At 61.1% G+C, this 56,423-nt stretch carries 55 protein-coding genes and 1 tRNA gene (1 of these 56 only partly in view); 21 read left to right on the top strand and 35 right to left on the bottom strand.

From position 1 onward, the window contains the following. The first annotated feature begins 21 nt into the window (after positions 1-21). Positions 22-450, top strand: coding sequence for a DUF3293 domain-containing protein (locus tag ABH944_RS26490; RefSeq protein ID WP_404610251.1), 429 nt, complete (start codon positions 22-24; stop codon positions 448-450). 59 nt (positions 451-509) lie between these two features. Here the strand turns inward: ABH944_RS26490 and ABH944_RS26485 are convergent, their stop codons facing one another. From ABH944_RS26485 to ABH944_RS26465, 5 genes are all read right to left on the bottom strand, one after another. Beyond that, positions 510-836 carry a DUF4148 domain-containing protein gene (locus ABH944_RS26485; protein ID WP_404610252.1) on the bottom strand — a complete coding sequence of 109 codons (327 nt, stop codon included), beginning with the start codon at positions 834-836 and terminating at the stop codon, positions 510-512. Positions 837-1,366: 530 nt separating this feature from the next. After that, on the bottom strand, positions 1,367-1,933 hold the full coding sequence (gene bamE, locus ABH944_RS26480) for an outer membrane protein assembly factor BamE domain-containing protein (RefSeq protein ID WP_404610253.1): 567 nt from the start codon (positions 1,931-1,933) through the stop codon (positions 1,367-1,369). A 43-nt stretch (positions 1,934-1,976) separates the two neighbouring features. Continuing rightward, positions 1,977-2,891, bottom strand: coding sequence for a peptidoglycan DD-metalloendopeptidase family protein (locus tag ABH944_RS26475; protein ID WP_404610254.1), 915 nt, complete (start codon positions 2,889-2,891; stop codon positions 1,977-1,979). A 56-nt stretch (positions 2,892-2,947) separates the two neighbouring features. Continuing rightward, positions 2,948-3,157, bottom strand: a complete 210-nt coding sequence (locus ABH944_RS26470) for a hypothetical protein (protein ID WP_404610255.1) — start codon at positions 3,155-3,157, stop codon at positions 2,948-2,950. A gap of 213 nt (positions 3,158-3,370) precedes the next feature. Then, positions 3,371-4,030, bottom strand: coding sequence for a VTT domain-containing protein (locus ABH944_RS26465; RefSeq protein WP_404610256.1), 660 nt, complete (start codon positions 4,028-4,030; stop codon positions 3,371-3,373). Positions 4,031-4,284: 254 nt separating this feature from the next. Between ABH944_RS26465 and mutL the strand changes: the two genes are divergently transcribed. Both mutL and miaA read left to right on the top strand, forming a co-directional pair. Continuing rightward, positions 4,285-6,300 (top strand): DNA mismatch repair endonuclease MutL, encoded by a 2,016-nt coding sequence (gene mutL / locus ABH944_RS26460; RefSeq protein WP_404610257.1) that lies wholly within the window; start codon positions 4,285-4,287, stop codon positions 6,298-6,300. Then, positions 6,297-7,235 carry a tRNA (adenosine(37)-N6)-dimethylallyltransferase MiaA gene (gene miaA, locus ABH944_RS26455; RefSeq protein WP_404610258.1) on the top strand — a complete coding sequence of 313 codons (939 nt, stop codon included), beginning with the start codon at positions 6,297-6,299 and terminating at the stop codon, positions 7,233-7,235. The genes mutL and miaA overlap by 4 nt, the downstream gene beginning before the upstream one ends. Positions 7,236-7,271: 36 nt before the next feature. Here the strand turns inward: miaA and pyrF are convergent, their stop codons facing one another. The 16 genes from pyrF to mpl form a co-directional block, all read right to left on the bottom strand. Then, positions 7,272-8,087 (bottom strand): orotidine-5'-phosphate decarboxylase, encoded by an 816-nt coding sequence (gene pyrF, locus ABH944_RS26450; RefSeq protein ID WP_404610259.1) that lies wholly within the window; start codon positions 8,085-8,087, stop codon positions 7,272-7,274. Positions 8,088-8,186: 99 nt separating this feature from the next. Then, the gene (locus ABH944_RS26445; RefSeq protein WP_404610260.1) at positions 8,187-9,296 is read right to left on the bottom strand and encodes an aldose 1-epimerase; all 1,110 of its coding nucleotides are present in this window, start codon (positions 9,294-9,296) and stop codon (positions 8,187-8,189) included. Positions 9,297-9,467: 171 nt separating this feature from the next. Continuing rightward, positions 9,468-10,355, bottom strand: coding sequence for an SMP-30/gluconolactonase/LRE family protein (locus ABH944_RS26440; RefSeq protein ID WP_404610261.1), 888 nt, complete (start codon positions 10,353-10,355; stop codon positions 9,468-9,470). Next, positions 10,352-11,143, bottom strand: a complete 792-nt coding sequence (locus tag ABH944_RS26435; RefSeq protein WP_404610262.1) for an SDR family NAD(P)-dependent oxidoreductase — start codon at positions 11,141-11,143, stop codon at positions 10,352-10,354. The genes ABH944_RS26440 and ABH944_RS26435 overlap by 4 nt, the downstream gene beginning before the upstream one ends. Positions 11,144-11,174: 31 nt before the next feature. Beyond that, positions 11,175-12,167 carry an L-arabinose ABC transporter permease AraH gene (araH, locus tag ABH944_RS26430; RefSeq protein ID WP_097265328.1) on the bottom strand — a complete coding sequence of 331 codons (993 nt, stop codon included), beginning with the start codon at positions 12,165-12,167 and terminating at the stop codon, positions 11,175-11,177. Between the two features lie 27 nt (positions 12,168-12,194). Continuing rightward, the gene (gene araG / locus ABH944_RS26425) at positions 12,195-13,712 is read right to left on the bottom strand and encodes an L-arabinose ABC transporter ATP-binding protein AraG (protein WP_404610263.1); all 1,518 of its coding nucleotides are present in this window, start codon (positions 13,710-13,712) and stop codon (positions 12,195-12,197) included. 91 nt (positions 13,713-13,803) lie between these two features. Beyond that, complete coding sequence (locus ABH944_RS26420; RefSeq protein WP_062081592.1) at positions 13,804-14,814, bottom strand: arabinose ABC transporter substrate-binding protein; 1,011 nt, start codon at positions 14,812-14,814, stop codon at positions 13,804-13,806. Positions 14,815-14,935: 121 nt separating this feature from the next. Beyond that, positions 14,936-15,706 (bottom strand): SDR family oxidoreductase, encoded by a 771-nt coding sequence (locus ABH944_RS26415; protein WP_404610264.1) that lies wholly within the window; start codon positions 15,704-15,706, stop codon positions 14,936-14,938. Beyond that, positions 15,703-16,380 (bottom strand): 2-dehydro-3-deoxy-6-phosphogalactonate aldolase, encoded by a 678-nt coding sequence (locus tag ABH944_RS26410; RefSeq protein ID WP_404610265.1) that lies wholly within the window; start codon positions 16,378-16,380, stop codon positions 15,703-15,705. The genes ABH944_RS26415 and ABH944_RS26410 overlap by 4 nt, the downstream gene beginning before the upstream one ends. Positions 16,381-16,394: 14 nt before the next feature. Continuing rightward, positions 16,395-17,420, bottom strand: coding sequence for a 2-dehydro-3-deoxygalactonokinase (locus ABH944_RS26405; protein ID WP_404610266.1), 1,026 nt, complete (start codon positions 17,418-17,420; stop codon positions 16,395-16,397). Continuing rightward, a complete protein-coding gene (locus ABH944_RS26400) occupies positions 17,417-18,319 on the bottom strand; it encodes an IclR family transcriptional regulator (protein WP_404610338.1) in 903 nt (300 codons plus the stop codon). The genes ABH944_RS26405 and ABH944_RS26400 overlap by 4 nt, the downstream gene beginning before the upstream one ends. A gap of 517 nt (positions 18,320-18,836) precedes the next feature. Beyond that, complete coding sequence (gene mtgA, locus ABH944_RS26395) at positions 18,837-19,559, bottom strand: monofunctional biosynthetic peptidoglycan transglycosylase (RefSeq protein ID WP_404610267.1); 723 nt, start codon at positions 19,557-19,559, stop codon at positions 18,837-18,839. 49 nt (positions 19,560-19,608) lie between these two features. After that, a complete protein-coding gene (gene aroE / locus ABH944_RS26390; RefSeq protein WP_404610268.1) occupies positions 19,609-20,469 on the bottom strand; it encodes a shikimate dehydrogenase in 861 nt (286 codons plus the stop codon). Continuing rightward, on the bottom strand, positions 20,466-22,565 hold the full coding sequence (locus ABH944_RS26385; RefSeq protein ID WP_404610269.1) for a ribonuclease catalytic domain-containing protein: 2,100 nt from the start codon (positions 22,563-22,565) through the stop codon (positions 20,466-20,468). The genes aroE and ABH944_RS26385 overlap by 4 nt, the downstream gene beginning before the upstream one ends. 99 nt (positions 22,566-22,664) lie before the next feature. Then, complete coding sequence (locus ABH944_RS26380; protein WP_404610270.1) at positions 22,665-23,252, bottom strand: YqiA/YcfP family alpha/beta fold hydrolase; 588 nt, start codon at positions 23,250-23,252, stop codon at positions 22,665-22,667. Further along, positions 23,249-24,649, bottom strand: coding sequence for a UDP-N-acetylmuramate:L-alanyl-gamma-D-glutamyl-meso-diaminopimelate ligase (gene mpl, locus ABH944_RS26375; RefSeq protein ID WP_404610271.1), 1,401 nt, complete (start codon positions 24,647-24,649; stop codon positions 23,249-23,251). Before mpl ends, ABH944_RS26380 begins: the two co-directional genes overlap by 4 nt. Positions 24,650-24,820: 171 nt before the next feature. Here mpl and ABH944_RS26370 point away from each other — a divergent pair, with 171 nt between their 5' ends. The 10 genes from ABH944_RS26370 (at position 24,821) to ABH944_RS26325 (ending at position 33,656) form a co-directional block, all read left to right on the top strand. Continuing rightward, complete coding sequence (locus tag ABH944_RS26370; RefSeq protein WP_404610272.1) at positions 24,821-25,471, top strand: UDP-N-acetylmuramate--alanine ligase; 651 nt, start codon at positions 24,821-24,823, stop codon at positions 25,469-25,471. Next, on the top strand, positions 25,468-26,019 hold the full coding sequence (locus ABH944_RS26365; protein WP_404610273.1) for a TlpA family protein disulfide reductase: 552 nt from the start codon (positions 25,468-25,470) through the stop codon (positions 26,017-26,019). Before ABH944_RS26370 ends, ABH944_RS26365 begins: the two co-directional genes overlap by 4 nt. 203 nt (positions 26,020-26,222) lie before the next feature. Then, positions 26,223-26,687, top strand: a complete 465-nt coding sequence (gene aroQ, locus ABH944_RS26360) for a type II 3-dehydroquinate dehydratase (RefSeq protein ID WP_404610274.1) — start codon at positions 26,223-26,225, stop codon at positions 26,685-26,687. A 155-nt stretch (positions 26,688-26,842) separates the two neighbouring features. Beyond that, a complete protein-coding gene (gene accB / locus ABH944_RS26355; protein ID WP_404610275.1) occupies positions 26,843-27,325 on the top strand; it encodes an acetyl-CoA carboxylase biotin carboxyl carrier protein in 483 nt (160 codons plus the stop codon). Positions 27,326-27,500: 175 nt separating this feature from the next. Beyond that, the gene (accC, locus tag ABH944_RS26350) at positions 27,501-28,883 is read left to right on the top strand and encodes an acetyl-CoA carboxylase biotin carboxylase subunit (protein ID WP_047845253.1); all 1,383 of its coding nucleotides are present in this window, start codon (positions 27,501-27,503) and stop codon (positions 28,881-28,883) included. Positions 28,884-28,912: 29 nt separating this feature from the next. Beyond that, positions 28,913-29,815, top strand: coding sequence for a 50S ribosomal protein L11 methyltransferase (prmA, locus tag ABH944_RS26345; RefSeq protein ID WP_404610276.1), 903 nt, complete (start codon positions 28,913-28,915; stop codon positions 29,813-29,815). A 45-nt stretch (positions 29,816-29,860) separates the two neighbouring features. Then, the gene (locus ABH944_RS26340) at positions 29,861-31,150 is read left to right on the top strand and encodes a DUF3426 domain-containing protein (protein ID WP_404610277.1); all 1,290 of its coding nucleotides are present in this window, start codon (positions 29,861-29,863) and stop codon (positions 31,148-31,150) included. Positions 31,151-31,310: 160 nt separating this feature from the next. Continuing rightward, on the top strand, positions 31,311-31,811 hold the full coding sequence (gene tpx / locus ABH944_RS26335) for a thiol peroxidase (protein ID WP_404610278.1): 501 nt from the start codon (positions 31,311-31,313) through the stop codon (positions 31,809-31,811). 296 nt (positions 31,812-32,107) lie between these two features. After that, positions 32,108-33,043 (top strand): carbohydrate kinase family protein, encoded by a 936-nt coding sequence (locus tag ABH944_RS26330; protein ID WP_404610279.1) that lies wholly within the window; start codon positions 32,108-32,110, stop codon positions 33,041-33,043. Between the two features lie 136 nt (positions 33,044-33,179). Then, positions 33,180-33,656 (top strand): outer membrane lipoprotein, encoded by a 477-nt coding sequence (locus ABH944_RS26325; protein ID WP_062081554.1) that lies wholly within the window; start codon positions 33,180-33,182, stop codon positions 33,654-33,656. Between the two features lie 239 nt (positions 33,657-33,895). Here ABH944_RS26325 and ABH944_RS26320 read toward each other — a convergent pair whose 3' ends face one another. The 4 genes from ABH944_RS26320 to ABH944_RS26305 all read right to left on the bottom strand — a co-directional run bounded on the left by ABH944_RS26320 (position 33,896) and on the right by ABH944_RS26305 (position 37,376). Next, positions 33,896-34,597: a histone H1-like repetitive region-containing protein gene (locus ABH944_RS26320; RefSeq protein WP_062081552.1), complete on the bottom strand. Its 702-nt coding sequence runs from the start codon at positions 34,595-34,597 to the stop codon at positions 33,896-33,898. Between the two features lie 30 nt (positions 34,598-34,627). Further along, a complete protein-coding gene (locus ABH944_RS26315) occupies positions 34,628-34,942 on the bottom strand; it encodes a hypothetical protein (RefSeq protein ID WP_404610280.1) in 315 nt (104 codons plus the stop codon). A gap of 189 nt (positions 34,943-35,131) precedes the next feature. Then, a complete protein-coding gene (locus ABH944_RS26310; RefSeq protein WP_404610281.1) occupies positions 35,132-36,415 on the bottom strand; it encodes a ribonucleotide-diphosphate reductase subunit beta in 1,284 nt (427 codons plus the stop codon). Between the two features lie 742 nt (positions 36,416-37,157). Beyond that, positions 37,158-37,376: a DUF3820 family protein gene (locus tag ABH944_RS26305; protein ID WP_062081548.1), complete on the bottom strand. Its 219-nt coding sequence runs from the start codon at positions 37,374-37,376 to the stop codon at positions 37,158-37,160. Between the two features lie 124 nt (positions 37,377-37,500). On the opposite strand from ABH944_RS26305, the gene ABH944_RS26300 reads away from it, so the two are divergent. Further along, a complete protein-coding gene (locus ABH944_RS26300) occupies positions 37,501-38,898 on the top strand; it encodes an MFS transporter (protein WP_404610282.1) in 1,398 nt (465 codons plus the stop codon). 286 nt (positions 38,899-39,184) lie between these two features. Here the strand turns inward: ABH944_RS26300 and ABH944_RS26295 are convergent, their stop codons facing one another. The 4 genes from ABH944_RS26295 to ABH944_RS26280 form a co-directional block, all read right to left on the bottom strand. After that, positions 39,185-42,205: a ribonucleoside-diphosphate reductase subunit alpha gene (locus ABH944_RS26295; protein WP_404610283.1), complete on the bottom strand. Its 3,021-nt coding sequence runs from the start codon at positions 42,203-42,205 to the stop codon at positions 39,185-39,187. A 695-nt stretch (positions 42,206-42,900) separates the two neighbouring features. Beyond that, the gene (gene ampD / locus ABH944_RS26290) at positions 42,901-43,485 is read right to left on the bottom strand and encodes a 1,6-anhydro-N-acetylmuramyl-L-alanine amidase AmpD (protein WP_404610284.1); all 585 of its coding nucleotides are present in this window, start codon (positions 43,483-43,485) and stop codon (positions 42,901-42,903) included. Next, positions 43,482-43,796 carry a PP0621 family protein gene (locus tag ABH944_RS26285; RefSeq protein ID WP_404610285.1) on the bottom strand — a complete coding sequence of 105 codons (315 nt, stop codon included), beginning with the start codon at positions 43,794-43,796 and terminating at the stop codon, positions 43,482-43,484. Before ABH944_RS26285 ends, ampD begins: the two co-directional genes overlap by 4 nt. 63 nt (positions 43,797-43,859) lie before the next feature. Next, on the bottom strand, positions 43,860-44,816 hold the full coding sequence (locus tag ABH944_RS26280) for a cytochrome C assembly family protein (RefSeq protein WP_404610286.1): 957 nt from the start codon (positions 44,814-44,816) through the stop codon (positions 43,860-43,862). 133 nt (positions 44,817-44,949) lie between these two features. Here ABH944_RS26280 and ffh point away from each other — a divergent pair, with 133 nt between their 5' ends. Together ffh and ABH944_RS26270 are read left to right on the top strand one after the other, a co-directional pair. Beyond that, positions 44,950-46,317 (top strand): signal recognition particle protein, encoded by a 1,368-nt coding sequence (ffh, locus tag ABH944_RS26275; RefSeq protein ID WP_404610287.1) that lies wholly within the window; start codon positions 44,950-44,952, stop codon positions 46,315-46,317. 130 nt (positions 46,318-46,447) lie between these two features. Further along, positions 46,448-46,999 carry a hypoxanthine-guanine phosphoribosyltransferase gene (locus tag ABH944_RS26270; protein WP_404610288.1) on the top strand — a complete coding sequence of 184 codons (552 nt, stop codon included), beginning with the start codon at positions 46,448-46,450 and terminating at the stop codon, positions 46,997-46,999. Positions 47,000-47,206: 207 nt separating this feature from the next. Here ABH944_RS26270 and ABH944_RS26265 read toward each other — a convergent pair whose 3' ends face one another. Both ABH944_RS26265 and ABH944_RS26260 read right to left on the bottom strand, forming a co-directional pair. After that, positions 47,207-47,818 (bottom strand): MarC family protein, encoded by a 612-nt coding sequence (locus tag ABH944_RS26265; RefSeq protein WP_404610289.1) that lies wholly within the window; start codon positions 47,816-47,818, stop codon positions 47,207-47,209. A gap of 1 nt (position 47,819) precedes the next feature. After that, the gene (locus tag ABH944_RS26260; RefSeq protein ID WP_404610290.1) at positions 47,820-49,568 is read right to left on the bottom strand and encodes a proline--tRNA ligase; all 1,749 of its coding nucleotides are present in this window, start codon (positions 49,566-49,568) and stop codon (positions 47,820-47,822) included. A 230-nt stretch (positions 49,569-49,798) separates the two neighbouring features. Between ABH944_RS26260 and ABH944_RS26255 the strand changes: the two genes are divergently transcribed. Further along, positions 49,799-50,449: an RNA pyrophosphohydrolase gene (locus ABH944_RS26255; protein ID WP_097265380.1), complete on the top strand. Its 651-nt coding sequence runs from the start codon at positions 49,799-49,801 to the stop codon at positions 50,447-50,449. A gap of 180 nt (positions 50,450-50,629) precedes the next feature. After that, entirely contained in the window at positions 50,630-51,184 is a 555-nt protein-coding gene (locus ABH944_RS26250) for a CNP1-like family protein (protein WP_404610291.1), read from the top strand. Between the two features lie 252 nt (positions 51,185-51,436). Here the strand turns inward: ABH944_RS26250 and proB are convergent, their stop codons facing one another. The 4 genes from proB to rplU all read right to left on the bottom strand — a co-directional run bounded on the left by proB (position 51,437) and on the right by rplU (position 54,576). Next, positions 51,437-52,555: a glutamate 5-kinase gene (gene proB / locus ABH944_RS26245; protein ID WP_404610292.1), complete on the bottom strand. Its 1,119-nt coding sequence runs from the start codon at positions 52,553-52,555 to the stop codon at positions 51,437-51,439. Positions 52,556-52,603: 48 nt separating this feature from the next. Continuing rightward, positions 52,604-53,734, bottom strand: a complete 1,131-nt coding sequence (gene obgE / locus ABH944_RS26240) for a GTPase ObgE (protein WP_404610293.1) — start codon at positions 53,732-53,734, stop codon at positions 52,604-52,606. Between the two features lie 223 nt (positions 53,735-53,957). Beyond that, positions 53,958-54,218: a 50S ribosomal protein L27 gene (gene rpmA, locus ABH944_RS26235; RefSeq protein WP_031360734.1), complete on the bottom strand. Its 261-nt coding sequence runs from the start codon at positions 54,216-54,218 to the stop codon at positions 53,958-53,960. A 43-nt stretch (positions 54,219-54,261) separates the two neighbouring features. Then, the gene (gene rplU, locus ABH944_RS26230; protein ID WP_031360733.1) at positions 54,262-54,576 is read right to left on the bottom strand and encodes a 50S ribosomal protein L21; all 315 of its coding nucleotides are present in this window, start codon (positions 54,574-54,576) and stop codon (positions 54,262-54,264) included. A 290-nt stretch (positions 54,577-54,866) separates the two neighbouring features. Between rplU and ABH944_RS26225 the strand changes: the two genes are divergently transcribed. The 3 genes from ABH944_RS26225 to ABH944_RS26215 all read left to right on the top strand — a co-directional run. Beyond that, on the top strand, positions 54,867-55,859 hold the full coding sequence (locus ABH944_RS26225) for a polyprenyl synthetase family protein (protein ID WP_120309445.1): 993 nt from the start codon (positions 54,867-54,869) through the stop codon (positions 55,857-55,859). A 31-nt stretch (positions 55,860-55,890) separates the two neighbouring features. After that, positions 55,891-55,967 (top strand) — tRNA-Pro (locus tag ABH944_RS26220). Positions 55,968-56,154: 187 nt separating this feature from the next. Beyond that, on the top strand, positions 56,155-56,423 hold the 5' portion of the coding sequence (locus ABH944_RS26215) for a DoxX family protein (RefSeq protein ID WP_404610294.1). It continues 103 nt past the right edge of the window; the window shows 269 of its 372 coding nt (coding positions 1-269); it begins with the start codon at positions 56,155-56,157; its stop codon lies off the right edge, out of view.

The following is a 56,423-nucleotide window of genomic DNA, read 5'->3' as shown; positions in this document are numbered from 1 at the left end:
TCGCGTTCGCAAGGAGATAACGTGCAACTCAATTCCGCCATCGACCCGGACACGCTTCGGGCTTACGAGGAAACGCACTATCGCGTCCTGGGCGATACCCCAGCGACCCTGCGTATCGGCGTCTTTAATCGTGCGCTCGCCGAACTTCATCGGGCATGTGGCGTCGACTGCAGCGCGTTTGTCACCGCTGCGAATCCGTTTAGCAATTTGACCGATGCGGATACCAATGCACGCCGGCAAGCCGCGCTCGCAGATGAACTACTTAACCAGGGCTTGAGGTTTATCGAGGGGATAGGAGAGCATCCGTCGGGCCAATGGCCGGGTGAACCGAGTTTCCTGATCCTGGGTTTGCCGCTGGACGCGGCGAAACAACTCGGCGCACGGCATGCGCAAAACGCGATTGTCTGGTGCAGCGCGAACGCCGTGCCTCAATTGATCCTTCTGCGATAAGTCACGCAAGGGACGACTCGCGACGCATGCCGGGCATGAACGAGCCGTCCGAGCAGCCATCAGGAACCCGCATAGATATTGCAGAAACTAACCGGTCCGACACATGCTTCGTGGCCGCTGCCGTTCGCGACACGCGCCGAACTCACGCTCGACCCCGCGGTCACGCCACCGTATGCCGACGTGCCCTGCCTCGCCCGCGCGACTTGATTCGTATAAATACGCGCGACATCGGGATAAGAAGTATTACTAACCAATTGTGAACCGTCTTGCTGCGCTTCAACAAGTTGCTGGCGGACTTCCGCACGAGTCAGGCCTTGAGCCTGCGCAAAAACGCTCGATGAAGCAAGGACAGCAGCGGACATCAAGAACAGGGCAATCTTTTTCATTTTCGACTCCAGGGTATTTAACGGGTTGGTACTAGGGCGAACCCATTTTTTCCCCGTCTATTCCGGACGAATCGAAAATAATTTGCGCGTGGTTACGGTAAGGTCTTCAAAACATGGATTGAGTCATACACGCCTCGGCGCAGGCACTCCGCGCACCAGCGACGCATCACGGTGTCCGGTGGTGCAGTCCAGGCATGTCCGAACGCGCATTCCCATTGCAAGGCGGTGGCGGCGTCGACGTAAGACGGCGATATCAACCGTCCGCCGCGCTCCCGCGCGAGTGCCTTCAATCGTTCGGTATGCTGCTCGCGGCGTTGCGCTGCGCAGTTCATGCAGCGCACGTTTTACGCCGCACTGACGCCGTCGTCCCAAGCATGGCCACGTCCGCATTGCCAGAGCGCACCTTCCGCTTCCAACGCCCTCGCCCGCTCTGCACGATGCCGCGCCGCCAGTGCCATCAGTGCCTCGCGCTCATGTGCGTGTTTTGATTTTGGATCGTGCATCGAATTAGCTATGTCCCAGTGCCACACTCAATGCTTGCCGCCACCTTCGGCTTCAGAGCGCGAGGTGGTCGTGACAATGCCATCAGGGCCGAAATGCGCGTTGAACATTGCGTCGCGGGTCACGCCGCCCTCTTCCCAGTGCCAGCTCCACACGCGCTCCTTCTTCAGCGGATATTCAGCAATGGTGGTGGGCTTGCCCAGCAGCCTGCGCACTTCGTCCTGCGTCATGCCCGGCCGCACCTTCGCGATGTTTTCCGCCGTCAGGACCTGCGTGACGGCGACGAACTTGCCGTTCGCATCGATATCGACAAAATAGGTGTTCGTGCCCGCCGGGCCCCGCGGATATTCGAGGCGCTTCGAACCGTCGGTGTAGTTGCGCACCGTTTCCGGTTCGCCCATCTGGTCGCGGATCTGCGCCTCGGTCGTCACGCCTGGCGTCAGGTCCTTCAGCAACAACGTGTCCGGTTTGACAGCATTGAAAAACGCTTTCAACTTGTTCATGGCGTCCGCGTTTTGCTGGTCATTGCAGCCGGCGAGTGACACGGCGGCTATGCACGCAGCCACGAGCATGAGTCGCTTCATCAGTCGATGCATGTCCGCAGCCCTCCTGTTGCACGCACGCTGCGCGCGCTGTTCGTCATCCCGCCTTCTTGAGCGACGGAACCGGATCGACTGCCTGCCCGGACTTGCGCAGTTCGAAATGCAGCAACGGCTTGTTGTTCGGCCCCGTCCCCATTTCCGCGATTGGCGCACCCTGGCGCACGGTGTCGCCTTCCTTCACCAGCAGCTTGCTGTTGTGCGCGTAGGCCGTGAGGAAGTCGTTGCTATGCTTGACGATGATCATCTGCCCGTATGCCCGCAAACCGCTGCCCGCATAAACCACGCGTCCGGCGGCCGCGGCTTTCACCGGCTCGCCGAGCTTGCCGCCAATATCGATACCCTTGCTGCCGCCCTCACCGAACTTCGTGATCACGTCGCCTTGTGCCGGCCACAAAAGCCACGCGCCCTTCGAACTGATCGCGGGCGTGCTGGTGTCGGGGGCGGGATTGTTGCTCGCTGTAGCAGGAGGCGCACCGATCATCGGCGGCGCCGACTTCGATCCCGCCGCCGCCGAAGCCTGCTTGCTCCAGTCATCGCTGCTGGCCGAAGGTGTACTTCCCGGAGGCGCAACCCGCAGCAACTGGTCGATGTTGACCTGCTTGCTTTCAGGCAGGTTGTTCCACTTGATGAGATCGGCTGGGCGTTGCTTCTGCGCACGCGCGATGCCATAGAGCGTATCGCCCGGCTTCACGCGATAAAACCCCGGCCCGGCGTCCGCCTGCACCGGCGGCGCAACGGCGACCGGCCCAGCAGGCCCCGCACTCGGCGGCGTAGTGGGAATCACCGCTGGCGAACTCGTGCCGCCCGTCGACTGGTCAACGATAGGTGCAGGCGTGAGCGCCGTCGAGCAGCCGGCGACCGAGACAGCCATGCCGATAGAAACGAGCGCACCCAGCACGCCCACCCGGCCGTTGACGGCCCATCCTGAATTACCTGAACGCGATACCGCCATGCTTGCCGTTTTCCCTGACTTCCTGTTATCGATATTTCCGGGCTGCGCCTGGGCGCTCAGAACCGCATGCCGGCCCCGCACCCGCCGAAAGCCCCGCCGTTCGTTGCACTGCCGCCGCAGCCAAAAATCCCGCAGCCGGCGAGCAGCGCCGTCACACCCAGCACCGCCACCGCCAGCCTGAGACGACGCCTGTTGCGCGCCGCTCCCGCTTCACTTCGTGTGTGTTCCACCATCAACCGTGACACCTCGCCAAGCTTCGCCAGCATAAAACATTTAACGTTTGTTCACGAAATACCGGAATCGTTCATCTCGATATTCGAAACGCCGATCCGACGATTCGGCATTCTAACCTTTTACGTTTTTGCAGCGAAGACACCAGCGAACGCGCCACCATGCCTGTGATACTTGCCCCTTCAAAGCACCGGCCCGGCAACTTCGAAAGGGTTGTCGAACCCATCAATGCGACTCAACTGCCCGACTCAACTGCCCGCTCTGCGCCGCATGACTTTCCACAACGCACCCAGCGCGATCGGCACGATTGCCGCGCACACGCCAACCAGTGCGATCACATTCAGATACTGGCGAATAAACGGGATATTGCCGAAGAAATAACCGAGCAGCACGAGCAGCAACACCCAGATCAACGCGCCGAGTATGTTGAACAATTGAAACCGCGATGCCTTCATCGCCGATGCGCCCGCAACAAATGGCGCGAACGTCCGCACGATAGGCACGAAGCGCGCGAGCACGATGGTTTTGCCGCCGTGCCGCTCGTAGAAGCCCTGCGTCTTGCGCAGCGCTTCGCGATCGAGGAAACGTTCGAGCACGGGAATGTGGGTATCGAATACCTTGGGGCCGATTGCGCGGCCGATCCAGTAATTCACCGTATTCCCGAGGATGGCCGCGACCAGCAGCAACACGATCAGCGCGCCGAGATCCATCGAACCGCTCGCCGCGAACGCGCCGCCAATGAACAACAGCGAGTCTCCCGGCAGGAACGGAAACACCACGAGCCCGGTTTCACAGAAAACGATCAGGAACAACACCGCGTACACCCAGGCGCCGTAGTGCTGGATGAAATACCCGAGCGATTTGTCGATATGGAGAATAAGAGTCAGAAATGACAGCAGCGTATCCAAAAGGGGCCTCGATCAGGATTGAATTGGCGAAAACTTGGCGCACAGCAGCGTGCATGCACGGGCATACCGTTGCAAACGTTGCGATAAAAACAGTCGCGCCATGATACCGAACTCGACGCGGGAAAATTCCCGAAGCGGATATTCATTAGCCGGTTTTGGCGCTTATCGGCTCGCTTGCGCCTCGCTGGAGCGCGCGTACTGGGAGACCGGACGGCAACGAAATCGTTCACCAGCGTGAAGCTTTATAATTCCGTATGCCCGATCTCATCGACTCATCCGACACGATTTCCGATTCGCCGGCCCCCGCTCGCGCGGCGCGCCCGCTGCGCGCCATTCAACCCCTGCCCGACCAGCTGATCAGCCAGATCGCGGCAGGCGAAGTGGTTGAACGGCCAGCGTCCGTGGTGAAGGAACTGCTCGAAAACGCGCTGGACGCGGGCGCGTCGAGCTTGCGGATCACGCTGGACGAAGGCGGCGTGAAGCGCATCATGATCGTCGACGACGGCTGCGGCATTCCGCCCGCCGAACTCCCTCTGGCCTTGTTGCGCCACGCCACCAGCAAGATCCGCTCGCTTGCCGAGCTCGAAGCCGTGGCGTCGCTTGGGTTCCGCGGGGAAGCGCTGGCGTCGATTGCGTCGGTGGCGGAGCTTTTCATCACCAGCCGGACCGCGGCCTGTGCGCATGCCACGCGCATCGACGCCCAGACCGGCGCGATCTCGCCGGCGGCCGGAACCATCGGTACGACCATGGAAGTGCGCGAGCTGTACTTCAACACGCCCGCGCGCCGAAAATTCCTGAAAAGCGAGCAGACCGAACTCGGGCATTGCCTGGAAGTGATCCGGCGGGTGGCACTGGCGCGGCCGGACATTGCGATATCGGTGATTCATAACGGCAAGGCCGTCGAGCACTGGAACGCGTCGGACCCGTCCACGCGCGTGGCAAAAATTCTCGGCGACGTCTTCGCCACCGCGCACCTGCCGCTCGACGAACGCGCCGGACCACTGGCCGTGTACGGCTGCGCCGGCTTGCCGACCGCGAGCCGCGGCCGCGCCGACCAGCAATACTTCTTCGTGAACGGCCGCTTTGTGCGCGACAAGCTGCTGACGCACGCAGTGCGCGCCGCTTACGAGGACGTGCTGCACGGCAACCGGTATCCATCGTACGTGCTGTTCCTGGATTTGCCGCCGGAATCCGTCGATGTGAACGTGCATCCATCGAAGATCGAGGTCCGTTTCCGCGATTCGCGCTCGATCCACCAGTATGTGTTCCACGCCGTGCAGCGGGCGTTGGCGCGTAACGCGGGGGCATCGCCGGAAACGACGGCCGGCGGCCACGCCGCGCAATTGGAGCCAACGGGAGTGGCATCGTTTAGCGCACGGCCTTACGCGGGAGCGGGTTTGGCGGGTATGGGCACAAGTTCGCTGACCGATTCCACGCCAGGTTCGGGGCAGAGAAACGACACTGGCACGAACTGGCTGCGGCAATCGCGGATGACGCAGGGCAATCTGCCGGTCGCGCAGCCGCTGGCGTTGTACGACGCGTTGTTCGGCCGCCGCGACGTGAACGCGGGCACGTCGCAAGGCACAACGCTCGCCGCGAGCGTGAGTTCAGACGCTTACTCACCGAACCAGGCCAGCGCGCCGCTCTACGCCGCGATGCCGGGTGCTCCGGACATAGGGGCCAGTGAGCAGCCATTGGGCTTCGCGCTGGGCCAGATTCACGGCATCTACGTGCTGGCGCAGAACGCGCAGGGCTTGATCATCGTCGACATGCACGCGGCCCACGAGCGCATCCTTTACGAGCAGTTCAAGAACTCGCTCGCTGACCGGGCGATCGCGGTTCAACCGCTGCTGATTCCGGTGACGATGACCGTCGATGCCGTGGAGATGGGTGTGGTCGAGGAAGAGCGCGAAGTGCTGGATGCACTGGGCTTCGATCTGGCGATTCTGTCGCCGGGTTCGATTGCCATCCGTGCGGTGCCTGCGCTGCTAAAAGATGCCGATTTGCAGTCTTTGGCGCGTGCGGTAATTTCGGATTTGCAGGCTTACGGCGGCTCGCGGGTGCTGACCGAGCGCCAGCATGAATTGCTGGGCACGCTGGCATGCCATCACGCTGTACGGGCGAACCGGCGGCTGACGCTGGACGAGATGAACGGCCTGTTGCGCCAGATGGAGGCCACCGAACGCGGCGATCAGTGCAACCACGGCCGCCCGACGTGGTTCCAGCTCACTCTCGCCGATCTCGACCGACTTTTCATGCGCGGTCAATGAGCGCGCGGCGTATTGCGTGTTTGCTGGGACCGACGGCATCCGGAAAGACCGCTGCAGCGCTCGCGTTCGCTCAACGCCGGCGGGTGGAAATCATCAGCGTGGATTCGGCGCTGGTTTATCGCGGCATGGACATAGGCACGGCGAAACCCACGGCAGAAGAACGCGCGGTGGCACCGCATCATCTGATCGACATCATTGATCCAGCCGAAGCATATTCGGCAGCGCAGTTTCGCAATGATGCGTTGAAGCTGGTGGCAGAGATTGAAGCACGCGGACGCATCCCGCTACTGGTCGGCGGCACGATGCTGTACTACATGGCATTGACGCGTGGATTAAACGATTTGCCGGAGGCGAATCCGCAAATGCGCGCTGAACTTGACGCGGAAGCAGTACGAGATGGTTGGCCCGCAATGCACGCGCGACTAATGGCTATCGATCCGGAAACCGCAGCACGGCTCGCGCCCAACGATTCGCAGCGGATCCAACGTGCGTTGGAGGTCCATATGCTGACCGGCAGAACCCTGTCCGCAATACTAAAAGACCCGAAAAAGAGCCAGGAAAGCGACCCTGAATTCGTTCCGATTGCGCTGGAGCCATCGGATAGAAGCGTGCTGCATAAGCGCATCGAAAAGCGCTTTGACGAGATGCTGAAGGCAGGCCTGATAGAAGAAGTCGAGGCATTGCGCGCACGTGGCGATTTAACGCCGGCAATGCCATCGATGCGCTGTGTCGGCTATCGCCAGGTCTGGGAATACCTCGAGCGGGAAATCGACTACGCGACCATGCGCGATAAAGGCGTGTTCGCCACACGTCAGTTGTGCAAACGCCAACTAACGTGGCTGAGAAGCATCGAGGATCGGAATATCGTGGATTGCGCCGTAGAGGGCTCGACCGTTGCGGCGCTCGAGCGGATTCAGCAAGTCATCGAGGGATAGGGCCCTTCTGTCTCGTGCCGCGAGCGAACAACCCCTTCAAATCACCGCATTAATCGCGTCGCGCGTTCGCCGCGCCGCTTCGGCCGCAGCGTCAGCAAAATCATCGCCCTTCCCTGCATAAATAATCGCGCGCGAAGAATTGATCAGCATCCCGCCCTTGCCCGACGAATCCCGCCCGGCACGAACCGTCGCGTCGACATCCCCGCCTTGGGCGCCAATGCCCGGAATCAAAAGCGGCATATCGCCAACAATGGAACGCACGACTTCAATTTCCCGGGGAAACGTCGCCCCCACGACCAGGCCTAATTGCCCGCTCGCATTCCACTTCCCGGCGGCGAGCCGCGCCACGACCTGATAAAGCGGCGTTCCATCGACTTCAAGAAACTGCAGATCCGAGCCGCCGGCATTCGACGTGCGGCACAAAACGATTACGCCCTTTCCGTCATGTTCCAGATACGGTTGAACCGAATCAAACCCCATATACGGATTAACCGTGACGGCGTCGGCTTTGTATCGATCAAACGCTTCGATTGCATATTGCTCGGCGGTGCTGCCAATATCGCCACGCTTGGCGTCAAGGATCACCGGCAATCCGGGATGCTCGGCATGAATATGCGCAATCAGCCGCTCGAGCTGATCCTCTGCCCGATGCGCCGAGAAATATGCAATCTGCGGTTTGAACGAGCAGGCAAAAGGCGCCGTAGCGTCAACAATGTCGCGGCAAAAGTCGAAGATCGAATCAGCACGGCCGTTCAATTCACCCGGAAATCGTGACGGCTCCGGGTCAAGCCCGACACAGAGTAGAGACTGGGTTTGCGACCAGGCGGCGTTGAGCGATTCGATGAAAGACATGGGCATCCGGGGCGAGAGGGCAAATAAGCGATCCCGCATTTTAACGCGCCGCCGCGGCGTTTCTTCAGGTGCCGCAGTCAAGAGCTAACAGCAAACCCCTCACCGTACCACCGCCGCCGTCTTGCGCGCCTTCTGCCCTGCGGGCTGCTTTGGCCGCCCGCGCCGCTTGGCTTCTCCCGACCGCTCTACGGTAAAGCTGAACTCGCGCGTCAGGCCTTCGCCCGGCGCCAGTACCGTCATGCCGTGCGCCGCACCGCCACCGGGCAGGTTCACCGCATTGATCGGGTGATCAACAGGTTCGAAGCAGAAGAAATTCTGGCCTGCAGGTGCGTACAACACGTAGTAATCAGTATCGGCGCAAATGGTCAGCGACAACCGCCGCTTCGGCCACATCACGCTCGAGCGTCCGCTCCAGCCGGTGAATGCGTTGTTCACCATCGCGGCCGGCATGGGGTAAGCCACGCCGAATTGCCACGCGGGCGGCGCAGGAACGTGACGGATCGGCAGGAAATCATCGCCGCAAAGCCACAAGCCGTCGGCGGCCGCGGACAACTCGGTATCGGCTTCGCGCGTGAGGAACGGATGCAATCCCAGGCCGAACGGCAGCGCCTCGCGCCCGGTATTCTCGATAAAAAGCGTTACCACCAGCGTCGACGCTTCGAGCGTGAAGGACTGGCTCGCCAGATACGAATACGGCTCGCCATCGCGGCGATCGAGGGTCAGGCGCACATGCGTCGAGCTCTCCGACGCCACGTCCCACGCGCCAAGCCAGCCGTCGCCATGCAGCGGCAGCGGCTCGCCGGGCCGGTTGCACGGCACATCGACACCGCGGCCGAGAAACTGAAACCGCCCGCCGCCGATGCGGTTCGAATACGGCAGCAGCGGATAACACGCGAGCTCGTTCGGATCGGTGGCCGCGCTTGGCGCGAGGCACGGCCGGAAGATCGGCACGAGCGCGCCGTCGCTGCGCCAGTCAAAGCGCGTGATGCCGCCGCCGAGAGCCGGCGCGATATCGAGGCGTAATTGTGCATTGGCAAGCGTGATGCAACCGTTGACACCCGGACCGCCCATTGCGACGACCGACGTCGAGGGCCCCGGGCGAATCGGCGGCTCCGTCGCGGCGGCAAGCTTCGAGCGGCGGGTGGGCACTGCTGCCCGGGACGATGCCGGTGGGGGCGTGGAGCTTCCTGCTGGGCGGGCAACGGTCATATGGCTGACTCCGAACGAGAGGCGATCGATCCCGTGGTCCTGGCCTGAAGCGCCAGTATGTCCGGGAAGCTGCGGGCGGCGCGTCGTGCGCGCCGACTCGTGTTTTGCTTGGAACGTGATACCGCGGATCTGCTGTGCAGCGTGTAGAGCCCTGCTGCACCCACCCGCATCTCAGTGCGCGCGGTCATGTCCGCGAAACACCGGCTCGGCGATACCCCTCGCCGGCGGCGTCGCAATAGTCGCAACAAACACCGCGCCCGCGTGCGGATCGTCCCGCAACGCGCCCGCATCCAATCCGACCCGCGCGCTCGTGATATACGCCGTGCCGAGTAGCTCACCACCGAACGCAACGCAGCTTGGCTGCGCCGTCGGCACCTCGATGCGCGCTGTTTCACGGCCATCGGCGTCATAACGCACCACGCGGCTGCCGCCCCACTGCGCGTTCCACAAGCCACCATCGCTATCGACGGCAGAACCGTCCGGCTCACCGCTCGCATCTGACAGTTCGACAAACACGCGCTGGTTTGCAAACGAATCGTAATCACAGACGCGAATCTTGCGCTCCGGGGAATCGCAGAAATACATGCGCGACCCGTCCGGACTGAACGCGATACTGTTCGAGATCGCGCACTCGCCGAGCGGCAAACGCTCAAGCGACAGATCCCCGTTCAACCGATAAAACCCGCCAATCTTCTCCGCCTTCGCCACGTCATGTTTCGTGCCGAACACGAAGCGCCCCTGCCGGTCGCATTTGCCATCGTTGATGCGCGTCGGCAGATCGGCTTCCACCGGCATGATCGTTTCGATCGCGCCGGTCTTCAGACTAAAGAACGCCAGCCGCGAAGCGAGTCCAAGCAACAGCACGTCAGCATCGGCGCATAACGCGAAGCATGCAAGCCGTTCCGGCATGGCGAACGAAACGGTGCCGGCATCGCGTGGATCGTAGCGCCACAAACGCTCGCCTTCAATATCCGTCCAGTAAAAACGCCCGGTTTCGGCACACCACGTTGCGCCTTCGCCCAGCGCGCATTGGCTGTCGATCAGCAGATCCGCCTTCATGCCCAGCCTCCGTCAATGACCACTTCCTGAGCGGTCATCATGCTGCTGTCGTCAGACGCCAGGAACAACGCGGCACGCGCGAGATGCACGGGCAGCAACTCCGCATCAATACACTGGCCTTCCTTGATCGCGCGCTTGCCGGCTTCATCGAGCCATAAGCGGCGTTGTTTGTCCGTCATCACCCATCCCGGGACGAGCGTATTCACCCGGATGTTGAACGGGCCCAGGTCGCGTGCGAGCCCATTCGTCATACCTTGAACGGCCGCTTTCGCGGTCACGTACACCGGGAAACCGCCTTGTTTAAGCATCCAGCTAATCGATCCCAGGTTCACGATCGACCCGCCGCCGAGCTCTTTCATGTCGTCGATCACCGCCTGCGCCGCGAAAAACTGATGGCGGATATTCACCGCGATTCCCGCGTCGTAGGACTCCGGCGTTACGTCCTCGATCTTGTGGCGCCTGTCGTTCGCCGCGTTGTTCACCAGCACGCCGATGCGCCCCAACGTGGTGCGTACATCGGCAATGCCCTTGCGCAACGCGTCGATATTGGTGAGATCCACGCGCAGGAACATGGGCCGGAATTGTCCCTCGGCCAGGTCCGCGCCGAGTTGATCCGCGAGCGCTTCGCCGGCATTGGTGTCGATATCGAAGAACGCGACCTTCGCACCCTGATCGAAGAAATGCTCGACAAACGCCGCGCCAATGCCGGTCGCGCCACCGGTAATCAGCACGACTTTTCCGGCGAGGCTCGGATAGCGCGCGAGGGTTTTATCGACTGAACTGGCCATCTGTCCCTAACCTCTCATTTAGTCGCCGCATTTAGTCACGCGAGCCGCGGTTCTTCAACTGGTCGAGCAGTACGGCGGCAAGCAGGATCGCGCCGCGCACGAGGTACTGGTAGAACGCGTCGATGTTCATCAGGTTCATCACGTTCTCGACGGTACCCATGATCAGCACGCCGATCACCACGCCCGAGATGGTCGCTCGGCCACCGAGCAGTGACACGCCGCCGAGCACGCACGCGGAAATCACGTTGAGCTCGAAGCCGTCGGCGGCGTTCGGTTGTCCCGACGTAATCCGCGACGCCAGGATCACCCCGGCGAGCGCCGCCACCGCGCCCTGGATCAGGAAAATCCAGACGCGGGTGCGTTCCACATTGATACCCGCCAGACGTGACGCTTCCGCGTTACCGCCAATGGCGAGCGTATTGCGCCCGTACACGGTTTGATTCAGCAGCACGCCAAACACGATAAAACACGCCAGCGTGACCCAGATCGGCAGCGAGACACCGAACATGGTCAAACCGCCCAGCGCGATAAACGTATCCGACGACACGCCCACCGCCTGCCCATGCGACACGATAAACCCAAGCCCGCGCACGACTTCCATCGTAGCCAGCGTAGTAATCAGCGCGTTGATCCGCAAGTACGCAATCACCGCGCCGTTCACAAAACCGATGGCCGACCCTGCCGCCACCGCCGCGACTATCGCTATGAACGTGTTGCCCGTGGCGTTCAGGACCATCGCGCAGAGCACGCCGGCGAAGGCTACCGTGGATCCCACCGACAAGTCGAAATCCCGCGATGCGAGGCAGAACATCATCGTGCAAGCGACCATGCCGATCTGCGAAATCGACAGCGCCAGGCCGAGCATGTTCTCGATGGAGAAGAAGTGATCGACCGAGAGCGACATCGTGATGAACATCAAGATGAAGATCACGACCAGGCTGTATTCGGTGATCTGCTGCCACCACTTCTGCTTGTCGTTTTTCGCTGGCACCAGCGTGTTGGTAATGTTTTCCCTGACTTCCATGATGTCCTCCATCTCCACTTTTTTGCTTCAGGCTGCCTTCGCAGTCGGTTCCGATTGCACAGGCAGCGCAAGATTCAGCACTGATTGTTCGTTTGCTGTCCCGCGCGGCAATTCGCCCGCGATCCGCCCTTGCCGCATCACCACGATCCTGTCGGAGACCCCCAGCACCTCGGGCAACTCGGACGAAATCATCACGATCGCGCAGCCGCGTTCGGCGAGTTGATAGATCACGTTGTAGATCTCGTGCTTCGCGCCCACGTCAATGCCGCGCGTGGGTTCATCGAGGATCACGACTTTCAGTTCCGGCTCCGCGAGCCAGCGCGACAGAATGGTTTTTTGCTGATTGCCGCCCGAAAGAAAGCGAATCTTCTGCTTGCGGCTCGGCGTCTTGATCTTCAGCAACTGGATGAAACGCTCGGCCGTTGCGGCCTCTTTCTTGCGATCCAGGAACAGCCCGCCGCGCAGGTAATGCCGGCGGCACGAGATATTGATGTTCTCGGACACCGAAGCCATGGCCACGATGCCCTCTTCCTTGCGGTCCTCAGGACACAGCACGATGCCGTGCCTGATCGCTTCGCCCGCGCTGCGGATCTTGATCGGCTCGCCATCCAGCGTGATCGTGCCGGCCTTCTTGCGGTCCGCGCCGTAGACGAGGTGCATCAGTTCGCTGCGCCCCGCGCCCACCAGCCCGAAAAAGCCGACAATCTCGCCGCGGCGCACTTCAAAACTGGTCGGTTCACGCAGCGCGTGTCCTTCAATGTTCGTCACGGCGAAGCGGACATCGCCGAGTTTGCGCGGCTTGTAATCGTAGATATCGGAAATTTCGCGCCCGACCATTTCCTGCACGAGCGTATCGCGCGGAACCTCGGCCAGATTCGGGTGCGACGCGATCTTGCGGCCATCGCGGAAAATCGTGCAGGTATTGCACAGCTCGTAAATCTCGTCCATGCGGTGCGAGATGTAGATCAACGCGCGGTTGTCCGCTTTCAAATCACGCACGAGCTTGAACAGCACTTCCGTCTCGCGATGCGACAGCGACGACGTGGGTTCATCGAGCGCAATCACGCGTGCGTTGCGCAGCAGCGCCTTGCAGATTTCCACCATCTGCCGTTGCGCGATGGAAAGCTTCCTGAGCTTCGCGTTCGGGTCGAGATCGACCCCCATTTGCAGCAGCCGCTCGCGCACATGCTTTTTCCCTTCGCGCTTGTGCACCCAGCCGAACGTGTTGGGCAACGAACCCAGCAGCAGGTTCTCGGCGACCGTGAGATCGGGCACGTACTGCAATTCCTGGTGAATCACCGCGATACCCGCCGCAATCGATGCGGCCGCGCTCGCGAACTTCACTTCGTTGCCATCAATCAGGACACGCCCGGAATCGGGCTGATATTCACCGCCCAGCACTTTCAGCAAAGTCGATTTGCCCGCGCCGTTCTCGCCCATCAGGCCGTGCACTTCGCCGGCGTTGACGTCGAACGACACGCCGTCGAGCGCGCGCACGCCTGGAAAAACCTTACCGATATTGTCAAAACGCAGCGTCGCTGACACATCGCCTCCTTATGTTTCATGCGGACCGCGGCGCTTCATGTCGAAACGCTGCGGCCCGTATTGCTCTGCCGATACCTGATACGAAAAGACCTTACTTGGCCGATGCCAGGCCCATCTTTTCGCGCACTTCACCCACGTTGTCACGCGTCGCCAGCATGCCTGTGGTCAGCGTCACGAGCGGCGGTTCCTTGCCGTCCTTGATCCACGTGTACATGAGTTCCGACGTTTCCTCGCCATGACGCTTCGGGCTGATGATGACGGTCGCGTAGAAGCCGGTCGGGTTCGGTTTCTTGAATTCGCTCAAAGCCGAATCCGAACCGCCGATCCCCACGCCGATCATGTTGTCCGCCTTGAACCCACGGCCTTCCGCTGCGCGCACTGCACCGAGCACGGCTTCGTCGTTCAGGCCGAACGCCACCCAGTGCTTGAACTGCGGATTCTTCGTGAGCGCGATGTTCGCGGCGTTAAACGCGTTTTCCGTGTCGGTCTTCGCTTGCGGCGCCATCACGATGTTCGCCTTCGGAAAGCCCGCTGCGACCAGTGCGTCGGCAGCGCCCGTCGTGCGGTCGTGCGCGGTCGGCAGTTGCTCGTAGGTCACGTCGATAGCGCCGGTTTCAGCCAGGTTCCAGCCGCGCTTCTTGATCTCGGCGGCAATGCCGTCACCCACCTGCTTGCCGATGTTGTAAGCCGAGATGCCCATGTAGGGGACGGATTCGATCGGCTTGCCCGAACCGTCGACCAGACGATCGTCCACCGTCATCATCTTCAGTCCGGCCGCTTTGGCCTTCGCGACAATGCCCGGTCCGAGCTTGACGTCCGGCGTGCAGATCACGAAACCCTGGGCCTTTTGCGCGGCGAGGTTGTCGATCGCGCTCATCACCTTTTCACCCGACGGCGCGCCGATCTTCACCAGCGTGAAACCCTTTGCCTTGGCCGCGATTTCGGCGAACTTCCACTCGTCCTGGAACCACGGTTCTTCCGGCTGCTTCACCAGGAAGCCGATCTTGACGTCATCGGCGGCTTGCGCCACAGGCGCCGTGAACAAGGTCGCGCTTGCTGCGGTGGCCGTGGCAACCAGCGTGAGGAACATTCTGCGTTTCATGGTCTGTCTCCTGACTTGACTGTCTAGTTGGTACGAAGGTATTGGCCGCGTCTTGTTGTCGTGACGTCGCACCACGGCCAGTGCGTCATCCTTTGCTGCTTAGCTATGTATTCGTATGGTTTCAGTCGTGGTACAGCGCCGAGCGCCCGCCATCCACCGTGATACAACTCGCGTTGATAAACGGCGCTTCGTCGGACGCGAGGAACACGGCGGTCATCGCCACTTCCTCCGGCCGGCCAATGCGCTTCATTGGTTGCAGATCGAGCGTTGCCTGTTTCGCTTTGGCCGGATCCGTCTGTTCGTTCCACCAGTCGTGCGTGAGTTGCGTCTCGATGTAACCCGGCGCAATCGCATTCACCCGCACCTGCCGCCCCGCGTATTCGATACCCAGCGCCCGCGTCAATCCGATCACGCCATGCTTCGCCACCGGGTACGGAAAACAACCGGGGATGATCTTGAACGCGTGCGTGGAAGCAATATTCACGATGCTGCCGCGCCCGCGTTCCACCATGCCCGGCAACACCGCGCGGCAACCGTTCCAGACACCGTCGAGATCGACGGCGAAACAGCGGCGCCAGTCGTCGTCGGTCATGGTCAGCGGATCGCAAAACACGTTGATGCCCGCGTTGTTCACCAGCACGTCGATGGGGCCGAACTTCGCTTCGGCTTCGCTTACCGCGTTCTGCACCGATGCGCTTTGCGTCACGTCCGTTTGCACCGCGAGCACGTTATCCGCCGATCCGATCCGCGCCGCCGTTTCCCGCGCTAATGCAATGTCCAGTTCCGCGAGCACCACGGCCGCGCCTTCACGAACGAACGCGCCGGCAATCGCCGCACCGATGCCGCGCCCGGCGCCGGTGATGACCGCGACCTTGCCTTCGAGCCGGTTCATTTCTTCTGGCCTCGCGCGACAGCTAGTCCGTTGATGAACGCCTTCGCGTGCGATGCCGTCGTTGCGGCGCTCTGACCTGGCTTGTACAGCGCCGAGCCCAGGCCGAAGCCATTCGCGCCCGCCGTCAGGAACGGTCCCATGTTGTCCGGCGAGATTCCACCGACCGGCACCAGCGGCACTTGCTTGGCGATCACCGCGCGCCACGCCTTCACCACGTGCGCGCCAAGCTGCTCGGCGGGAAACATCTTCAGCACGTCTGCGCCGTTCTTCAGCGCGATAAACGCTTCGTTCGGCGTGGCGACGCCCGGCGCACAGGCAAGCCCTTGCGCTTTCGCGGCGCGCACGACATCGCCGTCGCTATGCGGCATCACGATCAGATCGCCGCCGGCCTTCTTCACTTCATCGACGTAATGAGGATGCAGGACCGTGCCCGCGCCGACGATCGCGTCCTCTGGCAGCGCCTGACGGATTGCCGCGATGCTGTCGAACGGCTGCGGCGAATTCAACGGCACTTCGACGATCCGGAAGCCCGCTTCGTACAACGCGCGGCCGTGGTCAGCGGCATCCGCAGGCGTTACGCCGCGCAGGATCGCGATCAGCGGACACAGTTCGAACGCGGCGGCGAGACCTGCGTGCGGCGTGTATGGCGCGGGGAGATTGATATCGATTTGCATGGTCCTGCTCCTGATTAGATGCGCTCGGCGCTCGACTGGATCAGGCCGGCCTGCAGCGCGATCCGATGCAACCCGCGCTCGGTCGCGTGCGCGACGGTCCGCGCATCGTGGCAACCGAAACGCGCGAGCGCGTGGCGATACCGTTCGCACAGCGCGTCGTTGCCGATCAGCCTTAACGCCTTGCCTGCAAGGTCCGCTTGCTCACGCGCCAGCACTTCATTGAGACCGCGTAATTCGTGGCCGATCAACAGGCCCGAGAGGTAATCCGCTTGTTGCTCCGGCTTTAGTTTCCCGGTCAGTCCCAGCGTGCGGGTGCTGAAAATGGTGGCGAGCAAACCCGCGTGGCCATCGTCTTTGGCGGTATCGACACCCCGTATGAACGCGTCCATGTCCTGGTGATCGGGCGCGCGCATCGTGCGGCCGAGGATGGTGTGGTCGCGCAGCGCGCCGTAGGTCTCGCCGGTCATGAAGGTATAGAACCGTTCGATCCGTCCCTTCGACACAACCGCCCACTTCGCATGCGTTCCCGGCAAGCCGATCAGGCCGCCGTACGGTTCGTGGTCAAGCGCCGTGTCACTCGCAAGTGCGCCAAAGATCTGCGTTTCCTCACCGCGCATCACGTTGGGCAGCGTGCCGTCTTCAAGCACGCCCGGCACGATGTGAACGGTGACGCCCTTGTGCGTTTTCACGCGCACGATGCCCGCTACGAGCGCAGCCGGATCCGCGGGTGTGGATACGTACGGGGCTTCCATCCAGCCTTGGGCGCTGCCGACCATGCCCGCCGCGATCACCGGAAGCGGCTCGCCGTTCGCGAGCCAAGCGCCGCAGGTTGCTTCGAAGACGGCGTCGAAACCGCCTTCCGCTGCGGGCTTCGGCAGATTCATGATGCCCGCCGACGATGCCCGTGTATCGAGCACCGCGCCGCTTGCGTCGAGCAGATAGGCGCGCAGCGCCGTGGTGCCCCAGTCGATTGCTATGAGAGCCGGCGCCTCTGCAGCGCGGGCTGGTTGCGTCTCGGCCGATGTGTCGGTCCGCATCATCGTTTGATCCTGCGTGTTGCGGGCTGCGGAACGCGCCAGCCGAGTTCTTGCGAGATCGCGCGCGCTTCGCGCTGCACGACCGGAATCAGTTCTTCCATGCGCTCGGACGGCATGTAGGGAATCGTGCTCGCCACCGACAGGGCGGCCACGATCGCCCCCGACGCGTCGCGCACCGGCGCCGCGACGCAACGGATCGATGCTTCGTTTTCCTCTAGATCGAAGGTGAAGCCGCCTTGCGAATAACGCGTCATGCGCTGGACGAAGGTATCGATATCGGGCTGGTGATCAGGCCTGAAACTCACCTTCGCGAGCACGCGATGCGACGCCTCCAGCAGCTTCGACCATGTCTCGGGGGGCAGGTCGAGCATCATGGCCTTGCCGATTCCCGTCGATGCGAGCGGCATCCGGTGACCTACCCGCGAGCGCATTTCGAGGCCGCGCGTGCCGGGAATCTTGTCGATGTAGAGGACATCGTCGCCGTCGCGCACGCCGAGGTGGATGGTGTCGTGGGTGTGCTCGGCGAGCACCTGCAGATGCGGACGCGCAACTGCGGTGAGCGGCATTTGTTCAAGCGCGATCGTGCCGAGTTCGATCAGCTTCGGGCCTAGCAGATATCCGCCGCCGACCTGGCGCAGGTAGCGCGCCTGCACCAGCGAGCTCACCAGACGATGCGTCGTGCTGCGAGTCGTGCCGAGCGCCGCGCCGATGCTGCGCAGATCGCGCGCGCCGCCCGCCGCAGCCTCGAGAATCGCGAGGCCGCGCAGCAGCGTTTGCGTGCCGGCTTGCTGCGGCGTGAGGTCGAGCAGTGCAGCCGCCGATGCCTGCGCTTCGCTCGGCTCGCTCGCTCCGTTTGCTTCATCTGCGTCGGGCGCCGCCGGTTTGCCGGCCGTGCGCTCCATCGACAATTCATGCTCAACGGTGGTGTTCAGGGTCTTGGTCATGGCACTCGATGTTCGCGGCTTGAGAATGACTGAGCGTTCGTTCACGACGCGGGTTACCGCACCAATGGCACGCAGCGCAGCGTCGCGCGGAAAACGGCGCGGAAAATCATCGATAAGGAGTGCGAGACGCATGGATGCGAGTGCAGATGCAAGCGCGATGGTTGCGCTGATGTCGCTGACGTTGGCATGACTTGTCTCCGAGTGCTTTTTTCGTTTCACGCGGTCCGGGGGAAAACCCGAACCGCCTGCAACTGCCGTTTTGGCTTGTGATCGGATTTTAGAGCCACGCGTCGCGAATATTCAATATGTGATTGATGTGTTCACATATTGGGAGATTTTAGGAATTTTTAGTGATAACGCCGAAAACAAAAAACCCCGACGAATCGGGGTTTTTGGGGGCAAGGCACTGAGCCGGTATGGGTTCAACCGGCTTTTATGGAGACGCGCTCAAAAGGCAAAGGCAGACAACAAGCCCTCAATGCGGCAATTCCGCCGCCCCCATGCGGCGCGCAATCACCCCTGCCCGCTGCGACAAATAAGCGGACCCGCGATGTTCATCGAAGTATTTCGGCCGGGGCAGCATCACCGCGAGCCGCGCCGATTGCCACGCGGTCAGCTTCGATGCAGACGTCTTGTAGTAGTAATGCGCCGCCGCTTCAGCGCCATAAACGCCGTTCCCCCACTCCACCGAATTCAGGTAGATCTCGAAGATGCGTTCCTTGTCCATCCAGAGCTCGAGCATCGACGTGATCACCAGCTCCTGCGCCTTCCTCACATAGCTCTTTTCCCGCGATAAGAACAGGTTGCGCGCCAGTTGCTGCGAGATGGTCGACCCACCCGCGACAATCTTGCCGCGCGCCTTGTTCTTCTCCCAGGCTTGCAGGATGGCGTCGGTTTCGTAACCGTTGTTGTTGACGAAGTTCGCGTCCTCCGACGCAATGATCGCGCGCTTCAGGTTGCGCGATATGTCGTCGTACGGAACCCACGTGCGCTGCATGGCGAGGTCGGGACGATCCTGCGCGAGCCGCCACGCGTCCGAACGCATGAACGCCGTCGACGAGGGATTGACCACCGTATAAATCCCTACCATGACGAAGAAGTAGAACTGCGTGGCGACGGCAGCAATGGCCATCACCGATATGCCGTAGACAATCCATCGAGCCGGCCCGAGACGAACGGGCGATTTTGTTCTTGTCATCGTGCTTCTTCTGTTTGGAACGGAATGGCGCGCGCAACCACGCGCTTTTCTAAATCTTCGCCGATAACTCCAGCCGCAACGCGCGCAGCACCGCACCGCTGTCCGGGCGCACCCCGCGCCACAGGAAAAACGATTCGGCCGCTTGCTCGACGAGCATTCCGAGGCCGTCCGCCGAACGCGCGCCGAGGCTTGCAGCGTGCCGCATGAACACCGTCGGCTGGGCGCTGTACATCATGTCGTAGGCGAGCGTGCCGGGGCCGAACGAACCGTTGTCGCAATCGGGCAGTGAGTCGTCCAGACTGCCGGCCGTCGCGTTGACGATGACATCATAAGGACCCGCTTCCACGCTATCCGTAGCGCCACCGGAGAAACGCACATGCGCGGCGTGGGCGGCATCGGAGAAATGATCGACGAGTTGCTGCGCCTTCGACGCCGTCCGGTTCACTATCGTCAGCGCCGCCACGCCGCCATCCAGCATGGGCAGCACGACACCGCGCGCCGCACCGCCCGCGCCCAGCAGCAACACGCGCGCGCCTTTCAAACCAACGCCCAGATTCCCTTCGATATCACGGACAAGACCCACCCCGTCGGTGTTGTCGCCGAGCACGCCGTCAGCGTTGAACGCCAGCGTGTTCACCGCGCCCGCTGCGGCGGCGCGCGGTGTGAGCGTATTGGCGAAGGCGTGCGCATCGAGCTTGAACGGCACGGTCACGTTCATGCCGCGACCCCCGGCTTCGACGAACGCGCGGACATCGTTGGCGAACGCGCCGATGGTTCCCAAAACACGCCCGTATTCGATCGCCTCGCCGGTCTGCTCCGCAAAACGCGCATGAATCCATGGCGATTTGCTGTGAGCGACCGGATTGCCGATCACAGCATAGCGGTCCCGAGACACAATGCCCGATGTCATCGCGTGGGCTCCGTCGTGTTGGGCGCGCTTTCGCCCGCAGGTTCATCCACGGCGGATTCGCTGTCCGGCGCAGCAGCTTCCGGCAAGGCTTCCGCCTGCGCCTCGGCTTCGCTCTCCGCGCTCAGATCTTCCACTTCGATCAGCTCTTCTTCCATCTCATCCTGCTGCGCCTCGGCCTCTTGCGCCGACGCCGGTGCGGGGGCATCGATCACATGCAGCAAACGGCACGACGCCTCGACCGTGAGTTCGTCGATGCTCACTACGTCGAGCATCACCTTCGTCCCGCGCGCGTGCACGCCAAGGCCGGGCACATGCAGCATCAACGGGATTTCATCTAGGCGCACGAGATCGTCCTTCACCACCGACGCCACCACGTGCTTCTTGTCCTCCTGCTTCAACCAGCGCAGGCACCAGAAATATTCCATGCGCCGCTGATGATCGGCGTACGCGGAATACTGGTCATCGAAGCCCTGCACGACCGCGAACAAATCGGCGTCTTTCGGCTTGAACGGCGCGACCAGCGCGGCGGTCACGCCATGCCGCACGCACGCGAGCAATTGCCATTGGTTGACTAGGTCCACATACCGGCGCAGTGGCGACGTGCTCCACGCGTATTGCGCAACGCCCAGCCCTTCGTGCGGCGCGGGCGTGGTCTGCATGCGCGTGCGCTTCGGACCCGGCGCGCCGAATCCGCGCTGCGACCGGTAGATCCCCGGCACGCTGTGATCGTTGAGAAACGCGCCCCACGATGAGTTCGCGAGAATCGCCAGCTCGGCCACGATCAGGTCGAGCGGCGATCCGCGTCGACGCGGCGCAATCGTGATGTGCTCGCCTTCCACATAGAAATTGAAGTCGTTATTGCGCTGCACTTCGCGCCGCAGACCGTACCCCGCGCGCGCTTCCTGACGCTTTTCGAACAGCGCCTGCGCGAGCGGCCACAGCACCGCGATGTCGTCCTTGTGCGGGTATTCGCCGCTACCCGCCGCGAGCGATTCCTCGGTGACGTACTCGTCCAGATGGTTGTGTCGAAGATTGCTTTTCACGAACACGCGCTCGGCACGCGTTTCGGTCGCGACGATTTCCTGCGTTTCCCGATTCACGATGATGTACAGCGACAACGCCGGCCGCAATCCGCCTTCAGCCAGCGTGAACGCGTCCACCACGCTGTCCGGCAGCATGGTGATCTTGTCGCCGGGCATGTACACGGTGGACAACCGCGTGCGCGCGATTGCATCGATCATGTCGCCGCGGGCGATTCCCAGCGCCGGCGCCGCGATGTGAATACCGACACGCACGCGGTCATCGGCGAGATGCTCGACGGAAAACGCGTCATCAATTTCAGTGGTGGTGACGTCATCGATAGAGAACGCCTGCACGTCCGCTTCCGGCAGATCGTCGGGGAGCGGCGGCACGGTGACCGGCGCGAAGCCCGTTCCGTGCGGGAAAAATTCCGACAGGAAACGCGCTTCGTGCAGCGCGCGCGCAGACGGAATGCCGCCCACTTCCAGCATCAGCCGCGCTTGCGAAATCCCGCGAGCGGCGGCGGCCGCTTCAAGCGCCTTATATTCGATGGAGTTCTTGTCCGGCTTCGTCAGCAAACCAATCGCCTTTCCGGCCAGCGCGTCGGGCAGCTTTCCAGCGACCAGTTCCTCGACATAACCCTCCTGCACCAGCGCCAGTTGCCGTTTCTTTTCCAGCCCGGCCAACGCCATCTGCAACTGTTCCTGCGGCGCGCGCTGATATTGCCCACGCCCCTTTCGGCGGAAATACACCGGCGATCCATGCATGCGCAGCACCAGCGCGGCGCGTTCGGTGGCACCGAATTTATCGCCGAAATAATCCGCGCCCAGTTCCGCAAACGGAAATTCCTCGTCCGGCGCGCACTCCCACAGGAAGTCGAGATCGATCTCCTGCGCAATGGCATCGGCCTGCTGCATCAGGTCGGCGGCGTTCGGTTTCTCGAATTCGATCAATACGTCTTTGGCACGCACTTTCGCGCGCCGTCCGCCCGGCAACTCGACCTGAAACGCGTCGTTCTGCTTGGACAGAACAGCGCCGGCCTTGAAACTACCCGATTCCTCGAAAAAAACGTTCACTCAATACTCTCGAAAGACTGTTGGTCGACGTGGCGTCCGGTCGGGTTTGCGTCCCGCACGAAGCGTCAAGTCCACAATAAAAGGATACGCTCAGGGTCGTCAGGCCGTGACAGCAGGCGGCCGGGCCGCGCAGAACGCGAGCACCTGGTCCAGGTAACTGGGAAAGTCGCTGATCGCGTGATCGCTGCCCTGGATCAGCGTGGTCCGCACGTCCGGGTAATGCGCGAGCATGGTGCGGTAGTCGAGCACTTCGTCTCCGGTGGCCGCGATCAGATAGTAGCGCTCAGGCCGGGTGATCGATGGAACGGTAAGCGCACGCAATTCGTCGATATGACGCGGTTCGACCACAATAGTGCCGCCGCCATGCCACAGCGGCTGCTCGCCGAGATAACAACTCAGGTCCTCTTGCGGTACGACCGCCGGATTCAGCAGGACCGCGCGCCAGCCGTGTTTTTCGGCAAGCCACGTTGCATAAAACCCGCCGAGCGAACTGCCGATCACCGTGATCTCGTCGTGATGGACTTGTGCCGCGAGCGTTTCGGCAAGCGCAATGGCTTCTTTAGGCGACACCGGCAACGTCGGGCACTGCCATTCGTCGATCAGTCCCTGCTCTTCCAACCGCGCGCGCATCACGCGAGCCTTGAACGATTGCGGCGATGACCGAAAGCCGTGCAGATAAAGAATCACGCCCGCTCCTTGGTGTCCGGCCGCGCCGACAGCGCATCGAGCAGCTTCTGATGCACGCCGCCGAAACCGCCGTTGCTCATCACGAGCACGTGGTCCCCCGGGCGGGCTGCGGCGGCGACCGACTTGACGAGCGCCGAGAGGTCGCTGAACGCCTGGGCCTTGTTGCCGAGCGGCGCCAACGCCGCGTGCAGATCCCAGCCGAGCTTGTCGCGGCCTTCGTGCGCGCCGTAGCCGAAAACCAGGTCGGCGTCGGCGAGACTGGCCGGCAATTGCGCCTTCATGGTGCCGAGTTTCATTGTGTTTGAACGCGGTTCGAGGACTGCCAGGATGCGGCTATTTGCGCCTATGCGCGTCCGCAAGCCCGCTACCGTTGTTTCGATCGCGGTGGGGTGATGCGCGAAGTCGTCGTAGACGGTCACGCCCGCCACGCTGCCCTTCACTTCCATCCGGCGTTTCACGTTCCGGAATGTGCTCAGCGATTGCGTCGCCTGCGCGGGCGGAACGCCCACCGAACGCGCCGCCGCGATCGCAGCCAGCGCATTCATTCGATTGTGCTCGCCCTGCACTTGCCAGTCGACCACGCCCAGGCGCTCGCCTTCCCAGTACACGGCGAACTGCTCGTCGACGGCAACACCGTCGCTCGCCGGCAGCGCTTCCCAGCCGCCCTGCACGCCGAAGCGCTCGACGCTCGACCAGCAGCCGCGTGTCAGCACGCGTTCGAGCGCGGGCTCACGGCCGTTCGTCACGATCCGCCCGACGCCCGGCACAGTACGCACCAGATGATGAAATTGGGTCTCGATAGCGCCAAGATCCGGGAAGATATCCGCGTGATCGAATTCAAGATTGTTCAGCACGGCCGTGCGCGGGCGATAGTGAACGAACTTGGAGCGTTTATCGAAGAAAGCGGTGTCGTATTCGTCGGCTTCGATCACGAAGAAGCTTGAATCGGTCAGCCGTGCCGAGATGTCGAAATTCAGCGGCACGCCGCCGATCAGGAATCCCGGATTCATGCCGGCATCTTCCAGCAGCCAGGTCAGCATGGAGCTGGTGGTGGTCTTGCCATGCGTGCCGGCAACCGCGAGCACCCATTTTCCGTTCAGCACGTGTTCGCCCAGCCATTGCGGGCCGGACGTGTAGGGCAGGCCGCGATCGAGAATGGCTTCCATCAGGGGATTGCCGCGCGTCACTACATTGCCCACTACATACAAATCTGGTTCGAGCGCAATTTGCTCGACGCCGTAGCCCTCGATCAGCTCAATGCCCTGCGCTTCGAGCTGGGTGCTCATTGGCGGATAGACACCGGCGTCGCAGCCGGTGACGCGGTGACCCGCTTCGCGGGCGAGGACCGCGAGGCCACCCATGAATGTGCCGCAGATACCGAGGATGTGAATGTGCATAAAGCGTGTGTTCGTGGCGTGAGGGCCGTTAGCACGGGGGGAATGAGTGAGGTATTCCGGCGCCCGGAGCGGTACATTGTAACCGACGGATGGGCGTGGATTTTTGCCCCGCGGCCCGGACTTCCGTCCGCACGCCCGCGATCGAAAACCTATCTCCGGTATCATTCCTCCATGATTCGCAAATCACATTTCGATCCGCAGCGCGTGCGCGAGGAAATTGCCATCGCGGCGGCGCGGCTGATCGCCGAAGACGGCCTCGACTATTCCACCGCCAAGCGCAAAGCCGCCCGGCAGGTCGTCGGCGAAACGCGCATTGGCGGCGAATGGCTACCGGATAACGGCCAGATCGAGGAAGAAATCCGCGAATACCAGGCGATCTTCCAGAGCGAAAGCCAGCCCGCTGTCCTGCGCCGCATGCGCGAAGTCGCACTCGAATGGATGCAGCGACTCCAGCCGTTCAATCCTTACCTGACCGGCGCCGTGCTGAACGGCACCGCAGGCGAGCACTCGGATATCCACCTGCAATGCTTCTGCGATAACCCCAAGGAAGTCGCTATCTATCTCCTGAACGCGAATGTTCAATACGACGTCTCCGAGACGCGCCATTTTGCCGGCCGCGGTTACGTCGAAACCCTGAGCTTCCTGATGCGCCCCTCGCGCGACGAAGAACCCATGGGCATTCACATCGCGCTCTACGACACCAATGACCTGCGCGGCGCCGTCCGTGCGGACGGCCGGGGCAAGCTTGCGCGCGCAAGCGCCTCCGCCGTGCGCGCCTTGCTCGATGAGCCGCCCGCCCCCACACCGGCCACCTCTCTATGAATTCCATGCGCATTGTTGCTGCCCTTGTAGTCGCGATCGCGGCAACCGGCGGCGGTTTCTACGCCAGCCGCCTGATGACGGGCGGCCAAACCAGCCAGGCAGCCGAAATCACGTCGAAAGCAAGTGGCAACGCCGTCGATGATCTCTGGAAAACTCAGCTGCAAAATGCTGCGGGAACCCAGCAAGCGCTCGCCTCGTTCAAGGGCAAGCCGATCGTGCTGAACTTCTGGGCGTCGTGGTGCGGCCCCTGCGTGAAGGAAATGCCGACACTGGCTGCGCTTCACCGGGAATATGAGAAGAAGGGCATCACGTTCATTGGTCTCGGCGTCGATTCCGAGAAAAACGTAAACGCGTTCCTGCAAAAAGTACCCGTCGATTACCCCATCTACGTAGCGGGCTTTGGCGGCGCCGACCTCGCGCGCAGTTTCGGCAATAACGCGGGGGCGCTCCCCTTCACGGTCGTCATCGACGCGAAAGGGGTGATTCGTTCGACAAAACTCGGCGAAATCGATCCAAAAGAGCTGAAAGCGACGCTCGACGCCCTATAAGACGCCCGTTTGTTCCGGCGCAAAGCGATATCGTTCGCCGGGAGATACCGTCATTTCAAGAAACTTTGCACGACAATACGTGCAAAATGCGGGTATACGACCTCCCCGAGTGCCTGAACCCGCCCTCCGGCAGGTCGTAAAACTAGACAAAATTCTCTAAAGGGCGCTAAAGTGCGCCCAACTCCGCACAAACCAAAGCCACTATGTCACGACTGCTGGTGCTGCACGGCCCAAATCTTAATCTGCTAGGCACCCGCGAACCGGATGTGTACGGCCGGGTAACGCTTGCAGAGATCGATAAGGCGCTAGCAGACAGGGCACAGGCGGCCGGCGCGGAATTGTCTTCGTTCCAGAGCAATCATGAAGGCGCGATCGTGGACCGCATTCAGCAGGCGCGAAGCGAACAGGTGGACTTCGTGCTGATCAATCCCGCAGCGTATACACACACGAGCGTCGCGATCCGCGACGCCCTCGCGGGCGTAGCGCTGCCGTTCATCGAGATTCATTTGTCGAACGTGCACAAGCGGGAAGCTTTCCGGCATCACTCCTATTTCTCCGATGTGGCCGAAGCCGTGATTTGCGGCCTGGGTTGGAAAGGCTATCTGTACGCGCTCGATTTCGCTCTCGAGCGTCTTGCTATGCATCCTGCTGAAAAGCCACGCGCTTGAGTCGCGATCCGCTCAAGGCAATTGAACTGCTCGCACAACGCGATGCGGAGCACGCGTCCGCAATATCGGACAACGCTCTCATCGGCGGCACCCAACTACCAAGTCAAGCACCGGAAAAAGCTTCCGGTCACCAAGCATTGAAAGGGGAATTTTCGATGGACCTTCGTAAACTTAAAACTCTTATCGACCTCGTCTCGGAATCCGGCATCTCGGAGCTGGAAGTCACCGAAGGCGAAGGTAAGGTTCGCATCGTCAAGAATGCCGCGCCGGTCTACATGCAAGCCCCGCAGTACATGCCGCAAGGCCCGATGCAGCAAGCGCCGCAATACGGCCCGCCGGGCGAAACAGGCAACGCGGCGGCCGCCGGTGCGCCGGCTACGCCGGCTGCCGTCGTGCCGCAAGGCCACATCGTGACGTCGCCGATGGTCGGCTCGTTCTACCGCGCGCCGTCGCCGGGCGCCGATGCGTTCGTGCAGGTCGGTGACACGGTCAAGGAAGGCCAGACGCTATGCATCATCGAAGCCATGAAGCTGCTGAATGAAATCGAGTCGGACAAGTCGGGCGTCGTGAAGGAAATCCTGGTCGAGAACGGCCAGGCCGTCGAATACGGTCAGCCGCTGTTCGTGATCGGCGATTGATTTCCCGCGATGCCACCGGACGAAAGCGTATTCAGTTCCCATGCGCCCAGTCGGTGGCCGCAGCACCCGGGCGCTCGCCTGATTAGCCAGACTAACCGGCGAGACGCGCCGCCGATCTCCCAGGAACGCCACGGACAACCGTCCCGGCGTTCCATCGATGAGTCGAAACCTTGCTATGTTTGAAAAAATCCTCATTGCGAACCGTGGTGAAATCGCGCTTCGAATCCAGCGCGCGTGCCGCGAACTAGGCGTCAAGACGGTTATCGTCTACTCGGAAGCCGATAAAGAAGCCAAGTACGTGAAGTTGGCCGATGAAGCCGTGTGTATCGGACCGGCTCCGTCCAACCTCAGCTACCTCAACATGCCGGCGCTGATCAGCGCGGCCGAAGTCACCGACGCCGAAGCGATCCACCCCGGCTACGGTTTCCTGTCGGAGAACGCAGATTTTGCGGAGCGCGTCGAGCAATCCGGCTTCACGTTCATCGGACCGCGCCCGGAAACCATCCGCCTGATGGGCGACAAAGTCTCCGCCAAGCAAACGATGATCAAGACGGGCGTGCCGTGCGTCCCGGGTTCGGAAGGCGCATTGCCCGACGATCCGAAGGAAATCGTGAAGATTGCCCGCACGATCGGTTACCCGGTGATCATCAAGGCAGCAGGCGGTGGCGGTGGCCGCGGCATGCGCGTGGTGCACACCGAAGCGGCGCTGGTGAACGCGGTGAACATGACCCGCGAAGAAGCCGGCCGCGCGTTTGGCAACCCGCAGGTCTACATGGAAAAATTCCTGGAGAACCCGCGGCATATCGAAATCCAGATTCTGGCGGATTCATTCCGTAACGCGATCTGGCTCGGTGAACGCGATTGCTCCATGCAGCGCCGTCACCAGAAGGTGATTGAAGAAGCGCCGGCGCCGGGTATTGCGCGCCGGTTGATCGACCGGATCGGCGATCGTTGCGCCGACGCCTGCAAGAAGATGGGTTATCTCGGCGCGGGGACGTTCGAATTCCTGTACGAGAACAACGAGTTCTATTTCATCGAAATGAACACGCGCGTTCAGGTCGAGCATCCTGTGACGGAGCTGATTACCGGCGTCGATATCGTCCAGGAACAGATTCGTATTGCGGCCGGCGAAAAACTCGCGTTCCGCCAAAAGGACATTGTGTTTCGCGGTCACGCGATCGAATGCCGGATCAACGCGGAAGATCCGTTCAAGTTCACGCCGTCGCCGGGACGTCTCACGTCATGGCATTCGCCGGGCGGCCCGGGAATTCGTGTGGATTCGCATGCGTACAACGGCTATTTCGTGCCGCCGAACTACGACTCGATGATCGGCAAGCTGATCTCGTACGGCGCGACCCGCGAGCAGGCGATCAACCGCATGCGCATCGCGTTGTCGGAAATGGTCGTGGAAGGCATTTCGACCAACATCCCGCTGCATCGCGAGATGATGATCGATGCGAAGTTCGTCGAAGGCGGCACGAGCATTCACTATCTCGAAAACAAGCTCGCTGCGCGCAAAGCGGCAGCTGCCGTCGCGGCAGAAGACGCGGCGCAATAACGCACTAACGCAACAAGCAAGGCTTCAAGATGAGCTACCGGGAATTGATCGCCGAGCTGGACCGGCAACACGCGGAAGCGTTGTCGGATGCGCTGCTCGAGTTGGGCGCGCTGTCGGTATCGGTGGAAGATGCCGACGCCGATACCCCCGACGAGCAGCCGCTGTTCGGCGAGCCCGGCCTCACGCCGGACCAGACGGCGTGGAACCGCTCGCGCGTGGTCGCCCTTCTGGCGGATGACGCCGATCCCGCCGTGCTGCTCGCGGCGGCGGCAAATGAAATCGGCTTGAAGGGCACGCCGGCGTTCACGCTGCGCGACGTGGAAGATCAGGACTGGGTGCGCCTCACGCAATCCCAGTTCGATCCCATTCCTATCGGTAAGCGAATCTGGGTCGTGCCGTCGTGGCACGCAGCGCCCGATCCCGACGCGCTCGTGCTCGAACTCGATCCAGGCCTCGCATTCGGCACCGGCAGCCATCCGACCACGCGGTTGTGCATGGAATGGCTCGAGCAATCGGTCGGGCAAAACCAATCCGTGCTCGATTACGGTTGCGGTTCCGGCATCCTCGCGATCCTGGCGAAGAAATGTGGTGCGAACCCGGTGGTTGGTATCGATATCGACCCGCAAGCCGTGGAATCCGCGCGTCAAAATAGCGAGCGCAATCGCGCCGAAGTCACCTACGGCCTGCCCGCGGATCTCCCCGAAGGGCAGTTCGACATCGTGGTCGCGAACATTCTGTCGAACCCGCTGAAGCTGATGGCGTCAATGCTTGCAGCACGTGTAGAACCGGGCGGACGCATTGCGTTATCGGGCATTCTGGCCCGTCAGGCGGACGAAGTGGCGGCGGTCTATGCACGCTGGATCGACATCAGCGTATGGCGTGAACACGAAGGCTGGGTGTGTCTTGCGGGTACCCGCCGCGAAAGCCTTTAGAATAGCGCCATCGTCCATCTACCGGCCTCTGGCCTTCGGCTACATATGGCGCTGGCAACCCGCTGTCCCCACTGCGAAACGGTGTTCCGTCTGGACCCGCATCTACTCGCGCCGCATGACGGCCGCGTGCGTTGCGGCCATTGCCAGGAAATCTTCGACGCCGCGCATTATCAATTCGACCGCGACGAGATCGTCATGACCGCGCTGGCCGCAACCGCACCGAACTACGGCGCGGACCCGGCGAGCCCCCGGGCGGAGAAGTCAAGCGCCGAGGTCGCGAGCGGCAAGCGTGACGCGCTGGGCATTCCGCTGCACCCGTTCGTCTCCAATACCGCCCTCGCGCCTCAAACCGAAGCCGCTCAAACTCCGTCAGCCAGCGAGGAACCGCTCGCGGGACTCGCTGCTGCCGAAGCGCTGTCGCGCACGCGCGCAGAGAGTGATTTTCCGGGCGAAGGACGAGCCGGATCTCCGTGGCAAGCGGTCAATCGCGCTGAAGCAGAAGCGCAGGCGAAAGCACCCGCCGATCCCCCCAAACGCGTCGACCCGTTCGTGCGCCGTACGGAAGGCGATTTGCTGAAGGAGTCCCGTACCGATCCCTTCATTGGCCGAACTGAAAACGAAGCGCTCAACGAGTCGCGCACTGAGCCGTTCGTCGGCCGGAGCGCACCGCGGCCGGAACCGGAACCGGAAACGCCCGCGCCCCGCCGCCCCACCGACCCCGCCCCCCGTTCCGAACCCTCCGCACCGTGGGCAGCAGACCCCGCCGAGCCGCATTTCGGCAATGCGGCCGCATCGTCCGAACCCGCTGCTGAGCCGTTCCCCGTCATGCGTGAAACGCGCGCACCGGTCCGGTCGGGAATCGTGTGGAAAATCATCGGCTCGCTGATTGCGCTCGTGCTGCTGGTCACGCTAGTCGCGCAGGCCGCATGGTGGGAACGAGAGACCGTGATGGTCTACTGGCCCGCCTCGCAACCGCTTTTCGCGCAAGCCTGCGAACAGCTTGGCTGCGTAGTGGCGCCGCCGCGGGATATCGACGGCTTGCAAATCGAGAACTCCGGTCTGCGCCAGGTGGACGGCTCGCATAAGCTTGAACTGAAACTCTCGCTGCGCAATCGCTTCGACGTGGCGATCGCGTATCCGGCACTGGAGCTCACTCTCCTCGACGACAAGAATAACGTCGCGATCCGGCGTGTCCTGTGGCCGCAAGACTACGCGCGTCCAGGCACGGTGATCGGTGCAGGCCTGCCCGCGCGCAGTACGCAGCCAGTCATCGTTCGGCTCGATACCGGCGACGCGGTCGCGGCGAATTATCGCGTGCAGATCTTTTATCCCTGACACGCGCGTGCTTCTGTGTTTTTACGCTTAACCGTTTTCTACGCGCTTTTCCGCGCGTTCATGTAATTAGCCGGTCGTCGTTTTCCGCGCGTGTCACTTGTCCGTCCCCGGCCGGGCGACGCGCGCATTCCCTGAACAGCAGACACTTTCTGGAGTAGACATGAGCCAAGTTACCCTCGGCGGCAACCCGATCGACGTGGCAGGCACGTTCCCGGCAGCCGGTGCAAAAGCAGCCGATTTCACCCTCGTCGGCAAGGACCTGGGCAACCTGACGCTGGCGAGCTTCGCCGGCAAGCGCAAGGTTCTGAACATCGTGCCGAGCCTCGACACGCCGACGTGCGCCACCTCCACGCGCAAGTTCAACGTTGCCGCAGCCGGACTCGACAACACGGTGGTCGTGGTTGTGTCGGGCGACCTGCCCTTCGCGGCAACGCGCTTCTGCACGACGGAAGGCATCGAGAACGTGGTAACGGCATCGACCTTCCGCGGCCATGACTTCGCGAAGGCCTATGGCGTCGATATCACGAGCGGGCCGCTGACGGGCCTCACCGCGCGCGCAGTGGTGGTGATCGATGAAAACGACAAAGTGCTGTACTCGGAACTCGTGCCGGAAATCAAGAACGAGCCGAACTACGACGCAGCGCTGGCCGCGTTGAAGTAAGCGCATCGAAGAGCGCGGGCCGGTTGCGGCCTGCTGCCTCTGACCGGCGGCGACCCGCATCCCGATCCACTGCTCGCCGCGCCGGACGCATACCTGAAGCCGGGACGGTTACTCCGTCAACCGTAGCGGCTTCGACCCGCAAGACCGTACGCGACATGCGCATCCGTGACGAGGTGGAACACCCGCCGCGTGACGAATGCGCAGCGTTTCATGCGGGCATGCATGTGCTCAGGAATTCGAACCTGCGCGCAATTTTATCGACTGCTTTCATCGATTCACTTTCAGGGATTTCGCCAGTGTCTACGCTCATCTGCGGCTCGCTCGCCTACGACAACATCATGACGTTCCAGGGCCGCTTCGGCGACCACATCCTGCCGGACCAGGTGCACCAGCTCAACATCAGCTTCCTCGTCCCCACGATGCGGCGCAACTTCGGCGGCTGCGCGGGCAACATTGCCTACGCGCTGAACCTCCTTGGCGGCGACGCGAAGATCATGGCGACCCTCGGCCAGGCCGACGCCCAGCTTTATCTCGATCGTTTCGATGCGCTGGGTTTGTCGACAGAGTATGTGCGCGTGCTGCCCGACCAGCACTCGGCCCAATGCTTCATCACCACCGATCTCGGGAACAACCAGATCACCGCGTTCCACCCCGGCGCAATGATGGATTCGCACCTGAATCACGCCGGCGAAACCAAGGGCGTCACCCTGGGTATCGTGGCACCGGACGGTGCCGACGGCATGCGTCAGCACGTCGAGGAACTGGCGGGGGCGGGCGTGCCGTTCGTCTTCGATCCGGGTCAGGGCCTGCCGATTCTCGAAGGTGTGCAACTTCGTCGCATGATTGAACTTGCTACATATGTGGCAGTCAACGATTACGAGGCAAAATTGTTGAGTAACAAGACCGGCTGGTCGATCGACGAAATGCTGAGCCGTGTGGAAGCACTCGTGATTACGCGCGGCGAACATGGCGCACAGATTTTGCACGCTGACGGTATTGAAGAAATTCCGGCCGTGAAGGCGCAGAAGGTCGTCGATCCGACCGGTTGCGGCGACGCGTTCCGCGGTGGCTTGCTGTATGGCATCGAGAACAAGCTGGGCTGGGCAAAAACAGGCCGTCTCGCCAGCGTGATGGGTGCGCTGAAAATCGAACATCAGGGACCGCAGACGTATGCGCCCACGCGCGCCGAGATCGGCGAGCGCTTCGAGCAGGCGTTTGGTTCGGCGCTCTAAGGATTTTGAGCGATGCAGCGAGGAAGGTCGAAATGAGTCATTGAAACGGCTTTGGGAAACGCTTGAGCAATGACGTGTAGCGGCAGGCTGTTGGCTTTTTCGAGCAACAGCCTGCCGTAATTTTGTGGAGTGAAAAATGAAGTTAACAAGTCGCATGGCGCTGGCAGCAGCGCTTTTTAGCTCAGTCATCGTAACGGGATGCGCCTATAACAGCAGTTCGCCCGATGTCTACACCGCGTCACAGGCCCAGCGCGAAGAAACGGTCCGCATGGGGACCGTCGACAGCGTACGCGGCGTGAAGATCAGCACGAACAACGGCCAGCCTAGCGGGCTTGGCGCTATTGGCGGCGGAGCACTGGGAGCAGTTGCAGGCAGCGCGCTCGGCGGCGGGCGTGGCTCGATCGTGACAGGGATCATCGGCGGGATCGCGGGTGCGGTGGCGGGCAATGCTGTCGAGAACGGCGTCGCAACGCAAAACGGACTGGAGATCACCGTGCGCCTGGATAACGGCGACATGCGCGCCATTACGCAAACCGCAACCGGCGAGGTGTTCCAGGCCGGCGAGCGCGTTCGGTTGTTGTCGAGCGGCGGTGTGACGCGAGTCACGCACTAACGATGAAGAACGTGTCGGCCTGATCGAATCGATCTTGCCGGGGCAGAAGAAAAGCGCATGTGCCTTCGAGCACATGCGCTTTTTTTCGTCTGCTCACAGGCGCTCCTTAACTCTGCCACCAGTGACATCCGATAAAAAAACCCGCTGCCGGCAATCACCGGGAGCGGGTTTGGACCGCGTAGCAATACACGGTCACGAGACACATCGCGTGTGTCGAAGTACTGCGTTACAACCTGCGCTTACGGACGGCTGCCCGTCGGGAACGGCCATGCAGCGGCCGGATTCAACGCCGTCTTGACCGTTGCAGCCGGGGCCGGCGCTGCAGGTGTCGTTGCCGTCGTTGCCGGTGCTACAGCAGCCGTCTTCTTCGCAGCGGCAGCCTTCTTGGCCGGAGCCTTTTTAGCAACCGGAGCAGGCGCTGCAGCAGGAGCAGGAGCCGCAGCCGGAGCAGCTACAGCAGCCTTCTTCGCAGCAGGGGCAGCCTTCTTGGCGGGCGCAGCCTTCTTGGCGGCCGCCTTTTTGGCAGGTGCCTTCTTAGCAGGCGCCTTTTTAGCAGCGGCCTTTTTCGCGGCAGCCTTTTTGGCAGGGGCCTTCTTGGCCGCAGCCTTCTTGGCAGGCGCCTTTTTAGCAGCAGCCTTCTTCGCAGGCGCCTTCTTGGCGGCAACCTTCTTAGCCGCTGCCTTCTTCGCAGGGGCCTTCTTGGCTGCAACCTTCTTCACGGCAACCTTCTTGGCAGCAACTTTCTTCGCCGGTGCCTTCTTGGCTGCAACCTTCTTCGCCGCGACCTTCTTCACTGCGACTTTCTTGGCGGCAACTTTCTTGGTTGCTACTTTCTTAGCTGCCGGCGCCTTCTTCGCTACCGTTGCCTTCTTGGCGGCCACTTTCTTGACAGCCGGTTTTGCTGCAGCTTTCTTTGCGACGGATTTCTTGGCTAATGCCATCATTTTCTCCTTCAGGTTTCAAGATGAGAGTCAGTTCAAACAACACCCTTCGTCAAAACCCGCTTCCCGCGTGGGCTTCTCAGGACGCACGCTGCGAAGCGGATTATTCATCGGCGTACGCTGATGGAGCTTGCTTACGCTAATGAATACGGCAAGGCGCGCGGTGCCACAAGGCACAGCGCGCCAAATTAAGTCAGCACCTGAAGAGGGTGCCGGCAATCGCTTGATCGGGCCGTCGGCGCTGCCGACGGCATATTTCGGGGGGAAGTTTGCCCGTCCCACTGAAGGGTCCGCAAAACGCCTGTCATCATTTTGGGCTGTTAAGCCACAAGGCGCACTTTGCATCAGGCGACCGTTCTCCTAAACCTGTTGGCCGGCGCGCGCGCAATCGTGATCGCACGCAATGGCGCCGGTTTGCCATTCATCCCGCATTCATCCCGTCTACTCGGCGCCCTTTGTGGGCGCCCGGTCTGCATCTAATTCGTGGCGGCAATGCGTCCATTGCCGCTGGCTGACGTTGATTCGCTGACTCGCTTACTCCCAGGTCAGCGCGCCGCCCGTCTGATACTCAATCACTCGCGTCTCGAAGAAGTTGCGTTCCTTCTTCAAGTCAATCATCTCGCTCATCCACGGGAACGGATTTTCTTCGTTCGGGAACAGCGGGTCGAGGCCGATCTGCTGGCAACGACGGTTGCAGATGAAACGCAAATAGCTCTTGAACATGGAGGCATTCAGACCGAGCACGCCACGCGGCATCGTGTCTTCTGCGTACCGGTATTCCAGTTCCACTGCTTCCTGGAAGATCTCGCGGATCTCCGCGCGAAATTCCGGCGTCCACAGTTGCGGCTCTTCCAGCTTGATCTGGTTGATTAGGTCGATGCCGAAATTGCAGTGCATCGACTCGTCGCGCAGGATGTACTGATACTGCTCCGCCGCACCCGTCATCTTGTTCTGGCGACCCAGCGCCAGGATCTGCGTAAAGCCGACGTAAAAGAAGAGCCCTTCCATCACGCAAGCAAACACGATCAACGACTTCAGCAATTTCTGGTCCGCTTCCAGCGTCCCGGTGGTGAAGGCCGGATCGGTCAGCGTGTTGATGAACGGAATCAGGAACTCGTCCTTCGCGCGGATCGAGTCGACCTCGTGATACGCGTTGAAGATTTCGCTCTCGTCCAGACCCAGCGATTCGACGATGTACTGATACGCATGCGTGTGGATCGCTTCCTCGAAAGCCTGGCGCAGCAGGAACTGCCGGCACTCGGGCGCCGTGATGTGGCGATAAGTCCCGAGCACGATGTTGTTGGCAGCCAGCGAGTCGGCCGTGACGAAGAAACCGAGGTTGCGCTTCACAATCCGGCGTTCGTCGTCGGAGAGGCCGTTCGGGTCCTTCCACAGCGCGATGTCACGCGACATGTTCACTTCCTGCGGCATCCAGTGGTTCGCACAACCCGCCAGATACTTTTCCCACGCCCACTTGTACTTGAACGGCACCAACTGATTCACGTCGGTCTTGCCGTTGATGATGCGCTTGTCGGCCACGTTCACGCGCGTCGCACTTGCCGCCGCGATGTCGCTGGCGCTCGGTGCCGCGGGAGCAACGAAGTCGCTCGCAAAAATATTCTGTGCCGCTGACGTTTGATGGGCCGGTTGAAGAACGCCATGACCGGCGGCTTGCGTCGCGTTCGGAGCTGCTGCACGCGATGCCTGGCTGACTGCTTGGCTGAAACCCGCAACCTGACCCGCCGGGTTACGCAACGTGTTGTGTTGCGAACCGTTAGAGGGAGTTACGGCAGTGGTCTCGTCATCCCAGTTGAGCATAAATTCTCACCATCAATTTAGATCGGTTTGTACCATCTTTCCATGAGCGATAAAAGAGCTTGCTCATAAAAATCCTGTTTTAGTGTTGACGCTGCTACTTGCATACAACACTTTGCGTTGAGCTCACTGCTTGAAGCTTCATGCGAAGTCTCTTTGAACGTGTTCGATGCAGTGCTTGCGTAGTGCTTCTTCACGCTCTTTCAGCATTACTTTTGCGTGTGCGTTGCATCGTCCGGCTCTGCTGTGAATCGTCTTGCGTGTGGTCTTGCGTGCGAAGTCAGCGTCGTAGTTAAAGCGTGTGATCGAACAACTTTCGCTGCGTGATTGCTTCGATGAAAACCTGGCGCGTCGCTCGCGGGTCTCTCGTGATCGATGAGCGTGACCGCGTTCAAAAGCGATCGAGCAAACCTTCGGATCACCCCCTTCGACGACCCGTTTCAACCTGCTTTTCGAGTACTTCCCGACGCCGGAAAACCGTCACCGGGCGCTCGCGATTACACGTGTATTGCTGGGGGAAACAGATGCGTTGGCGTGTCTCGTTTCCATGTCGAAAGTGTAGCACTCGACGCTTCCGGCGCAAAGGCAAAACCACAAAATATTGGGTGTTTCGAGCTGGTGACGACTACCTATAGTACAAACGAATACGTCATGCAAGAGCGGATTTCAAGCGTAAAAATGCGGCTGCGGGGTCACTGAACGCAGACGGGAATCACCCGGCAGCACCCGCTTGGCGCACGGCTTTTCAACCTCGCTTGTCGCGCAGCGGGGTGAGTAATTCGCGCAAGTTGTTGTGGTCGATTTCGTGCATCAGCGCGAGCAGCCGGCCGAGTTGTCCTGCAGGAAAACCCTCACGTGCGAACCACGCGAGATAGTGGCCGGGCAGGTCCGCGATCAAGCGGTCCTTGTACTTTCCATAGGGCATTTTCTGCGTGACGAGACGCTGCAGATCTTCCGGGTCCATCGCCGTTCTCCTCGGGTTTATCGTCGCGCAGTGTCGCTCATTACGGTACGCCGCGATGTCGCTGTCATGATATCGATGCCATAATCCCAGCTTCCCGCCGCGAAGAGATCCCCTTCCGTTCTCCATGTCGCTAGCCATCAAAGCTTTCGTTGCCCCTCTCATCGTCGCCTGTGCGATGTTCATGGAAAGCGTCGATGCCAATGTCATCGTCACCGCGATCCCCGAAATGGCCAAAGCGTTCGGCCGCGATCCCGTCACGCTGAAGATCGCCGTCACCAGCTACGTGCTCGGCCTCGGGGTCTTCATCCCGATCTGCGGCTGGGTCGCCGACCGTTTCGGCGCGCGTACGATCTTCCGCCTCGCCATCGGCATCTTCGTCGCCGGCTCTCTCCTGTGCGCCGCGTCCACCTCGCTGATCCCGTTCACGCTCGCGCGTTTCGTCCAGGGCGTAGGCGGCGCGATGATGGTGCCGGTCGGGCGGATCATCATCTTCCGCTCGGTGCCCCGCTCCGAATTCATCCGTGCGATGAACTACCTCTCGCTGCCCGCCATGTTCGGCCCGGCTGTCGGGCCGCTGCTCGGCGGGTTCATCACCACCTATCTGCACTGGCGCCTGATCTTCTTCATCAACATCCCGATCGGCATCCTCGGCATCTACCTGACCAACCGCTACATCGGCAACGCGCGCGAGCCGCATCCGGGGCCGCTCGACTGGTTCGGGTTCTTTCTGTCGGCGAGCGGCGGCACGTTGTTTCTGCTCGGGCTGTCGCTGATCGGCGGCGAACTGGTCTCCAATCGCACCGCGACGGGCATGGCGCTCGCCGGCGTGGCCTTCTTCATCGTGTATTTCCTGCACTCGCGACGCGTAAAACTGCCGCTTCTCGACCTGCGCTTCCTGCGCGTGCCGACGTTCCAGGCGAGCGTGGCGGGCGGCTCGCTGTTTCGCATCGGCTTGGGCGCGGTGCCGTTCCTGCTCCCGCTCGCGATGCAGGAAGGGCTCGGCATGAGCGCGTTCAAGTCGGGCTCGATTACCTGCGCGTCCGCGTTCGGCGGCATGTTCATGCGCTCACTGGCCTCGCGCGTGCTGCACCGGTTCGGCTTCCGGCAGACGCTGATAGTCAACGCGGCGCTGTCGGGTATCGCGATTGCCGCCTGCGGCATGTTCTATCCCGGCACGCCGACATGGGTCATCTGGGCCGTCGTGCTGCTCGGCGGATTTTTTCCGGCGTTGCAATTCACGAGCCTCAACTCGCTGACGTATGCCGAGATCGAAAGCCGCGATGTGGGCCGCGCGACGAGTCTCGGGAGTTTTATCCAGCAGGTGTCGCTGGGACTGGGTGTGACGGTGGGTGGTATCGCGCTGCAGATTTCGCATGATCTTCAAGGGCATCCGCAGATCGTCTGGTCGGATTTCTGGCCGGCCTTCGTCGTCGTCGGATTGTTTTCGTTTCTTTCGATTCCAATTACCGCGCGGCTCAGTCACAACGCGGGACATGAGATATCGAGGGGAACGCGGGGGTGAAGCGGGTGTGCGGTTTTGCTGTGCGGCGCTCACTGCACGGACAAGGCGCAGGTTCATAGCGGAAAGAGCCGACGCTTCCAACACCTCGGCACCTGCCTCGAACCCCGAACGCGGCTATCTGGCTGCTCGGCCACGACTATCGATACAAATAAAAAGGCCGGTACCGAATTCGCCTGCCCCTTCCACCTCGGAAAGAACCAACGCTTCGTACCGGCCTTCAACCTTCAATCCCACCGCTAGCTGACTAGCGAGAGGCCGATTGCATCGGCCTCTCGCCTACTACACCTTACTGGCAAGCCTCGCACTCGTCGAAGCCGGCATCGCCCGGGCGCATCATGCAGACCGGACCATCGGCTTCTGTTTCGGCCGCAGCAGCAATTGCCGGAGCCGCAACTGCAGCGGCGTTGAAACCACCCGTCGACGATCCGTGCGAACCCTGTGAGCCGAAGCCGTTGCCGTTCGCGCCTGACGCTCCACCTGCACCACCCGCGCCGTTCCCCGAGTTACCCGACGGCACCGAATTCAGCTGACCGTGAGCGACCGTCGACTTCTCGACGTGCGTGGCGGCCATCGTGCGCAGGTAATACGTGGTCTTCAGACCGCGCAGCCACGCCAGCTTGTACACCTCGTCCAGCTTCTTGCCCGACGCGCCCGCCATATAGATGTTCAGCGACTGCGCCTGGTCGATCCACTTCTGACGGCGCGATGCCGCTTCCACCACCCAGGTCGCATCCAGTTCGAACGCGGTGGCGTAGATTGCCCGCAGATCCGCCGGAACCCGGTCGATGCGCGATAGCGTGCCGTCAAAGTACTTCAGGTCCGAGACCATCACTTCGTCCCACAGACCGCGTTCCTTCAGGTCACGCACCAGGTAATCGTTCACGACCGTGAATTCACCCGACAGATTCGACTTCACGTACAGATTCTGGAACGTCGGCTCGATACACGCCGACACACCGATGATGTTCGAAATGGTCGCGGTCGGAGCGATCGCCACGCAGTTCGAGTTGCGCATGCCGTAGTTGGCGATCCGCGAACGCAGTTCGGTCCAGTCCATCGATGCGCTGTCGTCCACTTCCACGTACCCGCCACGGGCTTCGGCCAGCAGCTTCAGCGAATCCTGCGGGAGGATGCCGCGATCCCACAGCGAACCGCGATAGCTCGAGTAACGGCCGCGCTCTTGCGCCAGTTCCGTCGACGCGTAGTAAGCGTAGTAGCAGACCGCTTCCATCGACGTGTCAGCGAATTCGACCGCTTCCTTCGACGCATACGGCGTGCGCAGCAGGTGCAGGCAGTCCTGGAAGCCCATGATGCCCATGCCGACCGGACGATGCTTCAGGTTCGAATTGCGCGCCTTGGCAACGGCGTAGTAATTGATGTCGATGACGTTGTCGAGCATGCGCATGGCAACGCTGATGGTGCGCTTCAGCTTGTCGTGATCGAGTGCCAGCGTGCCATCGGCCTGTTTCGCCATGTGCGCGACCAGGTTCACCGAGCCGAGATTACAGACGGCGATTTCGGTGTCGCTGGTGTTCAGCGTGATTTCCGTGCACAGGTTCGACGAGTGGACAACACCCACGTGCTGCTGCGGCGAACGGATGTTGCACGGATCCTTGAACGTGATCCACGGGTGACCCGTTTCGAACAGCATGCCCAGCATCTTGCGCCAAAGTTGCGCGGCCGGAACCTTCTTGAACAACTTGATCTCGCCGCGCGCCGCCTTCTCTTCATACGCCACGTAGGCTTTTTCGAACGGTGCGCCAAACAGGTCGTGCAGGTCCGGGCAGGTCGCCGGCGAGAACAACGTCCAGTCGCCGTTTTCGTGAACGCGCTTCATGAACAGGTCGGGAATCCAGTTCGCCGTGTTCATGTCGTGCGTGCGGCGACGGTCGTCGCCCGTGTTCTTGCGCAGTTCCAGGAATTCTTCGATATCCAGATGCCACGTCTCCAGGTACGCGCACACCGCGCCCTTGCGCTTGCCGCCCTGGTTCACCGCGACGGCCGTGTCATTCACGACCTTCAGGAACGGCACCACGCCTTGCGACTTGCCGTTCGTGCCCTTGATGTGCGAACCGAGCGCACGCACGCGCGTCCAGTCGTTGCCCAGGCCGCCCGCGAACTTCGACAGCAGCGCGTTTTCCTTCAGCGCTTCGTAGATGCCGTCGAGGTCGTCGGCAACCGTCGTCAGGTAGCACGACGACAATTGCGAACGGCGCGTGCCGGAGTTGAACAGCGTCGGGGTGGACGACATGAAGTCGAAGCTCGACAGCACGTTGTAGAACTCTATCGCCCGCGCTTCGCGGTCGATTTCGTTCAGCGCCAGGCCCATTGCGACGCGCATGAAGAACGCTTGCGGCAGTTCGATGCGCTTCGTTTCGTTGTGCAGGAAGTAGCGGTCATACAGCGTTTGCAGGCCGAGATAGCCGAATTGCAGATCGCGGTCGGCGTCGAGTGCGGCGCCCAGGCGCTTCAAGTCGTATTGCTGGAGCTTTTCGTCGAGCAGTTCCGCTTCCACGCCCTGCTTGATGAAGAGCGGGAAATATTCAGCGTAGCGCGTGGCCATCTCGCCTTGCGAGACGTCTTCTTCCAGGATTTCGCGACGGATGGTGTGCAGCAGGATGCGCGCGGTGACCTGGCTATACGCCGGGTCTTTTTCGATCATGGTGCGCGCGGCGAGAATGGCCGAGTCGTAGACTTGCGCCATCGGCACGCCGTCGTACAGGTTCTTCACCGTTTCCGCGACGATCGGGTCTGCGTTCACTTCGCTGCCGAGATTCACGCACGCTTCGTTGATGCGCGCCTTCAACGCGTCCAGATCCAGCGGATGCGACACGCCGTTGTCGATCACGTTGATGCCCAGCGCGTTCGCCCGCGTTTCCGGCGCATGCGCGCGTTCCTGCGTGCGCTTCTCGCGATACAGCACGTACGCGCGCGCCACGTTGTGCTCGCCGCCGCGCATCAGCGCGAGTTCGACCTGATCCTGGATGTCTTCAATATGGAACGTACCGCCGTTCGGACGGCTGCGAACCAGCGCCCGGATGACGCTTTGCGTCAGTTGTTCGACGAGCTCGCGCACGCGCGCCGAGCCTGCGCCCTGGCCGCCGTTCACGGCCAGAAATGCCTTCGTCACAGCGATGGAGATCTTCGACGGCTCGAACGACACCACGGTCCCGTTGCGGCGGATGACTTTGTAGTCGGCCAGTGTGGCGTCCGGTGCGAGTCCGCTGGTGCTCGGCTGACCCTGTGCGCCGATGGGACGCACGGAGGCGCCCTCGTAGGAAGTCGTGGCGTTGTCGGTGGTTTGCATGTGCAAATCTCCAGGTGTTCGATGGTGCGGAACGTCCGCGGATTGAGATGCGTGCCGTGCGTGGTGGCTGCCTGTTGCTTTGTTGCTGTTCACTGCTGCTTTCACTACTTCTGCCAACCGCGCACGACGATGAAATTGAAAATGGCTAAGCCGGGACAATTGCCGGTGCCGTTCTTGCGCTCGGTCCCATGGTTTTCCCAGGAGACGGTACGCTTCAAACCGACGAAGACAACCTCTCTCGCTACGCCTGTTTGCCTCGGTCTTTCAAACTGAATGCCGACGTTTTTTACGCGACAAATCAGTTGCTTACCCGGTGTTTTCTTCTATGGCCGGACAAGCATGCGGCGCCGGCTCTATGAGCGGGGCGCCGCCTGGACAACACAACATATAGTGCGATTTACGTCTCTGAGTACCAAGTATAGTGGCATTCTGCACAGTCTCAAAAACTTTTATTTGCTGAAGAATAGCCTCTAGAGGGTTGACTTTTGCAACGCCAAAGTCGGATAAGGGAAAACGCGCCAAGGTGTGCGGAACGCACGCGAGCGCGCTGCAATGCAAAATGAAAGCCCTTCTGGTCCGCCGGAATTGCTGGGCCAGGCCGATGGTAGATAGAGAACGATGGTGAGACGCAGTGCGTCACCGCGGCTCAGTAACTCACCCGGCGAACACTCGATCAAGCGTGAACGAGCAGCGAATCAAACGTCGCCGAGATAGGGAAAGTACTGAAGCGGGAGTTGCGTATCGCGTTGCAGTCTTGGCCATTCGAAGTACGGACCAGGATCGGTTTTACGACCCGGCGCGATATCCGAATGACCGGCTAACGCTTCGATCGGATAGCGGCGAGTGAGGGCCTGGACGACCTCATTGAGCGACGTGTACTGCGCATCCTCGAACGCACATCGATCACTGCCTTCCAGTTCGATCCCCACCGAAAAATCGTTGCATCGCTCACGCCCGAAAAAGCTCGAGATGCCCGCGTGCCATGCGCGTTCGTTGCACGACACGTACTGTTCGACGCAGCCATCGCGATGAATCACGAAATGCGATGAGACCCGCATGCCGCGCAAGTGGTCATAGTACGGATGAGTGTCGTGATCGAGACGATTCTGGAAGAACTCGGCGATTGCGTTGCCGCCGAATTCATCGGGTGGCAGGCTGATGTTATGAACGACTACGAGCGTGGGCTCGATCCCCCCCGGACGCGCCTCGAAGTTCGGCGACGGCATTTGGTGCGCCCCCGTGTACCAACCATCGGCGTCGATCAGACCGGCAACGTTCATCGAGCATCGCGGCCGGTGGGATGAGCGGCGTAGCGCTGGGCGTGATCGGCGCAGCAGAAACGATGCCCGGCTGCAACAATCGCTTCGCTGCTAGGCGTATGCACGCCGCACTCGGCGCAACGCACCAGGGGATCGGGAAGTTGCGGCGCGGGGCCGGAAGCCGTCGGGCCATGCGATGCGCGCGTGGCCCCTGCGCCGCCGCCCACCGGGTGACCTGTTTGCGCGCCAGCGGCAGCTTGGGCGCGCCTGAGCTTCTTGAATAGCCACTGGCTCGCAAAGAACACAAATATCAGCAGGAGAAGTTGGCGCATGATCTTACTAATAGTAGAGGCAATAAATGCCCATTGATTCAGACAACCGGTCAAGCAACCGCGTCAAACGACCGCACGGTGCAACAGCACTTCAAAGACGAAGCGGCTGCCCACATAAGCGAGCAGCAACGCGACGAACGAAGCCAGCACCCAGCGCAACGCGGCGCGGCCGCGCCAGCCCGACACGCGGCGAGCGGTCAGCAGCGCACCGAACATCAGCCACGACAGAATCGCGAACACGGTCTTGTGATCGAGTTTGAACGCCTTGTCGACGAGTTGTTCGTTGAACGCGACACCCGATATGAGCGTCAGCGTCAGCAGCACGAAGCCCGCCGAAATCAGGCGGAACAACAATTTTTCCAGCGTGAGCAATGGCGGCAAGGTGTCGAGCCAACTCGACACCCAGCTACTCGATGTATGCCGCGTGCTGGTTCCGCGCATGTTCTGCAGGCGCTTTTCCACCATCAACATCAGGATGGCGTGTAGCGCGGCGATTGCGAACAGCCCATATGCGATGTTCGCAATCAGGAAATGCAGCTTGAACATGGGCGCGGCGGCATACGACAGCACGCGCACGCCGCCAAAAATCAGCGGCATGATCGAGGCCACGCATGCAAGCGGCAGCACGAGCAGCCTCAAGCCGTCGAGCGGGAAGAAAAAGCTTTCTATCCAGTAGATACCCGCGCCCAGCCAGAACATGGCGGAGAGCGCGAAGGCGAAGCCGAACACCATCGCGTTTTGCGGGAAGATGGTGGTGTGCAACAAGAGGCCATGCACGAACAACGCGACGCCGAGCAACACGCGTCCCATCGCGCTCATACCCGATGCCTTCGATGCCCGGCCGCTTCGCATGGAGTCGGCCATGCCCGTAGTGCCGGCAGTCATCCCCCCGGCCAGACGACCGCCCGCCGGCATGCCCGCCAGCGCCGGCTCGACAGCCGTGTTGCGATGCGCGCGCCAGCCGGCTACGGCAAGTCCGCCGTAGAGAAGCGCAGTGAGGGCATACAGTACAATATCCATGTTCGAAGTTTACACCAGGCCCTGAAGCCGCGACGTCTTCCCCCTCTTGCCAGATCGTCTTGAAGCAAGAGCGGCCAGGACGCCGTACCTCATTACTGTTACCCGGCACCGGCCGCACTCTCCACACGCTCCCATGCTCGACACACTCACTACACGGATGGCGCGCGTCGTCAAGACGCTGCGCGGCGAAGCCCGGCTCACCGAGGCCAACACGCAGGAAATGCTGCGCGAAGTACGCCTGGCGCTGCTCGAGGCCGACGTCGCGTTGCCGGTTGTGCGCGAATTTATCGCGAAGGTGAAGGAAAAAGCGCTCGGCGAAGAAGTGCTTTCCAGCCTGTCGCCGGGGCAGGCGCTTGTCGGCGTCGTGCAGCGCGAACTGACCGCAATCATTGGCGGGGATTACGAGGGTAAGGCCGTCGAGCTGAATCTCGCTGTCACACCGCCGGCAATCATCCTGATGGCCGGCCTGCAAGGCGCGGGTAAAACCACCACGTCCGGCAAGCTCGCCAAGCTGCTGCGCGAAAAGCACAAGAAAAAAGTACTGACGGTCTCTGTCGACGTGTATCGTCCGGCCGCTATTCAGCAGTTGAAAACGGTGACCGAACAAGTCGGTGCGGACTTTTTCCCGTCGGAGCCGGATCAGAAGCCGGCGGATATCGCACGCGCAGCGGTGGACTGGGCGAAACGCCACTTCCATGACGTGCTGATTGTCGATACGGCCGGCCGGCTCGGTATTGACGAAGCCATGATGAAGGAGATCGCCGAGCTGCACGGCATCCTGAAGCCGGCGGAAACGCTGTTCGTGGTCGACGCCATGCTCGGCCAGGACGCGGTGAATACGGCGAAGGCGTTCAGCGACGCCCTGCCGCTGACCGGCGTGGTGCTGACCAAGCTGGACGGCGACTCGCGCGGCGGCGCGGCGCTGTCAGTGCGTCACGTGACGGGCAAGCCGATCAAGTTCGTGGGTGTCGCCGAAAAACTGGATGGGCTGGAAGTTTTCCACCCGGACCGGATGGCGAACCGGATTCTCGGCATGGGCGACATTCTCGCCTTGGTCGAGGAAGCGCAGAAGGGCGTAGACGGCGCAGCCGCCCAAAAACTCGCCGATAAGGTCAAGAAAGGCGGCGATTTCGACCTGAACGACTTCCGCGCACAACTTTCGCAGATGAAGAAGATGGGCGGTTTGTCGTCGCTGATGGACAAGCTGCCGGCGCAGTTCCAGCAGGCTGCGGCAGGTGCGGACATGGGAGTCGCCGAAAAACAGATGCGCCGCATGGAGGGCATTATCAACTCCATGACGCTGCTGGAACGCGCGAAACCCGATCTGATCAAGGCGCAACGCAAGCGCCGCATTGCGGCAGGTGCGGGCGTTCAGGTCCAGGAAGTCAACCGCATGCTGAATCAATACGAGCAGATGCGCGGCATGATGAAAAAGCTGAAGGGCGGCAATCTGCAGAAAATGATGCGCGGCATGAAGGGCATGATGCCAGGCATGCGTTGAAGCTTTTGTTCCGGTCTGATTCAGCTTGATTCGAATGACCCGCGTTTCACTGAGGAACGCGGGTTTATCATGTGGCGCTTAGCGCCTCGTTTCCCCTATTTTTAGCTCTACACCCTCGCCGCCTGCCCTTATGAATCGCGAAGAAGCACTCCACATTTTCAGCCACTCCGAAGAGATCGTTTCGGCGCAAGACGTGGCCGCGTCGATCGAAAGCATGGCGAAAGCCATTGGCGCGAGCACCGGCGAAGAGTTTCCACTCGTGCTGTCCGTCATGGGCGGCGCGGCGGTGTTCACTGGCATGCTGCTGCCGCACCTCGACTTTCCGCTCGAGTTCGACTACATCCACCTGACGCGGTATCGGAACACGACCAAGGGTGGCGACAAGATGGAGTGGCGCGTGGCGCCGGCGGAGTCGGTGAAGGATCGCGTGGTGCTCGTGCTCGACGACATTCTGGATGAAGGCGAAACCATGGCCGCCATCCGCGACCGCATCATGGCCATGGGTGCGAAGAAATTCCTCTCGGCCGTGCTGTGCGAGAAGCTCATCAATAAATCGAAACCCTTGCGCCCGGACTTTTGCGGCTTCGAAGTGCCTGACCGGTACGTGTTCGGCTGCGGCATGGACGCAAAGGGATACTGGCGCAACCTGCCGACGATCCGGGCGCTGACGGAAGGCGCGTGAATTGTCTTGAGCGCTTGGCGCGAGCCTGAAGGCCACGCAATCCTCCGCCAGGCTGTTCCGCGGCCAAAGTTAAAAAGCCGTTTCAACTCACGTTGAAGCGGCTTTTTTGCGTACACTCGCTCGCGTTGACGTTCAACCTCGAAAGTCGCTGCCGGCGTTCCAAGCAACTTGATGTCGATGGCGGACGCTAACCGCGACGGTGAAGTATCAGCCGCCGGTGGCCAACTGGTGGACGAAGGTCCGTATGCCGGTGAGGATCATCTCCACCGATATAGCGACCAGCACCAAGCCCATCAATCGCTCAAACGCGGTAACGGCCCGCTCGCCCAGCCAATGCTGGATCTTCTCGGCCAGCACCAGCACGACCGCGCAGACCATCATGGTGATCGTCAGCGCGCCGACCCATTCCCACATCTGCCCCGGTGCCTGCGATGTCAGCAGCATCACCGTCGCCAGCGCCGACGGACCGGCCAGCGCGGGAATTGCCAACGGCACGATCAGTGGTTCGCCACCACGTGAATCACCACCCATAGGGCCGTCTGGATGCGGAAAGATCATCCGCAACGCGATCAGGAACAGCACGATCCCGCCACCCAGTCGCAACGACAAATCCGTCAGGCTCATCGCGCGAAGAAAGCGGTCACCGACCAGCATGAACAACAGCAAAATCCCGAAGGCGATGGCTACTTCGCGCAAGATCACCACCCGCCGGCGTTCCTTCGCCACACCACGCAACGCGTTGATGAAGATCGGGATATTGCCAAGCGGGTCGGTGATCAGAATAAGCAGGACCGTCGCCGAAAGGAAGTTGTACTGCACGTTACTGGCTCACTCCACGGGCCAGTGCGGCGCGCACTTTCTCGATCACCACGTTCGCCGCGTCGTCCAGCGGCAGCAACGAGGCTTCGGCGTCACGTCGCGCCTGGTACTCGAGCTTGCTTTCCTTCAGCCCACGGTCACCAATCACCAGCCGATGCGGCACGCCGATCAGTTCCCAATCCGCGAACATCACGCCCGGGCGCTCGCCACGATCGTCCAGGATCACGTCAATACCCGCTGCCTGCAGCGTCGCGTATAGCTTGTCGGCTTGTTCGCGAACCGCGTCGCTGCGGTCATAACCCATCGGACACAACACGACTTCGAACGGTGCAATCGATTCCGGCCAGATGATGCCCTTGGCGTCGAAATTCTGTTCAATCGCCGCGCCCAGGATCCGCGTGATACCGATCCCGTAGCAGCCCATCTGCATGGGTGCAGGCTTGCCGTTTTCATCTAGGAAAGACGCGCCCATGGCATCCGAATACTTGGTGCCAAGCTGGAACACGTGGCCCACTTCAATGCCGCGGCAAATTTCCAGCGTGCCCTTGCCGTCCGGCGACGGGTCGCCCGCCAGCACGTTGCGGATGTCCGCCACGACCGGTTCCGGCAGGTCGCGGCCCCAGTTCACGCCGGTGATGTGATAGTCCACCTCGTTCGCGCCGACCACGAAGTCGCTCATGTTCGCGACCGTGCGGTCAGCGATCACCTTGATCGGCTTCTTCGTGTTGATCGGGCCGAGATAGCCCGGCGGCGTGCCGAAGGTATCGATGATTTCAGCTTCGGTAGCAAAGCGATAACCCGCCAGACCCGGCTGCTTGTTCGCCTTGATGTCGTTCAGCGAATGGTCGCCGCGCAGCATCAATAGCCAGATGGTCGGCTCGGCGCCTTCGTTTTCCGTCGCGAGGATGATCGACTTGATCGTCCGTTGCAGCGGAATGTCCAGCAGTTCAGCAACCGCCTCGCATTTCGCCTTACCCGGCGTGGCCGTCTTCTTCATCTCCTCCGCAGGCGCCGGACGCGTGGCGTTCAGCGGTAGCGCGTCTGCTGCTTCCACGTTCGCCGCGTAATCCGAGGTCGGGCAATACGCGATCGCATCCTCGCCGGTGTCGGCAATCACGTGAAACTCGTGCGAGCCGCTGCCGCCGATCGAGCCGTTATCCGCCGCGACCGCACGGAATTCCAAACCGATGCGGGTGAAGACACGCACGTAGGCATCGAACATTTTCTTGTACGACTCGGCGAGGCCCGCCTGATCGCGGTCGAAGGAATACGCGTCCTTCATGATGAATTCGCGCCCGCGCATCACGCCGAAACGCGGGCGGATTTCATCGCGGAACTTGGTCTGGATCTGGTAGAAATTGACCGGCAGTTGCCGGTAACTCTTGATCTCACGCCGCGCGATGTCGGTCACCACTTCTTCGTGCGTTGGTCCAATCACGAAATCGCGGTCGTGACGATCCTTGATGCGCAGCAGTTCGGGGCCGTACTGTTCCCAGCGCGCCGATTCCTGCCAGAGTTCGGCCGGCTGCACGGCGGGCATCAACAATTCGAGCGCGCCGGCGCGGTTCATTTCTTCCCGCACGATTGCCTCCACCTTGCGGATGGAGCGAAGGCCGATAGGCAGATAACTATAGATACCGCCCGCCACGCGGCGAATCATGCCCGCACGCATCATGAGTTGGTGGCTGACGATTTCCGCGTCGGTGGGAGCTTCCTTCAGGGTGCCAATAAAGAAACGGGATGCTTTCATTCAAAAATTTTCCAATGCGGGAGCGCGTCGATTGAATGGGTTTTCGGCCCAAACCTGCGGACATGCAGAACGTGCGGAACGAGTGAACGACGGGACAGCGATGCGGTAAGGCGTTCGCCGCCCGCCCCGGCACCCAAGCGAAACGAACCCCGATTCGGGTTCGTGCCGGTGCGCCAGGCCCGTTATCTGTTTATAATCAAAGCAATTTTAAAGGATTCGAAGGTGGTTGTATGCTGGATCGTGAAGGCTTTCGCCCGAACGTCGGCATCATCCTCTTGAACGCGCACAACGAAGTGTTTTGGGGCAAGCGGCTACGTGAACATTCCTGGCAGTTTCCGCAAGGGGGCATCAAGTATGGTGAGACCCCCGTGCAAGCGATGTATCGGGAGTTACACGAAGAAACCGGCTTGCTTCCGGAACACGTGAAGGTCGTGGGTCGAACCCGCGACTGGCTGCGTTATGAGGTGCCGGACAAGTTCATCAAGCGCGAGGTGCGCGGACATTATCGCGGACAGAAACAGATCTGGTTTTTGTTGCGCATGGTAGGCCGCGACTGTGACATTTGTTTGCGTGCGACTGATCATCCGGAATTCGATGCCTGGCGGTGGAACGAATATTGGGTCCCGCTCGACGCGGTGATCGAGTTCAAGCGGGATGTATATCAGCTTGCGCTCACGGAACTTTCTCGCTTTCTGAGGCGCGCAGTCGTGCGTGCTGAGCGCGCGGAACGTATGGCGCATCATGCCAACCGGTATCCGCGCGTGATTCAGGGCATGACCATGGAAGACGCGGCCGTTTCTGCTAACGGTGGTGTCATTCAGGCAGAATGTTCGGTGACCGAAGAGCTGCACATCTACGCACAACGTCCTTCGCGGGATTAGGACGTGTGTCATTCAAAGCGGCGGTGCGGCAACGCGCGCCGCTTTTTTTCGTGCAGCGTCGAAGGCTCGGCTTGCGTGTCATGACATGCCGGCGTGTTCCCTCGCGGGACAATCGCCGCGCATTTCATGCGGCACGATCGATTTGCAGTCGCTTCTGCATCAACCTCGGGAAATCAAGAATTGAAAGCCATTGCATTGTTCGCGGCATCCGCGGCAGCCCTTGCCGTGCTCGCCGGTTGCGGCAGCTCCAAGCCGACCAACAAGGACGACAGCGCGTTCGTCTACCTCATGGACCGCAAGCCGAACTGGACCGAAAACAAGGTCGACGCCCTGCCTCCGCTGCCGCAGAACGCGAATCTCCTGGAATTCACGGTGTCGAACAATACGCCGCTGAGTTTTTTCATCGATAAAAACTCGCTCACCGTAGGCACCGACGGCGTCATCCGCTACACGGTTGTCGTGAAAAGCCCGGCCGGCGCGCGCAACGTCAATTACGAAGGCATTCGCTGCGACAACTATAACTGGCGCCTGTACGCGAGCATTAATGAGGATCAGACGGACTGGGACCGTACGGTCGAGAACGATTTTCAACGCATCGAAAACGGTGAGTTGAACGCTTATCATGCTGCGCTGTATCAGGATTATTTCTGCGCAAACAAGTTGCCAACGGGATCGGCCAAGCAGATTTTGTCGAACATCCAGATGAAGCGGACTGCGACTTCCAACTATCACTAAGTCGAACGCCCGCCTGACAAAGCCTGCTGCGCCTGACCGCCAGCGGGCTTTTTAGCGCAAGCTCGGTGCGTTGCGGCCGGGTTTCTGGCACCAGTTGATCTAGTGCACGACAAGGCTGTGGTGAGCGGAGGATATTGATCAATAGATGCGCTGAAAAAGTGATTTCTTTCTATATTTTCAAATTCACGACCTAAAATAAACGAAAAAACCGCCAATTTGGCGGCTTTTTCGTTTCGACGCGCCCGGCGTAGCTTACGCCAACACCAGATTGTCCCGATGAATCAACTCGGGTTCGAGCATATAGCCCAGCACCGTTTCAATTTCACCGCTCGGCCGGCGCTGGATCAACCGCGCTTCGGAGCTGCTGTAGTTCGTAATGCCGCGCGCCACCTCCTGGCCGCCCGGATTCATGCACGCGATCACTTCGCCGCGCGCGAACGCGCCGTGAACATCGACCACGCCGATCGGCAACAGGCTTTTACCGCCCTCAGTGAGTTTTTCGACCGCGCCGTTATCGATAACCACATGCCCACGCACCTGCAGATGATCGGCCATCCATTGCTTGCGGGCGGCCATACGGGCCGTGCGCGCCATCAACTGCGTACCAATCATCTCGCCCGACGCCAGCCGTGTCAGGACGTCCGACTCCCGCCCACTCGCGATCACCGTATTCGCACCGCTATGCGCCGCGCGTTTCGCCGCGAGAATCTTGGTCAGCATGCCGCCGCGCCCCAGGCTGGAACCCGCGCCGCCCGCCATGGCTTCGAGTTCCGGCGTGCCCGCATCAGCCTGCTCAACCAGCGTGGCCGAAGGATCGTGACGGGGATCCGCCGTAAACAGACCGCGCTGGTCGGTGAGGATGATCAGCGCGTCGCCTTCTATGAGATTCGCTACCAGCGCGCCGAGCGTGTCGTTGTCGCCGAATTTGATTTCGTCGGTGATGACGGTGTCGTTTTCGTTGATGATCGGCACGCAACCCAGACGCAGCAAGGTGAGCAGCGTTGATCGAGCATTCAGGTAGCGTTCGCGGTCGGCGAGATCGGCGTGTGTGAGGAGAATCTGCGCCGTACGCATGCCGTGCTTGCCGAAACTGCTTTCGTAGACCTGCGCCAAACCCATCTGGCCAACGGCCGCAGCGGCCTGTAATTCGTCAATTTCGCGCGGCCGCTTCGTCCAGCCCAGCCGATGAATACCCTCGGCAATCGCACCGGAACTGACCAGCACGACTTCCTTGCCTTGCCCGCGCAACGCTGCAATCTGCGCCGCCCAGCGGGCGATGGCCGCGTGGTCGAGCCCACGCCCGTCGTTGGTCACCAGGCTCGATCCCACTTTCACTACGAGTCGCTTCGAAGCGGCTATGACGGAACGCATCTGACGCATTTCTCCTCGGATTTGCCTCGATAACCACGGACCAAGCTTTTACGCTTCGTCTTCGTCTTCGTCGATCTCCGGCGCGGGCTGCGGCGCCACGGTGGCAGGTTCATCGCGGAAACGGACGTCCGCCGCAAGGTCTTCGGCTTCTGCCGCCCTCGACGCATCCGAATTCTTCGAGATGTAGTCAAAAATGGCGTACGTCAGGCTTTCGCAACCCTGACCCGTCAGTGCCGAAATTTCGAACACCGGACCTTCCCATTCGTAACGCTTGATGAAGTCCGCCACGCGCGATTTACGCTCATCGTCCGGCACCATGTCGAGCTTGTTCAGCACGAGCCAGCGCGGCTTTTCATACAACGCTTCGTCATATTTGCGTAATTCGTTGACGATCGCGCGCGCCTCTACAACGGGATCGACTGCGTCGTCAAACGGAGCCAGATCAACAAGGTGCAATAGCACGCCGGTGCGCTGCAAATGCCGCAGGAACCGGTGACCCAGACCAGCGCCTTCCGCCGCACCTTCGATCAAACCGGGAATATCCGCAATGACGAAGCTCTTTTCCGGTCCCACGCGCACCACGCCGAGATTCGGCGCCAGAGTGGTAAACGGATAGTCGGCAATTTTCGGCCGTGCATTCGACACCGCCGTGATGAACGTGGATTTACCCGCGTTCGGCATACCGAGCAGACCGACGTCGGCGAGCACTTTCAGCTCGAGGCGCAGCATGCGCCGGTCGCCCGGCTTGCCTTCCGTCTTCTGGCGTGGCGCGCGGTTGGTACTCGACTTGAAGTGCAGGTTGCCAAGGCCGCCCGCTCCGCCGTGCGCAATCAGCACGCTCTGGTTATGCTCGGTCAGGTCGGCGATCAACTCGCCCGTTTCCGTATCCGCGATGATCGTACCGACTGGCATGCGCAAGATGATGTCGTCGCCGCCCTTGCCGTAGCAGTCGGCGCCGCGGCCGTTTTCGCCGTTGCGCGCCTGATGTTTCTTCGCGTACCGGTAGTCGATCAGCGTATTGATGTTGCGATCCGCAACCGCGTATACGCTGCCGCCCCGACCCCCGTCGCCGCCGTCCGGTCCGCCGAACGGGACGAACTTCTCGCGCCGCATCGACGCGCTGCCATCCCCTCCGTCGCCGGCGATGACTTCAATTCTCGCTTCGTCAATGAACTTCATGAGGTGCTCCGTCCCGTGTTTCACTTTGCATGGGACCAGAGTAAGGCGCTAAAGCGCCAACTCCGGTCGACACACTATTCTGCCGCGACCGGCCGATGCCAGCCACTAGGCCATTCGATATATGCCACCGCTTGGGCACGGCCAATAAAAGCCGCCCAATAAAAAAAGCCCCGCGAACTTCGCGGGGCCCTTTCCGGTCCTGAAGCCCGTGCCTTGATGAACCTTAGGCAGCCGGGACGACGTTGACCAGATGCTTCTTTGCTGCGCCCTTCGTCGAAAACGTGACGTGGCCGTCGGTCAGCGCGAACAAGGTGTGATCCTTGCCCATGCCGACGTTGTCGCCCGGGTGCATGCGCGTGCCGCGCTGGCGAACAATGATGCCGCCTGCGTTGATAGCCTGGCCGCCGTAAACCTTCACGCCGAGGCGCTTTGATTCAGAGTCGCGACCATTGCGGGATGACCCGCCTGCTTTTTTGTGTGCCATTTAATAGCTCCTTGACCGTTTAGCTTAATCGACTCGACGACGCTTACGCGGCGTTGATAGCGTCGATACGCAGTTCGGTGTAGTTCTGGCGATGGCCAGCGTGCTTTTGGTAGTGCTTCCGGCGACGCATCTTGAAGATCGTGACCTTCTTATGACGACCCTGGGACACGACGGTAGCTATGACGGAAGCCCCACTGACCAGCGGTGCACCGAACTGAATCGATTCACCTTCGCCTACTGCGAGAACCTGGTCGAGCGTGATTTCAGCGTCAATGTCTGCCGGTATCTGTTCTACTTTCAATTTTTCGCCGACAGCAACCTTATACTGCTTGCCACCGGTTTTTATGACCGCGTACATTGAGAACCTCACTCTGAATTCATTTTTCCGCACACCGTGCGCGAAAACGCGTGATTATACAGAGAGTTAGGCTCTCCGTCAAAACCCTTGTGCATCGCGAAAACCGGGGCAGTTGCCGCCCGGACAGAGCACCGTACACGGACCATGCGCGCAGCATTATCGCGATTTTTCCGCCTGACGCCGCGCGTCAGGCCTGCCGCGGCGGCCTGCGCGGTTCGTCCGAGGCGTCTTTAGAGGCGGCTATCGGCCGATTCGCCTTATAATTCGCGGCACTACCCTAATTGCCGATCATGTCGTCCACTGCCATTTCCTCCCCAAACGCCGCCAACGTGCTCGAGCCTATCGCCGAGGACATGCAGCAGGTCAATCGCGTCATCCGGCAGCGCCTGGCGTCCGAAGTGATGCTGATCAACCAGATTTCCGAGTACATCATCGGGGCCGGCGGCAAACGGCTCCGGCCCGCGTTGTTGCTGCTGGTTGCAGGCGCGCTCGGCGACACCACCGGGCACCGCCACGAACTGGCCGCGGTCGTCGAGTTCATTCATACGGCCACGCTGCTGCACGATGACGTAGTCGACGAATCCGATCTCCGGCGCGGCCGGAAAACCGCGAATGCACTGTTCGGCAACGCGGCGAGCGTGCTCGTCGGCGACTTTTTGTATTCGCGTTCCTTCGAAATGATGGTCGGCGTAGGCAAGATGCGCGTGATGGAGATCCTGTCGGTTGCAACCAACGTGATCTCGGAAGGCGAAGTCCTGCAGTTGCTCAACATGCATGACCCGGATGTGGACGAAGCGCGTTACATGCAGGTGATCCGCTACAAGACGGCCAAGCTTTTCGAAGCGGCAGCACAACTGGGTGCGGTTTTGTCGGGGTCGGATGCCCGGACGGAAGCAGCGGCAGCGGAATTTGGCCGGCGCATTGGCACGGCTTTCCAGATCATGGACGACTGGCTCGATTACACAGGCACGGCGGAGTCGATGGGTAAAAACGCCGGCGACGATCTGCGGGAAGGCAAACCCACGCTGCCCCTGATTTATCTGATGGAGCACGGTTCGGCTGAGCAGGCAGCGCTTGCGCGTGAGGCGATCGAGCAAGGCGGCACCGATAAATTCGACACCATCTTCGAAGCCATCACGAAGTCGGGCGCGCTCGATCACACGCTGAAATGCGCGCGGCAGGAAGCGCAGGCGGCAGCGAATGCGATTTCTTCGTTTCCGGATTCCATTTTTAAAGAGAGCCTGCTAGAATTATGTTCTTACTCGACGGCAAGACAGTCCTGAAAAGGAAACGAACCGTCTCAGAGTGAACATTCGGGGTGTAGCTTAGCCTGGTAGAGCGCTACGTTCGGGACGTAGAGGCCGGAGGTTCGAATCCTCTCACCCCGACCAGAATTGATAAAAAAAAACCGCCCAGCTTGCTGGGCGGTTTTTTGTTTTGGGTCATTGATTCGTGAGTCATCGACTATTCTTCGGGATCTATAGTTCGGCGCAAGGTTCGCACCGCCATCGTCAGATTTAACAACAACACGGCGCTCGCTCATTAATGTCCTCCCTCAGATTTTCATCGGCTAGAAGAATGTCCGTGGGCCAGCGAATCGGACTATGGTTCGTGTTCCTGTATTTCCTGATCGGCGGCGCGTGCCACTTCCTGTACATGCCGCTCTTCGTGCAAATCGTACCGCCCTATATTCCGTTCCCGCTCCTGGCCGTCATTGTGAGCGGCGTTTTCGAGTTGCTGGGTGCGATCGGCGTGATGATCAAACGCACGCGAAGTGCGGCGGGCATCGGGCTGACGTTATTGACCATTGCCGTTACGCCCGCCAACGTGTTCATGTATCAACACGC

This window comes from Caballeronia udeis (assembly GCF_044909315.1).
Lineage (GTDB): Bacteria > Pseudomonadota > Gammaproteobacteria > Burkholderiales > Burkholderiaceae > Caballeronia > Caballeronia udeis_A.
The sequence above is the reverse complement of the archived record's forward strand: the minus strand, read 5'-3'. Positions and strand labels throughout refer to the sequence as shown.

What these genes read in the sequence shown, in the direction of transcription:
- prmA (WP_404610276.1), top strand. Translation starts at nt 28,913, where the DNA reads ATGAGCTACCGGGAATTGATCGCCGAGCTGGACCGGCAACACGCGGAA.
- ABH944_RS26440 (WP_404610261.1), bottom strand. Translation starts at nt 10,355, where the DNA reads ATGAAGGCGGATCTGCTGATCGACAGCCAATGCGCGCTGGGCGAAGGC.
- ABH944_RS26270 (WP_404610288.1), top strand. Translation starts at nt 46,448, where the DNA reads ATGAATCGCGAAGAAGCACTCCACATTTTCAGCCACTCCGAAGAGATC.
- ampD (WP_404610284.1), bottom strand. Translation starts at nt 43,485, where the DNA reads ATGAACGTTGCCGGTCTGATCGACGCCGATGGTTGGTACACGGGGGCG.
- ABH944_RS26325 (WP_062081554.1), top strand. Translation starts at nt 33,180, where the DNA reads ATGAAGTTAACAAGTCGCATGGCGCTGGCAGCAGCGCTTTTTAGCTCA.
- bamE (WP_404610253.1), bottom strand. Translation starts at nt 1,933, where the DNA reads ATGCATCGACTGATGAAGCGACTCATGCTCGTGGCTGCGTGCATAGCC.
- rpmA (WP_031360734.1), bottom strand. Translation starts at nt 54,218, where the DNA reads ATGGCACACAAAAAAGCAGGCGGGTCATCCCGCAATGGTCGCGACTCT.
- aroQ (WP_404610274.1), top strand. Translation starts at nt 26,223, where the DNA reads ATGTCACGACTGCTGGTGCTGCACGGCCCAAATCTTAATCTGCTAGGC.
- aroE (WP_404610268.1), bottom strand. Translation starts at nt 20,469, where the DNA reads ATGACATCGGGCATTGTGTCTCGGGACCGCTATGCTGTGATCGGCAAT.
- ABH944_RS26315 (WP_404610280.1), bottom strand. Translation starts at nt 34,942, where the DNA reads ATGCAAAGTGCGCCTTGTGGCTTAACAGCCCAAAATGATGACAGGCGT.
- mtgA (WP_404610267.1), bottom strand. Translation starts at nt 19,559, where the DNA reads ATGACAAGAACAAAATCGCCCGTTCGTCTCGGGCCGGCTCGATGGATT.
- accB (WP_404610275.1), top strand. Translation starts at nt 26,843, where the DNA reads ATGGACCTTCGTAAACTTAAAACTCTTATCGACCTCGTCTCGGAATCC.
- ABH944_RS26285 (WP_404610285.1), bottom strand. Translation starts at nt 43,796, where the DNA reads ATGCGCCAACTTCTCCTGCTGATATTTGTGTTCTTTGCGAGCCAGTGG.
- pyrF (WP_404610259.1), bottom strand. Translation starts at nt 8,087, where the DNA reads ATGTCTTTCATCGAATCGCTCAACGCCGCCTGGTCGCAAACCCAGTCT.
- ABH944_RS26280 (WP_404610286.1), bottom strand. Translation starts at nt 44,816, where the DNA reads ATGGATATTGTACTGTATGCCCTCACTGCGCTTCTCTACGGCGGACTT.
- obgE (WP_404610293.1), bottom strand. Translation starts at nt 53,734, where the DNA reads ATGAAGTTCATTGACGAAGCGAGAATTGAAGTCATCGCCGGCGACGGA.
- mpl (WP_404610271.1), bottom strand. Translation starts at nt 24,649, where the DNA reads ATGCACATTCACATCCTCGGTATCTGCGGCACATTCATGGGTGGCCTC.
- ABH944_RS26260 (WP_404610290.1), bottom strand. Translation starts at nt 49,568, where the DNA reads ATGAAAGCATCCCGTTTCTTTATTGGCACCCTGAAGGAAGCTCCCACC.
- ABH944_RS26435 (WP_404610262.1), bottom strand. Translation starts at nt 11,143, where the DNA reads ATGGCCAGTTCAGTCGATAAAACCCTCGCGCGCTATCCGAGCCTCGCC.
- ABH944_RS26295 (WP_404610283.1), bottom strand. Translation starts at nt 42,205, where the DNA reads ATGCAAACCACCGACAACGCCACGACTTCCTACGAGGGCGCCTCCGTG.
- ABH944_RS26410 (WP_404610265.1), bottom strand. Translation starts at nt 16,380, where the DNA reads ATGCAAATCGATATCAATCTCCCCGCGCCATACACGCCGCACGCAGGT.
- ABH944_RS26320 (WP_062081552.1), bottom strand. Translation starts at nt 34,597, where the DNA reads ATGGCATTAGCCAAGAAATCCGTCGCAAAGAAAGCTGCAGCAAAACCG.
- ABH944_RS26470 (WP_404610255.1), bottom strand. Translation starts at nt 3,157, where the DNA reads ATGCTGGCGAAGCTTGGCGAGGTGTCACGGTTGATGGTGGAACACACA.
- accC (WP_047845253.1), top strand. Translation starts at nt 27,501, where the DNA reads ATGTTTGAAAAAATCCTCATTGCGAACCGTGGTGAAATCGCGCTTCGA.
- ABH944_RS26485 (WP_404610252.1), bottom strand. Translation starts at nt 836, where the DNA reads ATGAAAAAGATTGCCCTGTTCTTGATGTCCGCTGCTGTCCTTGCTTCA.
- rplU (WP_031360733.1), bottom strand. Translation starts at nt 54,576, where the DNA reads ATGTACGCGGTCATAAAAACCGGTGGCAAGCAGTATAAGGTTGCTGTC.
- araH (WP_097265328.1), bottom strand. Translation starts at nt 12,167, where the DNA reads ATGGAAGTCAGGGAAAACATTACCAACACGCTGGTGCCAGCGAAAAAC.
- ABH944_RS26310 (WP_404610281.1), bottom strand. Translation starts at nt 36,415, where the DNA reads ATGCTCAACTGGGATGACGAGACCACTGCCGTAACTCCCTCTAACGGT.
- ABH944_RS26445 (WP_404610260.1), bottom strand. Translation starts at nt 9,296, where the DNA reads ATGACCGTTGCCCGCCCAGCAGGAAGCTCCACGCCCCCACCGGCATCG.
- ABH944_RS26400 (WP_404610338.1), bottom strand. Translation starts at nt 18,319, where the DNA reads ATGGAGCGCACGGCCGGCAAACCGGCGGCGCCCGACGCAGATGAAGCA.
- mutL (WP_404610257.1), top strand. Translation starts at nt 4,285, where the DNA reads ATGCCCGATCTCATCGACTCATCCGACACGATTTCCGATTCGCCGGCC.
- ABH944_RS26305 (WP_062081548.1), bottom strand. Translation starts at nt 37,376, where the DNA reads ATGGACCCGGAAGATCTGCAGCGTCTCGTCACGCAGAAAATGCCCTAT.
- tpx (WP_404610278.1), top strand. Translation starts at nt 31,311, where the DNA reads ATGAGCCAAGTTACCCTCGGCGGCAACCCGATCGACGTGGCAGGCACG.
- ABH944_RS26370 (WP_404610272.1), top strand. Translation starts at nt 24,821, where the DNA reads ATGATTCGCAAATCACATTTCGATCCGCAGCGCGTGCGCGAGGAAATT.
- ABH944_RS26475 (WP_404610254.1), bottom strand. Translation starts at nt 2,891, where the DNA reads ATGGCGGTATCGCGTTCAGGTAATTCAGGATGGGCCGTCAACGGCCGG.
- ffh (WP_404610287.1), top strand. Translation starts at nt 44,950, where the DNA reads ATGCTCGACACACTCACTACACGGATGGCGCGCGTCGTCAAGACGCTG.
- ABH944_RS26300 (WP_404610282.1), top strand. Translation starts at nt 37,501, where the DNA reads ATGTCGCTAGCCATCAAAGCTTTCGTTGCCCCTCTCATCGTCGCCTGT.
- miaA (WP_404610258.1), top strand. Translation starts at nt 6,297, where the DNA reads ATGAGCGCGCGGCGTATTGCGTGTTTGCTGGGACCGACGGCATCCGGA.
- ABH944_RS26420 (WP_062081592.1), bottom strand. Translation starts at nt 14,814, where the DNA reads ATGAAACGCAGAATGTTCCTCACGCTGGTTGCCACGGCCACCGCAGCA.
- ABH944_RS26415 (WP_404610264.1), bottom strand. Translation starts at nt 15,706, where the DNA reads ATGAACCGGCTCGAAGGCAAGGTCGCGGTCATCACCGGCGCCGGGCGC.
- ABH944_RS26365 (WP_404610273.1), top strand. Translation starts at nt 25,468, where the DNA reads ATGAATTCCATGCGCATTGTTGCTGCCCTTGTAGTCGCGATCGCGGCA.
- ABH944_RS26255 (WP_097265380.1), top strand. Translation starts at nt 49,799, where the DNA reads ATGCTGGATCGTGAAGGCTTTCGCCCGAACGTCGGCATCATCCTCTTG.
- ABH944_RS26340 (WP_404610277.1), top strand. Translation starts at nt 29,861, where the DNA reads ATGGCGCTGGCAACCCGCTGTCCCCACTGCGAAACGGTGTTCCGTCTG.
- proB (WP_404610292.1), bottom strand. Translation starts at nt 52,555, where the DNA reads ATGCGTTCCGTCATAGCCGCTTCGAAGCGACTCGTAGTGAAAGTGGGA.
- ABH944_RS26405 (WP_404610266.1), bottom strand. Translation starts at nt 17,420, where the DNA reads ATGATGCGGACCGACACATCGGCCGAGACGCAACCAGCCCGCGCTGCA.
- ABH944_RS26225 (WP_120309445.1), top strand. Translation starts at nt 54,867, where the DNA reads ATGTCGTCCACTGCCATTTCCTCCCCAAACGCCGCCAACGTGCTCGAG.